This window comes from Verrucomicrobia bacterium S94 (assembly GCA_004299845.1).
In the GTDB taxonomy this organism is placed as follows: domain Bacteria; phylum Verrucomicrobiota; class Kiritimatiellia; order Kiritimatiellales; family Pontiellaceae; genus Pontiella.
On the sequence record CP036201.1, the window covers coordinates 1960831 to 2018501 of the forward strand.

The following is a 57671-nucleotide window of genomic DNA, read 5'->3' on the forward strand; positions in this document are numbered from 1 at the left end:
CCAACTCCACGCGATCCATCTGTTTGCGTTTACTTCGCGAAAGAGGATCGCTGGAACGCAGTTCATCCAGAACCGCTCCACGAATGCGGGGATATGCATAGCCCTCGAAAGGAACTCCACGATCCGAATCAAAATCCAGAACCGCTTTATAGAGCCCGACCAGTGCCGCCTGCAGAAGATCGTCGACGGCAACATGCGATGGAAGCCGAATCGAAATACGCTCAAGCACCCGATGCGCCAGCGGCATATAGGCTTCGATCAATGCATCGATGGCATCGCGCCCATTTCTGCGGAACGCAGACCAGAGCGCCTCATAGGAACCCGCTGCCAGAACTGCTGATTGAGCTGGAGCATGCCCGATCATCCTTCCGTCACCTCATCAGAATCCTGTGCAGCCTCCCGAGCGCGATGCTCCCTCAGTTTTTCCGCCAGAAACCGAAAAAGTATGATGTTGAAAAAACGGAAAAAAGCGATCACCACAACGGTGCTGACCGACACGACAACGGCTGACCGAAATACCCCCGTCCAAATCGGAACGCCCCGCAGCAAACCGGCCACCAGCGTAAATATGCCGAGCAGCGAACCGATGGCCATAGCCAGATTGACCAATGCCGCACTCATTGCTGTTCCTCCGGCATACTATCATTCCGACCCACAGCGGCCATACGCCCAAACGTATTCCGACTAACCGGTTTCCCGAAATTTCGTGCTTTATTGCTAGAGACCACCGAATGAGCCAGCTGCCGCAAACCAATCGCCGGTGCCGACTGCGGCGCAAACTGCACCACACTGCGGCGCGCCCGGATCGCATCACCCACGACAGCATCATACAGAATAATTCCGGCGGTTTCGATGCTCCGCCCCAGAAAGCGTTTCATGGTTTCGTTCAAACGCATTGCCAAACGCTGTCCCTCCTCCTCGGTTTTCACACTGTTAATGACCAGCCGGATTTCAGGCGGAACGTTCTGCCCGGAAAGTATTTTTATCAGCGAATACGCATCCATAACTGACGTAGGTTCATTGGCCACGACAACATGGACCTGAGGCATCGCCTGTAAAAACTCAATAGCTCCCGCTCCGATGCCTGCTTCTGTATCAATGATTAAAAAATCATATCCGGCCGAAAATTTAATCAGATCATCCACCAGTATTTCACGGCGCGCCTCACTCAGACTCACCATCTCACGGGCTCCGGATGAAGCCGCCAGCAGATCCGGACCATCCGGAACCGAAATCACCGCTTTTTCAAGCGGGCACTCACCGTAGACGACATCCTGCAAAGTAAATACGGGGTCGACTCCAATCTGGAGGTCTACATTGGCCAGCCCCAGATCGGCATCAAAAAGCAGCACCCGATACCCCATTTCAACCAAGGCCATTGAAAGTCCGACAGAAACGACCGTTTTACCGACGCCCCCTTTTCCACTGCCGATGGCCAGACAGCGCAGTTGGCGGGATACCGTTGCTTCAGTATTCTGATCTTCTGATTCCATTCTATCTTCCATTTCGATACTGCTGCACTAGGCCGCTTTAGCGGGCGCGGGAATCATGTTGATGATGTCGACATTTACCCATTCAGGAATCTCGCCAAGCGATAGTACCGGCAGATTTTTTATTTCGCATTGAGCCAGCTGTCTGGCCAGTCGCCGTACAGCCGGACTCGCAATCAGCACCGGTTCGGCACCGGCTTCCCGGGCAGCCCCGACCGCCGTGCTGATATGGTCAAGCACACTGCGGGCAAGTTCAGGATCCATTCGCAAAGTGGTTGTCGCCCCGATGGCGGTTCCCGATTCCTTCAATAACTGCTCCAGATCAGGATGCAGACCTATCGCTTTGAGCATACCGTCCGGCGTGAGGTAGGGCTGAACAATGGTGCCGCCCAATGCATGACGACAGAGTTCGGTCAACAGACCGATATCTTTGGTCTGTGCGGCATTATCGGCCAGTGTTTCTAGGATGATGGGCAGATCGCGTATGGATACCTGCTCTTTGAGCAGCTCCTGCAGCACACGATGTACAGAACCGATTTCCAGTTTATTGGGGATCAGTTCTTCAACAACCGCTTTGTGCTGTTCTCTGGTCTGATCAATCAAATCGCTGACATCCTGGCGCCCCAGCAAATCGGCCGCGTGAGACTGAACGAGAGTGGACAGGTGCGTCGTGATCACACTGGCGGAATCAACTAAAGTCAGACCGCGGGACTCAGCCGCACTGCGGTGGCTTTCCGGAATCCAATAGGCCGGAAAACCGAAGGAAGGATCCGTTGCCTTCTGAAATCCATCCAGTGCTGCTTCACCGCCAGGATCAATCGCAAGCAGACAGCCCGGGACCATGGTATAACGGGCAACTTCCAATCCGCGCACCAATACACGATATTCATTGCTGGCAAGCCCCATGTCGTCCTGCACATTAACCGGTGGAATAATAATGCCCATAGACTCCGCCACCTGCTGACGGATATTGCCAATGCGATCAATCAGGTTGCCCCCCTGCTGACGGTCCACCAGATGAACCAGTCCGAAACCGATCTTCAGTTCCATGGCGGCAATATTCAGAATGTCTTTATACGCTTTGGCAGTGGGTTCGATGTTTTTCTTCACAGCATCCGGCAACCGCGTTGTGCCGGAACCGGATTTTCCCGCAGCCTTCTCTCCTTCTGCCAGCGCCGGTTTTGCTCGGTCGCGTTTCTGACTGGCATTGAGGGCATACCCCATACCCCCGGAAATACTGCCGACCAGCATAAACGGCAGAAAAGGCAGTCCGGGAACAAGACCGGCAGCAACCAGCATACCGCCTGTAAGCATCATGGATCGCGGCTGCCGGAAAAGCTGTCCTTTAACCTCCATGCCGAGATCGCCATCGCTGGCGGCCCGGGTCACCAGCACGCCGGCTGCGGTAGAAATGACCAGTGCCGGAATCTGCGACACCAGACCATCACCGATGGTGAGAATAGTATAACGGGAAAGTGCTTCGCCGGCGCCCATGCCCTTTTGCGTCATCCCGATAGCAAAACCGGCAATAATATTAAGAACAATGATGATCAGGCCGGCCACCGCATCACCGCTGACAAATTTACTGGCCCCGTCCATAGCCCCGTAGAAATCAGTTTCCCGAACCAGTTTTTCCCGGCGGGCAATAGCCTCTTTCTCGTCGATAATCCCCTGATTGAGGTCGGCATCGACACTCATCTGCTTTCCCGGAAGTGCATCCAGCGTAAAACGCGCAGCCACTTCGGCAATACGACCGGAACCCTTGGTGATCACCTTAAAATTGATGACCACGATGATGGCAAAAATCACCAGCCCGACGAGATAATTTCCGCCCGCCACAAAATCACCGAACGATTCAATGACATCACCGGCAAAAGCATTGAGCAGAATCTGACGGGTGGAGGAAACATTTACCGAAAGCCGCATCAGCGTTACCAGGAGCAATACCGTTGGAAAAGAGGAGAATTCCAGCGGATCCTTGATACTGATAATATAGACCATCATCAGAATACTGACGGCAATATTGATCACCAGCAGCATATCGATCAATGCTGTGGGAATCGGAACAAACATGACCGCCAGCACCAGCAAAAGGACCAGCGAGGTTACGATATCTGATTTACGAATATTGAACATACCACGTGTAAAGCAGTCCCGATGCCAGAGGCGCAATGCACAGCCGTTCCGATTATCGACGCGCCAGCTGTTTCCGGATACGGGCGTCACCCATTCGGTAGAGATAGGCCAGCAGTTCAGCGATGGCCTGATAGTAGGCTGCCGGCACCGGCTTTCCGACTTCCACCTTATTGTACATCGCCCGCGCAAGCGGTTTCCGTTCTATCACGGCAATACCGTTTTCCTCAGCAAGCCGCCGGATACGTTTTGCTGACAGACGTTTCCCTTTGGCCACTACAACCGGGCCGCCGCCCGCGGAAGCGTCATACCTGATGGCAATGGCCAGAAAAGTGGGATTGGTTATGACCACCGTGGCATCCGGCACAGATGCCATCATACGGGCCGTAGACCATTCACGCATTTTGCGGCGCTGGTGCTGTTTCATCAACGGACTGGATTCCTGATTCTTGTGTTCTTCCCGCACTTCCTGCCTGGTCATCATGATGCTTTTTTCGAATTTGCGCTTTTCCTTGATCCAGTCGAGCACAGCCACAAAAGCAAACAGAACCAATACGCGCCGGACAATGCGCGAAAACAGAATCATGAACCACTGAAGGGCTTCCGGTATACTCAGCCGATGCAGGAAAGCCAGCTCTCCGAGGTGCCGGCGCACGGCCCCCCATACCACCAGCGAAATCACCAGCACTTTCAGCATCGACAACACCAGCTTAATGAGACTGTCTTTGGAAAACAGTTCCTTCGCTCCGGCAGACGGACTTAATGCTTTGAAATTAAGCTTAAGCGCCTCCATCTGAAAAAAAGGTTTTGTCTGGGCCACACTGGCCACAATGGATCCCAGCATTGCCGCAGTACCGACGGGCAGAATACCCAGTGCACATAGTAAAGTCCCTTGAATAAAAAGCCCCTGAACAAGGTCAATACTCCACTTCCCGGTAACATCCACCTGCGTCCAGTTGAGGATAAAACCGGAAAGACAGTGCCGAAGCATCGGCAGCGTAATAAGGAAAACCGCAAGGGCACAGGCAATCACAACAACCGTGACGACTTCATTGGAAAGCACCACCTTGCCTTCTTTACGCACATCCTTACGTTTTTTCTCGGTAGCGCGTTCTGTTTTTCCATCCGCACCTTCTTCAGGATAAAGAAAAGCCATCGTTACACCCCGCCCAGCAGAACATACTTCATATGCAGAAGCATAGTTTCAAACAGGTGATACATCGGGTCACGACCATAGAGCAGAAATAGGGTCAACAGACCGATACCCACCCCGAGACGAATCGGAAGCGATAAAAAAAGCACATTGAATTCCGGAGCCATCCGGGCCATAAGCCCCATAGCCGCAGCAACGAGGAGTCCCCCGACCATGGCCGGCAGGGCAAAACGGACGCCCCATGCAAAAACATCTCTCCCGAGCAGCGTATACATCTCCAGCAGCTCCTGCCGGAACCAGGAAAATCCGGGAGGCAGAACCTGAAAACTCTCCATCATGAGCTTGATCAGGAACAGATGCCCATCCCAAAGAAGAACCAGCAACGACAGCAGCATACTGAACAGCGTGCTGATAATGATATCATCCTCTCCGCCGACAGGATCCATCATCCGGGCCATCATCAGCGAACTTTCACGTCCAATGATCATGCCGGTCATATTCAGAACCGCAAAAAAAAGATCACAAACCAGTCCCATCGCCGCACCGAGAAGAAGTTCACCCAGCACCGCAACAACCAGCGCTCCGGTGGTGGTAATCTCCCGACAATGAGCAGTCCATTCCGGCGGAAGATGTGATGCGGCAAACCAGGTCAGAGCCATCGCAATGGCAATACGAATCCGGACCGGAATCAACCGCCGCCCGAAAACAGCGGTCATTCCTGCAAGAGCTGCAAAGCGGAAGAATACCAGCAACAGCGTAATCGGATAGAGCGGAAGATATAAATCCATGATTCCGCCTAAACTGATCCGAACAGATCAATAATATAATTAAAATACCCCATCAGCACCGTAATCTCCCAGGGCAGTGCCAACAGCCCCACAACCCCTACAACCGCTACTTTAGGGATAAAAGAGAGCGACTGATCTTTGAGCTGCGTTACCGTCTGCAGAATATTCATCAGCACACCGATGATCACCGTAGTCAACAGATACGGCGCAGAAAGTTTCGCCGCTGTAACCAGCGTAAAATGACAGATTTCAAGCGCAGATTCAGCGGTCATTGCCCTATCCCATGAAACTCGCCAGAAGGCCGCGGATCAAAACGGTCCACCCGTCGGCCAATACAAAAAACAGAATCTTAATCGGAAGCGATACCATCATCGGAGGAAGCATCATCATACCCAGCGACATCAGTACCGTTGCTGTAACCAGATCAATCAGCAGAAAAGGAAGATAAATCAGAAACCCGAGTTTGAAAGCCGTCTTCAGCTCGCTCAGAATGAATGCCGGAACCAGCAGGTTCATTTCGGCCTCTTCCATATCCTGAACCTGCGTTCCTCCCAGCTCAACGAACAAGGCGAATTCTGTTTCACCGGTCTGCGCGGCCATAAATTCACGCAGCGGTTTCAGACCGGCTACCCAGGCTTTTTCAGCAGAGAGTTCCTTGGCCTGATACGGCTTAATGGCTTCTTTATCAATCTGTTTCCATACCGGAAGCATAATGAAAATGGTCAGAAAAAGCGACAGACCGGCCAGGACCTGTGTCGGCGGAGCAGACTGGGTGCCCAGCGCCCGTCGCAGAAAACCGAACACCACCAGAATACGGGTAAATGAAGTGGTCAGAATCACGAATGACGGAGCCAGACTGAGCACCGTCAGCAACAGCACAATCTGAATAGCCTGACCGAAACCTTCGGCATCTTGTCCCGGCGTGCCGATCTGAATATTCAACCCCGGAGCAGTCAGCGAACCGGACTGCTGTCCCCAGGCGGAAAAACATGCCCCGAAACAAAGAAAGAGCAGAAACAATGCGCGTTTATGCTTCATCCTTCGCGACCTCTTTCTCGAGCTTACTGATCGGAGAGATGGTATCACTGCCTACACCGACAAGCATCTCCTCACCATCGATCTCCAGCAGCAGAATACTTCGCCGGGTATCGATCGGCAGACGTTCAATAACCCGCAGGCGCCTCTGGGCGGCCCCGGGTACGGTCCCACGTCGCTTGAGCCAGTAATAGACCCCGTACATCGTTGCCAGAACGATAAACAGCGAAACCAGCATACGGATGATTTCCAGACTTCCGTCCCCCATTCCCATTCCATTTGTTTCCATGTCCCTGTTTAAGCAGGCCCGATGCCACGGAATTCAAACGGAAAAACAGGAAATTATACCGAACGGTTAAGCACACGGCCCGGCCTGACTCCGCCGCGGCCGTAACCTTTTATCTTCCGGTTTTGTTCCTGACGCTGCCGTTGATCATGAATTGTTTTTGCCAGAAGCTCTTTCCAGCGTGCACTCTGTTCCCGGGCATGTTGAAACAAACACTCATTGTCCGGCAGCTGTCGCGCCTGCTTCAGCAAAACGAGCCGATCGGATAACAACTGATTAAAGGTATCGAAACGGCCCTGACAAAACGAACGTTCCAACCGTCCCTCAATCACATCAAGCTGTTCCAGCAGATCCTGTACATTCATGACAAAACTAACCGGCCAGGCTGATTCTTCCGCCACCATGACTGCCTGAAGGAGGTTCCGGAGACAGAACCGGGGCCTGCTCTGCCACCTGAACCCAGGCTTCACGCAGATCCACCATCATATCCTTCACATCCCGTACCGGCTGAAGTTCCTTCTTCACATTGGCCCGGCTCAGGTGATTAATCATAAAATCGTACAACCGGCTTAGATTTTCAGCAATTTCGCCGCCCTGCTCCATATTCAGAGAAACAGACAGTTCGGTAATGGCATTCTGCGCATGCCTCAAATGTTTTCCAATGGGCTCAATGCGCTCAGGTCCCTCTAATTTAAAAGCTTCTTCCGCCTTTTCCAGACTGCGGATACACTCATCGTATACCATCAGTACCAGTTCCATCGCGGTCGCGGTATTCACGGCGATTTTCTGATATTGGTTCAATTCTGCCATATCACTACATCCTTCTTTCTGATCAACCTTCATGAAGCAGTATGGATGCCACAGAAAAACGGATGTAAAAGGTTTAAATCCGCGACTGACCAATGTCGGTCAGTTTCGCCAGTCTACCCCAGTTCATAGGCCTCTATTTTTTTATAAAGTGTCGTCCGGTGAATCTGCAGGACTTCCGCAGCCGCCTTGCGATTGCCCTTCATTTTTTCAAGGACCCGTTGAATATGCCGTTTTTCAATTTCCGCCAATGGCAGGAGATCCGCCGGACAGGCATTCTCTGCGGGATTGACCGATGCCTTCCCCGGATCCAGATTCAATGCTGCGGCCTTAATATGGTCGCCGTCGCTCAGGATCAGCCCTCGTTCAATGACATTGCGTAATTCACGCACATTACCCGGCCAGCTGTATGTCCGCAGCATCTCCAGGGCATCCTGATCGAATCCCTGTACCGTGCGTCCCATCTGTTTGGCAAACAACTGCAGAAAATAGTTGGCCATAGGCTCGATGCTTTTCGGATGGTTCCGCAACGGCGGAACCTCAATCGGCACCACAGAAAGCCGGTAATATAAATCCTCTCTGAACGTTCCTTTATCAACGAGCTCTTTAAGATTACGATTGGTAGCCGCAATAATCCGAACATCCACCTGCGTCGGACGTAATGCCCCGAGACGCCTGAATTCCCGGTCTTCCAGCACCTTGAGCACCTTGGCCTGCAGGGCCAGATCCATATCGCCGATCTCATCCAGGAAAATCGTGCCGCCTTCGGCCACTTCAAAAAGACCAAGCTTTTTATTCTTGGCATCGGTAAAGGCTCCCGATTCGTAGCCGAAGAGCTCGCTTTCAAGCAGATGCTCGGGAATCGCCGAACAGTTGATTTCAACAAAGGGCTCCTTCGCCCGCGAACTGGAACGGTGAATGGCTTTTGACAACATCCCTTTACCCGCACCGCTTTCGCCCAGAATCAACACCGTGGCTGAACTTTTAGCGACGCGATCTGCCATATCGAAAATGGCCGTCATCGCCGAGGTGCCGATCATCTGATCAAACTGCACAAACCCCTCAAATTCACGCAGCGAATAATCTTTGAGCGTTTCCACCTTGCGCGACAGTTTGCTCCGGTCCTTCAGATTCCGTAAAATCTTGAACAGCTGCTCATCCTCAAACGGTTTCGACAGATAATCAAATGCGCCCTGTTTAAGGGCGGAAACCGCAGTATCGACATCAGCAAATGCAGTCATAACCACAATCGCCATATCCGGAGCAGCCTCCCGCTGCTGCTCCAGCAGATCCAGACCGCTTCCATCCGGCAGTCGAATATCCGTAATCATGATGTCGAACGTCCCGGAAGCCAGTAACCGATTGGCATCATACAGAGAATCTGCAGCCATTACTTCGCATTCAGCAGCCGTCAGACGATCATACATAACCCGCCTCAGCAGATCATCATCCTCCACCACCAGCACTTTCAGATCGGTAAATCTTTCCGCTTTTCCCATTATCTCCATCTCCTACAAGCAAGGCAGAATAAATTCCACAACGTTTTCATCATTTTCAACGCCGATGGATACCGTTCCACTCTGATTTTCAACCAGGCGTCTGGCGATGGCCAATCCCACACCCAAATGCCGTGAACGTGTTGAATAAAAAGGCTCGAAGGCCATATTCCGGACTTCCGGCGAAAACGTCTTTCCCCGATCGATAACGCGAACCGAGAAACCGCCCTCAACATCACGAATAGAGATTTTAACCGGCTTTCTTGAAATTTCCCAGGCATTGCCCACGGCCTCATGCAACACCGTATTCAACGTCGTCCCGCAAACCGTCCGCTCAGCATCTTCGCAGTCAACATCCAGAACGATTTCCGCCATGGGAAAACTTTTATTCAGCTTTCCCATCGTCAGCTTCACCGCCTGCTGCAGAGGTGCGGGCGTTACCTTCGGCAGTACACCAAAAAGTTCTTCAATACGTCCAACTATACCGGATATCTTATCGCACTCTTTGTCCATCAGCGGGAAATATTCCCGCTCCTGCGCCGTTAGCCGGTCATCCAGTTCTGATGCCAATAAGCTGTTTGCCGATTTTAAACCGGATACTACATTTAATAACCGATGCCGCAAAAGCTGCGCCATACGCCCTGTTCCGTCAGAATCTAATATCACGTCATACCCCATGACTAAAAAAAATGCATAACACCCATCAGACACTATCCAGCTCAGGAGTAAACACAAGCGGTCTTTTCAATTTATCTGATACCGCTTCACTGATTCCTGCCGTAATCAGGGCATTTGCAATGAGGCATCCCGCTTATATTGAGCCAGTTTATTCTGCAAAGTCCGGACACTGATCCCCAGTCGTTCCGCCATAACATTCCGACTGCCATGGGTTTCCTTCAATACCCGGATAATGGTTTGACGTTCGAGTTCCTGTAGATTGGTTACCGCCCCCTCCCCGGAAGCGGTTTTCGGGGCCGCATGAAAATCCGGATCGTCCGACGCCACCTTTTTTTTAAGCGATTCAATCTGGATACGCAGCTTCAGCAACTCCCGGATCCGGAAAAGAATAACCGAAACCTGTTCGGGCGAAAACGGTTTCACCAGATAGTCATAGGCTCCATTCCCAACCAGCTGAATGGCCTTATCCACTTTGCGGAACGAAGTCATTACCACATAAATCGTGTCCGGATCCCGGTTAACCGCACGCGCTTCAGCCTGAAAAATATCCAGATCGGCAAACACCAGATCAAATTTACGGCCGGCGTGCAGACGGGAAAACTCTTTCCCTGATGATGCTTCTATTACAAACACATTCTCTTTTCTGAGACTGTCAACCGCGTAGCCCCGCATCAGAAAATCGTCATCCACCACAAGTGCTGTTTCCATGATACCCATCTCACACATTCTGTATTAATAAATGCCGTAGGCTTCTATCCGTTTTGATGATGATTGAGGCATTCTCTTCCCGCCCGAACCGGAATCCACGGTCGGACAGGTCATCTGCCTCAACGCTTTACGAACCGAATCCATAACTGTTTCCGCCCGAAATCGTTCCTCCGGATGTTCAAGCTGACGGCAGGCATCGGGAGGAAGCCGCCGAATTTCCTTCAGCAGTATGATGGAAAGCCTGTCCATCTCCCGAACTTCGGTCAGCGTTGACATGCGCCCCTCCTGCCGGGCTGCTTCAAAATGATGATTCAGCTGTTCACAGACAGCCTGAATCTCATTGATACAGCTACTGATTTCATATGCCGTCATTCCCATACCTTTTCCTCATGCTTTTTCACCGTTTTGACTAAATGTTCCAGCCGCTCAACCACCTGCGAAAGTTCCGTAAGGGAAGCCCCGGCAACAGTATCTTTTTCCCGCAGAGTATGGCCGAGCCCCTCAAGCGCCTCATTTCTGAACCGGTCTTCATAAACACGTAAAACATAGCTTTGAATCGGAACCCATTCAGCACAATCGGATTGATAGGCAAGATCAATCAGACGGAGCATAGCCGGTTCATCTTCGGCCTTATGCAAATAGTCGAAAGCCTCATCAAAATAGGCCGCAACAGCCATACGCCGCTCGCCATCGGGCAGATTATCGAATAAGGCCAGATTCTCTTCTATAACAGAAGGATCATGGAATCGTTCGTCGCCACGAAGCTTTAAACGTCCCAAAGCATAACGGACTTTATCCGAAGGAGACAGCATCTGGGCATGAGCCAGATCAAAACGCCGGGCGGCCTCCCGGTTCTGGCCGAAATGCATAGCCAGTTCCGCCCATTGTACTGCCGCCTCCGATTTAACTAAAGGCGATGCAGTCCGGTTGCATAATTCCCGGAAAAGATGATCTGCTGCTTCCCAGTCTTCCAGCTGCTTCAAACAGCGGGCCTTACCGAGCATTGCCTGTTCGCTGATATTCTCACTGGATGGAGTATCCGAAGAATTTCCCTGGAAAAAATTGAGCAGTCCAATCCGGTTATAATAGGAAACCGCCAGATCATGAAGTTTCATCTCTTCAATATACCGCGCCATCCGTAATTCGACCGACCCCACACGCGGATCCTCAGGCATATGCTGAATCGCAGCTGAACCGACAAACAACTGTTCGAGTACCGGCCGGTCCAGCCAGTATTTCGCTTCAAACAAGGAAAACAATGCATCTCCATAAGCCTCGGAAACCTGAGGAAGCCGACCGGAAAAAAGGTACACCCAGTTTTCAACCGCCTCATAATCTCCTTCGTCCATATTCAGATCCGTCAGTTCCGAAAGCGCCAGCGCCAGCGCATCATCAGCATCTGATTGCTGAAGCTGATGCATATAATCCAAAGCACGGTCATGATCCCCCGTGCGTTCTTCCAGAACGGCCGCACGTGCGATGAGTTTACCGGAATCCCCACCAGTGAATTCCCGGAAACTGAAACAGCCCCGCAGCAGCCTTAACGCATCCTCATCAAGATCATTTTCTTCCAGCAGCTCCACAATGCCGAGAATTTCATCCTCGGAGTGGGCATTGAAATCAAACTGGCGGATCAGCAGTTCAGCGAACTCAGGCAGAAAGGCCACATTCCCCCTACCCCGGAAAATACGCTCCAGCACTGTAAATGCTTCGATCAAATGCTCCGTCGGTTCCCTTTCAAGAAACCGTTTCAGGCAGTTCTCCGCCTCTTCATATTTTTCAACCGAAACCATTGCACCGGCCAGACGCAACAGCCCCTCCTCCTGCTCCTGCTCTCCGCCGTTTTCAATTTTCTGTTCCAGTTTTTTCTGAACGTCGGAAAAAACGCGCATTCTGTAGTCCGTCAGCCCCTTTTCCCCTTCGATCAATTTAAAGGCCTCAAGCCAGCTGTCATCGGCCAGCACTCTTTCTCGGGCACGTAACCGGACATCCTCCAGAAGTTCAGCCCACGCGGCATCCTGGAGAGGCATCGCTTCCGCAGCGGCCAGTGTCTTAGTCAGTTCACGCCAGCCTTTGTCGGAATTCACCAGATAATCAAATTTGCGATCCCACAACCGGATAATGAATTCCGACTTTTCAGCCGTGTCCGTCATCGTTTCCAGATAATGTAAAAAAAGCTTTTTGTCGCCGGTCGCCTCCAGAACATCAAGCAGCTTAAAACCGATTTCCGTCTGCAGTTCTGACCCCGGCGCAGAGGCTTCGAATGCCGCTTCGAGATATAAAACAGCGGCTCCCGGACGGGTTTCACCGCCACCGAGATAATCCTCGAACAAAAGCCCCCCCATTTGATAGCCGGCCAAAGCCTGCTCCTCCGGTGTCCCCGCACGATCAAGCGCCTGCCTGACCAGTTCCCGCGCCACACCAAAACGTCGAAGCTCTCTATAACGAACCGCTCCGGCCAGTATTTCATCAAACGTTGAATCAGACACCTCTTCCAGTTCGGGGACATCAACGTTTTCCGGTATTCGGGAGCTGACAAAAAAGACCACGCCTTCAATCAATCCGGCGCTCAACACCAACCCTAAAATGACCCGGATCTTACGCATCAGATTCCGTTTCCGCTCCGACTGCACACATCCAAAAGAACCGCCCGTTCCAGCGGGGAAGTCGGACGCCGTGATAAAGCAGCCAATTCATCAATATCAGCTGCAAATTCAATATCCGCTTCCAGTCGTTCAAAACATTTACGCAGAATCGGCTTCGCTCCCACGACCGCCACTCCGCGTCGCGGCCTGCACAGACCATCGATCATCGAATCGGGCAGACCATCGTCAGCCCAGGCCGAAAAATCAATGGCCAGCCACTCATTTTCATCCCAGGCCGGCGGAACCTCCGGATTGCCCGGTTCAGCTTTAAAATACGCATAACGCCCCACTCTTGCCGTCTCTTCAACTAACGCACACCCCGCCGCTTCACGCGTCAGGGTTTCCGCAATCAGTGCCACATCCGGCGGCTTTGAAAACACGGCGCAGATACCGAGGCCATCCATATTCTCCGCCTCAAGATCCGCCGCTTCTCCACTGAGCATCGCAACAGGAAAACTGAACGCTTCCTTACGGAGCCGACGAACCACATCAAGCCCGTTACCATCCGGCAGGCGGTAATCAAACAACGCCGCATCAAATGCGGTATTCCGGATCAACGCAAGCGCGTCAGCACAACAGCCGGCTTCGTTTACCTGCGCCCCGGCCTTTTCCAGCTTTGAACGGATCATCAGCCGTACCAGGGGCTCATCATCCAGAATCAACACGTTGAGATGCTTCAGTTCCACGGCGTTTTCCCTGTCGTTAAAATTCATAAGATCCGTTGCGGGGGAATCGCGGTACAATCAGAACTTCCCCCGGCGACAGCACATCGGGATTTTCCACCCGCCGCCAGTTCGCCTGCCGCAGCCATGCAGCGCGAGAAGGATCCCCATATACCAGAGGGTTGGCCGCAATACTTTGAAGAGTCTCCCCTTCCTTCACTTCATAATATTCAAATTCACCAAGAAGAAGCCGCTCGATCGTTTCCCGCAACCCTTCCGATTCAGCCTTCCACTTTTCAGTTTCAGCCTTCAGGGACCGGATCTTTTCCTCCTGCTGCACAAGCACCGCCTTCATTCCTTCATTCTCCTCCTTCAATGCATCGCACTGCCGTTGAATGAATCTGCTTTTTTTCTGAAGGTTCTTAAGTTCCCGACTCAATGACTCGGCCTGATTCGCTTTCTCAAGCAGATCTGACAACATACCGTATCCTGCCTCCGGAGTGGGCACAGCGCCCTCATCATCCGCAGGAAGAAGAGCCAGCATATTGTCGAACATCTCCTGAATTTCCTGATACTGCTCCTTATACCGCTCATATTCACTGGCTTTACGTTCCAGCGTCTGCAGCCGGGAGGGAGCACCGATTGAAACCTCCACCGGAGCAGCACAGAGATTACTTCCCGAGAGCAGCAGAACCGCATATACGATACATACCGGATTTCTACAGAGATCGGCATTCACGGATCCCTTCCGGAACCGGTTCGATTCCTCACCTCGGAATATAGCTGAAAATCCCGTATTCATCTTATCCAAACAGCTGCATCACATTGCCCGGAAGCTGATTGGCCTGAGCCAGCATGGCCGTACCCACCTGTTGCAGAACCTGATATTTCGTCATCTCAGACGTTTCCTTGGCCACGTCCACATCGCGAATCCGGCTTTCAGTGGCCATGATATTTTCTTCATAGTTTCGGAGCCCCGCCAGCGTCTGTTCCATGCGATTCATCTCCGCACCGGTATCCGCCCGTTTTTCACTCAGAAAATCGATTCCCAGCTGCAGGTCGGTCACCGCCGCTTCAGCATCCGCCCGGGTTGCAATCTGAACGGAACCCGAGCTGTCAATTAACTGCCCCCAGGTTGTTCCATTACCCAGATCGTCTGCATTGGCAGTCGTCAGATCCACAGCGGCGGAAGAAAAAACCTGACCGCCATCGGCCCCAACCTGCTGCACAATGCCGGCGCCTCCCTGAAACAGAGCAACACCATTGAATTTTCCCGCGGCATCCGCCCCGGTGGTGATGCGGGAAATTTCATCCTGCATCTGTACAAACTCCTGCTGCAGTACCGAGCGGTCGGTATCCGACTTCGTTCCATCATTCGCCATAACAGCCAGCTCACTCATACGACCGAGCATATCGTGTATTTTCTGCATCCAGGAATCAGCCGTCTGCAGATAGTTCAGCTTGTTTTCCACGTTACCCGCAGCCGCGGAAGCGTTGCGCGACTGTGTACGCAGCCGCTCACTCAACGCAAGACCCGAGGCATCATCACCCGCATTCTCAATACGGTTTCCGGACGATAACCGGGCCATCGAATCCTGAAGATCATCAATGGTGCTGCTGTAATTTTTCCAGACGTTGAATGCCGTTGTATTATTCGATATCTGCATAGTCCTATCCTTTTATTCATCCGGTCCGCTTTTATTTGCCGAACAGACCGCACAGCGCATCCAGCGGTTGATCCGACTGCCCGGCGGCTTCCTTATTAGCTGCCAGAATGGCTTCATAAATTTCTTTTCGGTAAATGTTCATTTCAGCCGGAGCAGAAAACCCCAGACTGACCTGGTCACCGCGCACACTGAGCACTTTGACCTCTATATCATCGCTCAGCATAACGCTTTCATCCGACTTTCTTGTCAGGATCAACATATGGCCTCCCCGGCTTCAAATTCCGTTTACCCGCACTGCTTCACGGTCAGATTACCGCCCGGCAGGACCGACTCCTCCCGGGCTTCCATCAGCGCATCCCACACCCGGAAACGAACATCATATTTTGTACCTTCGCTGATAATCTGACGTCCCCGGCTGTTTTTCATATTCAGAATCACCGGCCCCTGCAGATTTGCCGTGATATCGCAGGGATTATCGCGCACAGTCACGAAAGAAAAAATGAAAGCATCCTCTCCGGATGTCAGATCCAGAGCCTGCAGATCCGACGGACCCACCCGAACCTGATAGTCCGGACAAACCAGAAACGGATCAATGCACACAAAAGAAACTTCCGGCGAAATGCCGATGGATTTCATAAAGAAAAACGGCTGCACATCGGTATTACAATACAGCACAAATTCCCGATACTCCTCAAAAGCGGGAACACCATCCGGAAACGTGAAGATGTTGCCATCACTCACTGGAATACGAATGCTGCGGGTTTCAGTCTCCAACACCATCGGATCCGGTGTTTCATTGGCGTTATTCATCTGAATTCCTTTCGATTTAAATAAGACAGGTTGAGTTTAGCAGTTCAGATGCCACAGGTTCCGGATCACCATCCACCGCAGCATGCAATCCGTTCTGCTCCCACAGCGCCAGATTCACCAGAGGCCAAAGCTGCATCGCATAACCGGGATCATGCGCACCATCCAGCAGCTCCGTCAGAACCGGCTTCTGCACGATCGCCTCTATCAGGTGCGAAGCCCGAAGTGTATCCGCAGCGAAATCCCGCAGCGATCCGCCGAACCATTCGCGGAACGGTACCGGAAAACTGACTTTCCGACGGTTCAGAATTCCCGCCGGAACCTCACGGCTGAATGCACGCCGCAGCAACAGTTTACTTTCAACCAGATCATGCCGGTCGATTTCCGCAACATTCATGACATGCCCTCGCTGACGGGCGGCTTCATCGCGCCAGCGGATCCGGAATTCATCCGGCAGCCGGTAAAGATATTCCGCAATACGATGATCCGTAAAAGGCACACGCGCTTCCACCGAAGCCGACATCGTGCTCGAATCCACTCGGTTCAACAGCCCTTCCAGATTGATCCGGGCATGCAGATGCATGTGCTTGTCCAGCGTGGAACAGTCGGCAAACCGATCAAACAGACCCTGATAAAAATCAAGAACCGCCGGCAGATGTCCCGCCAGCTCCGGTTGAAGCAACACCTGCTGTGTGCCCGGCGGCATCCAGGAATTCAGCAGCAAATGATGCTCCACATGCCCGGGCAGACAGTCCCGACCATACAGCCGCAGCATCGCCTGCTCCACCGCTCCCGGCACGCTGGACGGCTCACGTTTTGCACGATCAAAATCATAGGCCGAAAAATACGGGACCACATACCCTCCGAATACTTCATCAGCCCCCTCCCCGCTCAGCGCCACGGTATAATCCTGCCGCAACGCGCGGGCTAAATGTAAAATCGGAATCTCATTCGGCGTACTGAGCGGCAGGCCCTTTTCCTTCATCAGAAAAATCCACGCGTCGACAAATCCATCGGAGTCAAGATGGATTTCCCGACACTCGATTCCAGCAAATGCGGCGGCCATTCGGACATAAGGCCACTCGTTGCACCCGTGTTCGCCATAACCGACATTATAGGCCCCGTAACCGCCCTGCTTCGCCGCGAGCGAAGTAATCACCGCCGAATCAATTCCGCCACTCAGAAAACCGCCGAGCGGAACATCACTCACAAGCTGCCCGGCCACCGCCGCCTCCACTAAATCCCGAACGGTGTCCACCGCTTCAGACAGCGACGGCGACTCTTTTTCAGACGCGGAAACAATCGGAAATTCCCAATACCGCCTGCATTCGACCGTTCGACTCGCGCGCCTGGCGGTTAACAGCGTTCCCGGCTCCAGGGTCCGGACATCCCGCAATAAGGTACGGGATCCCATCGTAGTCCGGATCGAGGTGAAATAGTGCAGCAGGGCATCATATTCAATATCAGACCCCACGCCTTCAAAAACCCGCAGCGCCGCCACAGTTGAAGCAAATGCAATTCCTTCACCGGTACGGGAATAGTAGAGCGGTTTCGCTCCCATTCGGTCGCGCACAAGAAAAAGCTGCTCCTCCCGAGGATCATAAACAGCAAATGCAAAAATACCGACCAGCTGATCCGTACACGACCGTCCCCATTGAAGATAGGCGCGCAGCAGCACCTCGGTATCGCATTGCGTTTCAAAACGGTGGCCCAGCCCGACCAGACGTGTGCGCAGCGTTTTGAAATTGTAGATTTCACCGTTATAGGTAAGACAGACTCCGGATGCCTGATCCACCATCGGCTGCCAACCGCTTTCCGGATCAATTACCGTCAGCCGACGGTGTGCAAAGCCGACTCCGTTCTGCTCGTAAAACCCTTCAGCATCCGGCCCCCGCAACGCCATCCGCTCTGCCGCGCACCGAAGACGGCGGGAAGGTACCGGCGCATGTGAATCCCAACTGAAAAACCCCGCAATTCCACACATTGAACATTTCTCCTTTGCCGGTATAAAGCAAAGCAGATGCCACGGGAAATGGCGGACTTCCGGAAGCCTCTCGGATAAAAGCGATTAACTGGAAGATGAACTGAACATGGATTCGATATAGCTCATTTGATATTCCATGTTGGCGAGAGCATCCTCCATGGCCGTAAACTCATCCCAGAGCGACTGCTCATAATCCTCCAGCGCGGCCTCCAGCTCCTCAATTTCATCGGAATAGTCGTCATACGTTTCGGCCATCGATGCAATTCGTTCGGCAATATCCCCGGTCAGTGATGCACTGATTTTATCGGCGTAGCGATACATATCGGAGGCCACTCCGTTTGTATAGGCAACCGCCTCCTCATCATAAACACCCTTAAACAGCTGTTCCATATTCGCGAATTCATACTCCAGCATATCGTCCAGCCGGGTGCTGTCCACAATGCTCAGCTGATTGGTTTCACCGGAGGTCCAGATTCCGATATCCGACAGATTGTCCATGATCCCGGTTTGCCCGTTATAGGAATAAGCGGCATTGGTTTCGTCGAGCGCACCGGACTTTGTATCCGTCGCCATACTCCGCAGATCCAGACGGATGGAATTCAAAAGAGAATCCCCATACAGCTCGCCCTTCACAGCCAGCTCTGAACTTGCACCCATTTCCACCGTGCTGTATTCATCCACGAGCTCAGCCAGTGCATTGTAGTTTTCTATAAACTCGGAAATCGCAAGTTTAACCGCTTCCCGGTCGGCATGAATATCGAGCGTCGCTGAACCCACACCTTTCAGATTAAGCGTCAATCCCTCAATAACATCGGTAAGTTTATCATTCGATGAACGAACAACAGCAATTCCATTGACCGTAAATTCGGCATCTTCACCGGAAACGTTTTCATTTTTAATCGCCGACGAAGCATCCAGCACCCCGATATTCTGAAGGACACTGCCGGTGACATCGGAAAGCACCATGGAATCCGATCCTGTATTCTCCCGGGTCAGCACCAGATGATTGTTAACGATGCTGGCCTGGACGCTGACCTCTTCCGGCATTTCAAGTGCGGCACTGTTGATTTTAGTGCGCAACGACAGCAACGTTTCTCCCGCCTCTATCGTGATCTGCTCCCCTTCAATTTCAAACACATCACCTTCTGCCGCATAGCCCGCACTGATGAGATCGGTCGTGGTATCAACCGCATCGGAGGAAATACTCTGCGCCTTTGCCAGCTTTGAGACAACCAATGAATACTGCTGTTCCGCCGAAGCCGTCGCTGCAGAAGCCGTCACCACACTTTCAGCTGAAGATTCGGATGACATACTGCGCCACAGCTCAAATCCGCGAAGACGGTCCAGCGAAGACGTCAGTGATGACGCCAAAGTATTCAGCTGCGACCACGCGCCCATATCGTAGTCCAGCTCCGTCCGCTTATTCTCCAATGTATCAATCGGAATCCGCCTTGCCTCCATGAGCTGTTCGATCATGCCCGCGTAGTCCGTTCCCGATGATAAACCTCCAATATGCAGTCCCATGGCCTATCCCCAAACATTCAAATTTAAACGCATCCCGTTTTAAAGCAGGATGAATGCCGCAGCTCCGAAGCCTAGTATGCTCCGGAGCCCGAAGGCGGAACCGCACGGCATGCGGCTCCCGCCTTCTTTTGCAGAAAATGCTTAGCCGAGAAGCTGAAGCACACCCTGCGGCAGCTGATTGGCCTGGGCCAGCATCGCCGTTCCAACCTGCTGCAGAATATTATACTTGGACATCTCTGCCGTTTCCTTGGCCACATCCACATCACGGATCCGGCTTTCGGTGGCACTGATATTTTCCTCGTAGGAAAGCAGACCTTCGAGGGTCTGATCCATCCGTTTTATTTCAGCACCGATATCCGCACGCTTTGTGCTGATATAATCGATCCCTTCATTGACCACTGATACAGCGTTTCCGGCATCGCCCTCCGCACCGGAAATGGCAATCAGACCGGAAGCCTGATCCGCCAGTCCGCTGTTAATCAGATCCCCCAGTTGCTTCCGCCGGCCAGCGTATCCGCACTGCTCTGGGTCAGATCAATCGCGGTACCGGTGAAGGTCTGACCGCCATCCGCTCCTACCTGAAGTCCAACTGCAGTACCATCAAACAGAGCCAGTCCATTGAATTTTCCAGCCCCGTTGACCGGGTCAACAATCCGGGAAATTTCGTCCTGCATCTGCTTGAACTCTTTCTGCAGCACATCGGTATCGGTTGCAGATTTGGTTCCGTCATTAGCCATCACAGCCAGCTCGCCCATACGACCGAGCATATCGTGAATTTTCTGCATCCACGAATCCGCAGTCTGCAGGTAGTTCAGCTTATTCTCCACGTTTTCCGCCGCAGCTGCTGTATTGCGCGACTGCGTACGCAGCCGTTCACTCATGGCCAGTCCGGAAGGATCATCACCTGCGTTATTGATGCGGCTGCCGGAAGACAGCTTGGACATCGAGTCGCGCAGATTACCCACGTTGTTGGTATAATTTCTCCAGACGTTAAACGCCGAAGTATTATTATTGATCTGCATGTTTTCCTCCTTGGTTATATGCAGTTTACTTCAAAGCAACACATCCTTGTGTTACCTGCCATCCGTCTTGGACCACCCAAAACTTCAAACGGCAATCGGTTAATCGGCACCCCGCCCCTTCTGCTTAAATTTCAGAAAGCAAAACCGGCAGATTCTGCCGACTCAGGATCGCTGCACAAAAAAAACGGGCCCCGAAACCGGAACCCGTTATGTTCTCCTGAGAATAACCGCTTAGCCGAGAAGCTGCAGAACACCCTGCGGCAGCTGATTGGCCTGGGCCAGCATCGCCGTCCCAACCTGCTGCAGAATATTATATTTGGACATTTCAGCCGTTTCCTTGGCCACATCCACATCACGGATCCGGCTTTCAGTCGCACTGATGTTTTCTTCGTAGGAAAGCAGCCCTTCCAGCGTCTGATCCATCCGCTTCATTTCCGCACCGATATCAGCCCGTTTTCCGCTGATAAAATCAATGGCTGCATTGACTTCCGTTACTGCAGCACCGGCATCCCCGGTCGCAGAAATATCAATGGTTCCACCGGACGTAATCAGTGCGCCCCAGGTGGTACCCGTACCGATATCTTCAGTTGAGGCACCCGAAAGATCCAGTGCTGTAGCAGAGGTGAAAACCTGCCCGCCATCGGCACCGACCTGCTGGGAAATCGGAGTACCGCCCTGAAAAAGCGCAAGACCGTTGAACTTACCGGCAGCATCAGCATCACCAGATCCCGCCGTATTATCGTCTCCGGCGATACGTTCGATCTCCGCCTGCATCTGAGCGAATTCCTTCTGCAGAATGGCCTTATCCGTATCCGACTTGGTCCCATCGTTGGCCATTACTGCCAGTTCACCCATACGACCGAGTATATCATGAATTTTCTGCAGCCAGGAATCGGCGGTCTGCAGATAATTGAGTTTGTTTTCCACGTTACCTGCCGCCGCCGAAGTATTGCGGGTCTGGGTACGCAGCCGTTCACTCATGGCGAGACCGGACGGATCGTCTCCGGCGTTGTTGATCCGGCTTCCCGAGGAAAGCTTGGACATCGAATCGCGCAGACTGCCGACGTTATTCGTATAGTTTCTCCAGACATTGAATGCCGAAACATTATTACTGACTTGCATGAGGTGCCTCCTTGGCTTTTATTTCATTTATACGTTGCACATCCTTGTGCCTCTCACCGCATCCCGGCCCTTCCGGAATTTCCTGCGGATACCCGGCTATTCGGCCAAACGAACCCAAAACTTAAACTTCGAAATCAAATCGGTAAGATTTGCCGATTCGGTAAAAAAACATACGTATATAAAAAAGCGGGCCCCGAAACCGGAACCCGCAGTCGCTTTCATAAAAAGTAAAACTTAGCCGAGAAGCTGCAGAACACCCTGCGGCAGCTGATTGGCCTGGGCCAGCATCGCCGTTCCAACCTGCTGCAGAATATTATATTTGGACATTTCAGCCGTTTCCTTCGCCACATCCACATCACGAATCCGGCTTTCCGTCGCACTGATGTTTTCCTCATAGGCAAGCAGCCCTTCCAGGGTCTGATCCATCCGCTTCATTTCCGCACCGACATCCGCGCGTTTTCCACTGAGGTAATCAATCCCGGCATTAATGGCACCAATAGCCATTCCCGGCTCTCCGGTGGATCCGATGTTCAATCCACTTCCATCGGTCGTGCTGGTCAGCAAGCTTCCCCAGGTAAAAGTCGTATCATCACCGCCACCCGACGCGCCATCCGCACCGAGGTCGGTATATATCACGTCCGTATTCGCAGCCGTCAGGTCAAGGGCAACGCCTTCAAACGTCTGGCCGCCATCGGCTCCAACCTGCTGAATAACCCCATCCAACGCCCCGCTTGAATCCCCATCAACCGCCTGAAACAGGCGAAGGCCATTGAACTTTCCTGCAGCATTCGTATCGCCCGTCGTTGCCCCGGTAATACGCTTCATTTCATCCTGCATCTGGGCAAATTCTTTCTGCAGAATATCTTTATCCGTGGTCGACTTAGTCCCGTCATTGGCCATTACAGCCAGTTCGCCCATACGACCAAGCATATCGTGCATTTTCTGCATCCAGGAATCGGCGGTCTGCAGATAGTTGAGCTTGTTTTCCACGTTGCTCGCCGCCGCCGAAGTATTGCGGGTCTGGGTGCGCAGCCGTTCACTCATGGCGAGACCGGACGGATCGTCTCCGGCGTTGTTGATCCGGCTTCCCGAGGAAAGCTTGGACATCGAATCGCGCAGACTGCCGACGTTATTCGTATAGTTTCTCCAGACATTGAATGCCGAAACATTATTACTGACTTGCATGAGGTGCCTCCTTGGCTTTTCATTGAATGAGTTGCACATCCTTGTGCCGCTCACCCGCTATTCCGAACCATTCAGAATCTTTTCGCGGATAAACAGTTATTCGGCACGCAAAGCGAAATACTTAAATGTTTGCCCATTAAATCCATTGCCCTGCATTTTTTGCCGAACCAAACCCTGATACTACATTCCGCGGCTCCCTATGGCATCCGGCCTGCTTAGTCAGAACGCATGAAAACACCTGATAAACAATGGGAACAGCGGACCTATATCAGCCGGGCAAACGTGGCACATAAACCCCTCAGCCGAAGCAGGCCGCTAAAACGTCAAACGGCCATCGTGAGAGCTGAAAAAATACGATTCAATTCAACGCCGGTTGAAATCGGAGCCAAACAGGAACAAATTCAGCTGACCCCCATTATGAAAGACGGTCAGGTCAAAGCTCTGCAGGCGGTTTGCTCCTGCGGCTGCAAATCTACTTTTGATATCCAGTATGCAACGGAAGGAGAGCCCAAATGATCTTAAGAACCTGGGCTTTAACCGGATTAACCATTCTGTTGACAGGAGGATGTACACACTTCGGGAACAATAAGCCGCTTAAAATCAATACCGAACAGAACTCATCCATGCGCATGCATGTCTATGACTGGGACGCACAGGAGTCTGCAGAAAACAGCAACAATGCCGCTAAACAGATTCTGGTGCTGCCTCCACTGGGTATGGACAACTCCGACATGAAAACCGCTTTTTACCACCAGCTTTACAGCGGTGCTCAGCGGCGCCTTGCCTCCCCGCTTAAAATCATCCGCCCCGACAGTGCATATGCACCGTATATTGCCGACAGCAACCTCATACGTAACGACGGATCACTTGATATCGGAGAAATCGCCTTTATCGGCTCGCTAATGAATTGCGCATACGTTATTTGTCCGAATGTGCACGAGATTAAACCCTATCATCCTCAACGTATTGATATCGACCTGCTGTTCATCAGCTCTGGAACCGGAAAAATCTGCGCCGAGTTCTCCGGAGTATTCGACGCAAAAAACCGCGACATATATGATTACTTCATCGAATACAGCGATACAAACAAGAGAAGCAATGAAAGTAAGGACGACCAGGCCTTTAAAATAAAATCGCCGGCGGCCTTTCAGGGGTTTGTTGCTGATATGTGCGGAACAGTAATGGCCGACAGGCTTTCACTTTAAAACAGAGAACAAAAATGGAAATCGGATTCACCACCGGATCATCCTCCCCCGTTTACAGCAATGTAAACCTCAATAAAACCGATCGCTCCGCATCAGGCAGCACCGAAAGCGATCAGGTTCATACTTCGGACAGGGCACTCCTGCTGTCGCGCAGCCTTGCGGCACTAAAAAAACAGATGGAGCCCCGGGAAAAAATACTGCAGCAGTACGCCGCCGAGCTTGATACCCCTGTAAAACCTGATGACTCTTCGCTGGACCGCATTTTAAGTCAGCTGTAATCCGCCGGTGCGGAAACGCGACCGCATTCAGACCGATATAAAAGCAACAGAAAACCCAAACGCTTCCTTACACCGCCACGTCCGGCGCCAGGCATCTTCTTAATGCATCCAGCATCTGCTGTTTACGAATGGGCTTGGCCACATAATCATTCATTCCGGCAGCCATAAAAGTGTCGCTGTCACCCTTCATGGCATGAGCGGTAAACGCAATGATCGGCACACGGTTTTCCGGATTTTCATTCGCCCGAATGTGTTTTGTTGCTTCCAGGCCATCAAGAACAGGCATCTGAATATCCATTACAATGGCATCAAATGAATGGGAGGAATCAGACGGGCCGTTCTGCAGCCCCAGTACATCCAGAGCCTTCTGTCCGTCTTCCACCTCAACCACCTCGCAACCTTCCCGTTCCAGAAAGGTTTTGGCCATTACACGATTCACTTTATTGTCTTCGACAATCAGTATTTTAGCTCCCGGAAGAGGATCGTCCTTCTCCGGATTTTCATCTCCGGAAGACGAACTGCCGACTCCGCCGTCCGGCAAAGCTTCCAGATAGCTGAACGGCAGTTCAAAAATAAAAGCCGATCCTCTGCCCTCTTCACTTTCCACCGTCAGATCACCGCACATCCGGGAAACAAGCTGATTTGAAATCGTCAAGCCGAGCCCGGTTCCCCCATAACGACGGGTACTGGAACCATCGGCCTGAGAAAAAGCTTCGAAAATTTTAGCGCGCGCATGCTCCGGAATGCCTATGCCGGTATCTTCAACACGAAACCGAATCCGGCAGCGATGCTGCTCCGCATCAATCTCCCGCGATTCAGCACACACACTGATTTTTCCCTCACGAGTAAACTTGAACGCATTTGTAATCAGATTACTCAGAATCTGACGCAGCGGCCCGCGGGCAGCCTGGATATAGTGCGGAATTTTCGGGTCAACCTCAACCGTTAGCGGAATTCCGCAACTGATGGTCGAAGGTATAAATGCCCGCTCCAGATCAGCAAAAAACCGATGCAGATCGAGCGGTTCCAATAACATTTCCAGCTTCCCGTGTTCGACACAGGAAAGATCCAGAATATTATTTATAGTTTCCAACAGGTTTTCACCCAGGTTCAGAATCGTATCCACCTGCTTCTGCTGTTCCTGATTGAGCGGAGAATCGAGCAGCAGTTCCGACATCCCCAGAATTCCGTTCAATGGCGTCCGGATTTCGTGCGACGTATTGGCCAGAAACTCACTTTTAGTCTGATTCGCCCGTTCAGCCACAGCGCGTGCACTCTCGGCCGCCTCTTTGGCCGATTCCATTTCCCGGGTTGCCTCCTCCATGGCGCCGGAACGTAATTCGATTTCCGAGGCCATGGTGTTCACGCTGTGTTCCAGCATCCCGATTTCATCGGTCGATGAATCGAGCGGAATGCGGGCAGACAGATTCCCGTTTTCCACCGCATACAGACAACGTACAGTGCGCAGAATTCGGGGAACCACCAGACGATTAACAATAAAGGCCTGTGCAAATCCTCCAATCAGAATACAGCTTAGCGTTCCCAGAAAAAAAATGACCGCCAGCTGCCGCTTAAAATGCATATCATGCTCTATATTCACCGACATCCAGAGATAACCGGTCCGTATCCCCTGACTGCACAACGGCAGGATAATATTGCGGCAGGATTCCGTACGATGGACATGCTTTCGGATGACCAGTTCACCATTAACTTTTCCCAACTGCTCAAAAATTTCACCGGCCGGATTAATATCATCCAGCTCAACCCCCTCCTCTTCCACCTGCGAACTGTACAGTATCCGACCGTTCGGCCGCATAACCAGAGCATGATCAACCTTCCGGCCGATTAACCGCCCAAGCGCATCGGTGTTGCGTGCAACCGAATAATTCAACGAACTCTCATTCATGAGCACGCCGGGAATTTTCGACTGAGCAGCAAGCTGCTTTTCTATATATTGACCGAACCGGCGCGAGTAATAGACACCCAAAGCAGACAAAACCACCGTATTGATCAATAGAATAACAGTCGTCAGCTTAACCGCCAGCGATCCGAAACGCATCGGTACCTTCTTCATATATACCTGTTTTTTTCAGCCGCCGACCCCTACGTACACCGCCACCGCTTAAATATAATTCAATAACGACAGATCAACCGTTTTCGTAGCCATCGCCAGCGCGGCCTGATAAGCTGTCTGTTTCTCCGTCAGCTCACTCACCGCCTGAGCCAGATCGACGTCCGCAATGTCGGAAATATTTTCCATCAACGAAACTTCCTGATTACTCCGGATTTCATTCACAAAAGAAAGATGCTCAAGATAGGCCCCCACTGAAGCCCGACCGACAATGACCTGTTCAGCGGCTTCATCAATCCGGGTCTGCAATGTCGTCCCGGCCGGATTTTCACCGGCAAGAAGCGCATCACGCATTTCGATCAGCGGGGCGAAAGCATCACTCGAATCCGAGATCAGCACGCCGTTATCCGCACCTCCCCCCACCAGCTGGTTCGGCAGCGCATCCCCGGCAGCCACCTCGACCATGGCCGATATCCCGCCGCCTTCATACGTCACCGAATCTATACGACCATCAGCGTTACGGGTCACAGTAAAAGGTTCCGATTCTGACTGAACTCCGCCAAACAGATAACCGCCGCCATCAGAGGGATGGTTTGCACGACTCACAAGCTGTTCAAGCAGTTCATCCACCTGGCCGGCCAGGATCTCGCGGTCACTCTGATTCAGCGTACCGTCAGAAGCCTGCACCGCAAGCTCTGAGGCATTCTGCAACAGAGAACCTATGGAATCCAGCATCTGATCAACAGAAAGCAACCGCGATTCAACTAACTCCGCATTCCGTTCGTATTGCGTCAACCCATCCTGCAGATCTTTCAGCTGCGACAGACGCGCCCATGCCACCGGATCATCGGATGCTTTCTCAATACGATTGCCTGAAGCAATCTGCTGCTCCTTCCGGTATACGGCGGACTGACTCTCCAGAATGTTGTTCGACAACATCCGGTTGGACATCTGATTGGAAATTCGCACGTTTTTACTCCTCGTATGTTAGATAAACAAAAAGGAGCAGGACCGGTGCCACAGAAACTCAAACATCAATGTTGTGCTGAGACAATCGATCCAGAGATTTTTCAACCATTTCGCAAAGAAGCACTGGAGAAAACGGTTTAAAAAGCACCGCCTGCCCCGGAAGCCGCAGCGTTGTATCCTCCGGAGAATAGGCTGTCATGTAGATGACCTCTGACGCCGGATAAACGGTTTTAAATTCCCCGGCAAGCACCCCGCCCGTCATACTCGGCATTCGCATATCCGTCAGCAGCAGGTCGATTGATTGCTCTTGAGATTGCATAATCTGTAAAGCTTCTTCTGCCGACCGGGCACAGAGTAATGAATATCCCTCCTGCTCAAGAATAATGCGGATCAGATTCAGAAGACATTCTTCATCATCTACTACTAAAATGGTTATCTTATTCCTCCCAGAATCAACCATGTCACCTCCCTAGTCCCATGTTACTGACACATAATATTTTATTAAAAACCCATTTAAAAAAAAGAGAATATATTATCCTTTTCACAACATACTAAGCACAAACCGAATACCCACACACATCTACACGGCAATGGCCATCTGTTCTCTGCGGCGGGCCCGGCTTAACCGTTCTTTAGATGATGGAATTCCCAGCTCCTCCCGGTATTTAGCGACAGTGCGGCGAGCCACTTTAATCCCCTGCTTTTTAAACCGCTCCGAAATGTGCGCATCGGTCAGAGGTTTGAGCTCATCTTCTGCAGCAACAAAGGCCTCCAGTTGCATTTTGACGCGTTCCGGCGTAATCGACGATCCATCGGCACATCGATACCCGACCTTGAAAAAAGAGCGCATTTCAATCAGACCGCGATCGGTACGAACGTATTTATTGGCAATCGCCCGGCTCACCGTGGTTTCATGCACACCGATCATGGCGGCCACCTTATTCATTGTAAGCGGCTGCAATGAACCGGTTTCCGAGGAAAGAAACTCGCGCTGAACACGAACAATCTGGCGGGCCACTTTCAACATCGTATCCTGCCGTTGTGAAATGCCCTGAATCAGGAACCCGGCTTCCCGGACTTTGCGGCGAATATAATCCAGTTCCTCTTTGCTTCCCTTTCGGGCATCCAGCAGGCGCTTACAGTAACTGCTCAGCTGCAGCTTAGGCAGACGTTCATCCAGCAGTTCAATATGAAACTCGCCATTCCGGCAGCGGATCTCCAGATCCGCATCAACATACTCAACCGGCACAGACTGATATTTCCGTCCCGGCTCCGGATCAAGCGTCCGAATAAGCCGGAATGCCGCCTCAACCTCTTCCGGATTTTCCCCAAGATGATCCGCCACCATAACCGCCCGACCGGCCGCCAGATGATCCAGCCAATGGCTCACCAGTTCCTGAGCCAGTCCGGTATCCGAATCCATCGCCTTGAGCTGAAGTACAAGACATTCCCGCAAATCGCGGGCACCGATTCCGGCAGGTGCTAACGCCTGAAACTTTTTCAGTACCACCTCCGTTTCATGTACATTCCGGCCGGCCGTTTCCGCAATATCCTCCAGTGCGGTATCCAGATACCCCCGTCCATCGATCGATCCGGAAATAATCCGTGCCACCCGGACGTCTTCCCTGCAGAGATCCGAAAAAAGAATGGCCTGCTCCAGCTCATCCTGCAGACAGGAAGCGGTTGCAATCTGATCCATCATAAAATCATGTTTTTCCTGCAGTACGCTACGGCAGGAAAGTTCCGGCTCATCGGCCTGTCGCCATTCCTCATCCATATCAGCCAGAACACGGAGGCGCTCTCCCGTCTCAGCATCATCGAACTCCATTTCATCACCGCCGGGAGTTCCTGTTTCCGGAACAGCATTCCCGGCTTCCGAGAACTCTTCAGACGACACGGTTTCCAGCGCCGGATTTGAAACCAGCTCACGGCCGACCAGATCTGAAAGCTCAGCGGAAGACGCCTGAAGGATTTTCAACCAGTTTAACAACTGAGGGGCCAGGTTAAGCTGTTGCGAAACATTCGGGCTTTGATACATCTTTATATCGGCATTCATAATCCTTCTCCCATGGTAACGGATTGCTCCTAAAGCTTAGAGTGAGCCAACCCACAATTCCGAAACGTCTGAAAAAACGCATCGTTGCCGAATATCCCCTTCCGCTCAACGACTTACAAATGCACTTATTTTTTCGGGACAAAATATGCCGTCAACCCGGTTCCCGCCTGAAAGTCGGAGAAAGCAACAGCTGCAGAGTAAAATCCGACATCCTGCCGTCATGCGTTCCAGACAAAGTACCCCCCCCCTGCCCGCACTGAGAGAGGACATGCATGCAGACAGGGCGGAACTTAATATACCCCGACAGCGGACTCTTCGTTCAAGACACAGATCATCAAACCTGACCGATGCACGGAAAGCTTATCCGATAAAACCACAGACAATATCCTTGCCTATATGGCTTATCCCGATTTCTCCAGTCCGATACCTGCCAATATCCTCCTCCGGTCCGAAGTCGTCCTGAACCACGGAAAGCCGGGTTCCGATTCCGGCACAAAACAAGGTAGCTGCGGCTTGAAACAGGGTCCCCGTTTGCGTATTTTCGCGCCTGCTTTGCAATAAACCGATAACAAGGAGAGATAGAAATGGCTGAAGAAACCATGCAATTCAAGACTGAGCTGGAGCAGCTGCTTCACCTCATTACCCACTCGCTTTATTCCCACCGCGAAGTTTTCCTGCGCGAACTGATTTCCAACGCTGCGGATGCCATCGATAAAGTCCGTTTCGAAGGATTGAACAACGAAGAGATCCTCGAAGACAACACCGACTGGAAAATCACACTCAAGGCCGATGAAGAAGCCAAGACCCTGACCATTTCCGATAACGGTATCGGTATGTCGCGCGAGCAGGTTATCGAAAATCTCGGCACCATCGCTCATTCCGGCACCAAAGCATTTCTGGAAAAAGCCAAAGAAGCGGATCTGGAAAACAACCCGGAACTCATCGGTCAGTTCGGAGTCGGCTTTTATGCTTCCTTCATGGTAGCGGACGACGTCACGGTCGTCACCAAAGCCCACGGTGCCGATGCGGTGAAATGGGAATCCAAAGGGGTCGGCGAATTTACACTTTCCGACGCCGACAAGCAGGATCGCGGCACCGAGATCACCCTTCATCTCAAGGATGATGCAACGGAATATCTGAACGAATGGACCATTAAATCCACGGTTAAAAAATTCTCCGATTTCCTGGAACACCCGGTTGTTCTGCTGAAAAAGGAAAAAGACGAAAAAACCGAAGTCGAAGAGGAAAAAGAAGAACAGATCAACTCCCGGAAAGCGATCTGGCTGCGCCCGAAATCGGAAATTACCGACGAGGAATACGGCGAATTCTACAAACACATCTCACACGACACCCACTCCCCGGCGGAAACGATCCACTACAACGCTGAAGGGCCATCGAATTCAAAGCCCTGCTCTTCATCCCCGAACACAAACCGTTCGACATGATGATGAACAACGACCCGAAGTCGCATCTGCACCTCTATGTTCAGCGCGTCTTCATCGGTAACGACTTTGAAAACCTGCTGCCGGGCTATCTGCGTTTTGTAAAAGGCGTGGTCGATTCCTCCGACCTGCCGCTTAATGTTTCCCGCGAAATCCTGCAGGAAAATCCGATGCTGGATAAAATCCGGAAAAACCTGACGACCCGCGTGCTGAAGACGCTGGCGAACATGAAAAAGACAGATTACGAGGAATTTAAAATCTTCCACGAAAACTTCAGCACTATCCTGAAGGAAGGCCTGCAGACCGACTGGGAGAACAAAGAGAAAATCGCCGATCTGCTGCTGTTTGAGTCCACCAAGAAAGACGCCGGCGAAAAAACCTGCTTCGCGGATTACGTGGAAAATATGCCGGAAGACCAGGAGGAAATCTTCTATCTCGCCGGCGAAAACCGGGCCTCCATTGAAAACTCGCCCTACCTCGAAAAATTCAAAGCCGACGGAAAAGAAGTGCTTCTGATGATCGATCCGATCGACGACTTTGTGATTCCGCAGCTGATGGAATACAAGGGCAAAAAACTCAAAGCGGTCAACAAGGGCGATATCGAAGAAGACAAAGAGAAACTCAAAGACGAGGAAAAAGAATTCAAAGGCTACATCGGCTATGCCCAAAAACTGCTGGACGGCGTCAAAGAAGTCAAACTGACCTCCCGCCTCAAGGATTCCGCCGCCGTGCTCGTGGGCGACGAATATTCCATGAGCCCGCACATTGAGGAAATGATGCGCCGCATGGGGCAGGAGGTTCCGCAGCGTGAAAGTGTGCTGGAACTCAACCCGGAACACGCCGTGGTAAAAAAGGTGCAGGCGCTCTACAAGGCCGACAAAAAGGATCCGAAAGTGGAAACACTCACGAAACTGCTGCACGACCAGGCCGTGATTGCCTCGGGGGCCAAACTGGACGATCCGGCCGGTTTCGCCGCCCGTCTGAATGAGGTTCTCGCCGAGTAAAAAGTCCCTCCATCAGGAAATAAAAAAACCGCCCGCGTTTTGCCGGCGGTTTTTTTATGTTCAGTGATGTTCACTCCGAAATCCGGTCATAGAACGGCTGATTCTTATCCAGCATAATTGCAGATTTATCGATCCCGCGTTCAACCAGCCAGGTTCCCACACTGACTAAAAACCCATCGCTGCCGACCACGTAGTAGATGGCATCCGGGAGAAAAGTCTCTTCCAGTTTGGCGTACAGATACACTCTGGAATCCGCATAATGATTCGCCAATCCCGGCGTATCTTCAACCCACTGTTCAACTTCCCGGCGGTACAGAAAATCTGCACTGGAATCAATATTGAGGTGAATCAGGCTCGGAATTCCTGACGAATCCAGCGCAAAAGCTCTCATCATCGGCCGTGTGGTCGCCATGGCGACCCCCGCGGAAATCAGTACAACCGGCCGCCCCTCCCGCCTTAATTCCATCCGGTTCGCAGGCTTGAACAGCATAAACGTGTCGCCCGGATTCGCTGCGGCCAGCGCGGCTTTATAAGCGGACCGGTTTTCAGGAATGCGCGTGGTGAAACGCAGCTCGCCTTCATCAGACAGTGAGGCAATGGAAAGATGGCGTACAAATTCCCGGTTTTCCCGGCCCTTGGCCGGATCAAACTGTGAATTTCCGAGATGCACAAAACATCCCTCATCCCAGGTAAACTGATCCGGGATCGGGAAAATATACGAGTAAGTGCCGTGCGCTTCCTTCCGGACCGCTTTCAATGTCAGCGGAATGGGGGCGCCGACCTGTACTTTTTCAGCCATGATTTTATCTCCTGGGTTATGTCCCGCCGAAAGTTCCGGTCATCGGATATCTGCCGGCAGATCTAAATGGTTGATATTATCAACTGATTTAAAAGTAGCATTTAAGTTGATAATGTCAACCGATTTTCTATAGTCCTTTTCCCGTAGCGAAACAGGAGACCGGAATGATAAATCGCCAGGAAATACAGCAGCTGATTTTTGCCGTACTGTTTGAATATAAATCAGCACTCTCAAAAGCACTGAAAGACAACCGGTTCGATCTGGCTCCAATGCACTTTAGAGCCCTTGCCTATTTCGCTCGTCATCCCGAGGCCACCCAGCAGCAGCTGGTAGAAAAAAGCGGACGCGACAAAGCTCAGATTACCCGTCTCATCAAAGAGCTTGAAAATAAAGATTTTCTACGGCGGAAAAGGGACGATACCGACCGGCGCAGCTTCAGGATCAGTCTCACAGCAGAAGGGCGGACGGCCTATAAGGAACTGAAAAAACTGGAAGACAAAATCACCGACCGGTTAATGGCCGGATTCAACAGCGAAGAAATCGAGGGGTTGAAAAACCATCTGCAGAACATGCTGCAGAATCTCAGAACCTCCTGATGCAGCTCCTCCTCTCCTGCCGCCCTCCCGAAAAGAAAAAAGGCCGCCGCCGAAATCCGGCGTTCCGGCCTTCACAACCGAAGAGCTCGAAAAAGTCAAAGCCCGGATAAAAGCCGGCGCAAAAGACAACTGATAAACACCGGTGTTACCGGTGTTTTTTCCGCAGCTATCACCACCCGAAAAACTCGTATGCTTTGCGTTCGATTTCTTCATAGTTTTCGGGAATGAACTGATAAGCTTCAATCCCCTGCTCCCGGGCCGCGGCGACATTTTCCGCAAGGTCATCAATAAAAAAACACTGCTCACCGGGAACCCCGAGTTCCTCCAGCACCATTTCATAAATGCGCGGATCAGGTTTACGCACGCCCATGCGGTAGGACATAAAAAGCCCGGTCGTTCCCTCAAAAAAACCGTTCCAGTTGTTTTCGATGGCACGGATGTGATAGTCGGCAATATTGCTCAGCGTATACACGCGGGCCTCTGAAGCCTTCGCTTTATTGAAGAGCCGGTTTCCCGCCTCATTGAGCCAGAACATCTCCTGCCAGATCCGATGGAGGTTCTCCGTGGTCCAGTTCAGCCCCTTGGCTTCGTTCAGATACGCCACATAGTCCTCTTCGCTGAGCTGCCCCTTCTCCACTTTTACATACATTTCCTCGTCCATATCGGACTGCGGCTCCAGCGGCCGCCCCGAATGCTCCGAATAGGCCTGAAGCAGCTGCTGAAAATCAAAATTGGTCAATACATTTCCGATATCAAATAAAAACGTTTTCATGCAATCACGCTTCCAGACCCCTGAACATTCCGCAACTTCATTCTGATTCGAATTGTTCCCCGGCTGATTTCAAAAACGGTCAATCCGCAATTAGCCGACAGCCAGTAGCCTACAGCTCACAGCTGTTTCTGATTTCAAAAACGGTCACGCGAAGCGACTCGGAGCTGTGCGAACGAGAACCCACAACTTCACCCTCCGCCACATAGTCCGGCCGTTTGCTGTTTCTGATTTCACAGAACTGTCACGCGAAGCGACTCGGAGCTGTGCGAACGAGAACCCACAACTTCACCCTCCGCCACATAGTCCGGCCGTTTGCTGTTTCTGATTTCAAAGAACTGTCACGCGAAGCGACTCGGAGCTGTGCGAACGAGAACCCACAACTTCACCCTCCGCCACATAGTCCGGCCGTTTGCTGTTTCTGATTTCAAAGAACTGTCAATCCACAACATCGACAGAAAACTTTCCGGCCGCCACATCGCTGTTTCTGATTTCAAAGAACTGTCAATCCACAACAGCCGCTGCACCTGGAGCGCATTGACGATGGCTGTTTCTGATTTCAAAGAACTGTCAATCCACAACCCGCGCCGGCTTGTTATACGCCGGATGACGGCTGTTTCTGATTTCAAAGAACTGTCAATCCACAACTCCGTGCCAGCCATTCAGCTCAGCCGGACGGCTGTTTCTGATTTCAAAGAACTGTCAATCCACAACATTGACAGAAACGGTAACTGACGTTCAGGGGCTGTTTCTGATTTCAAAGAACTGTCAATCCACAACCCACCTAACCCAGAGATTATACGCCCCGTTGCTGTTTCTGATTTCAAAGAACTGTCAATCCACAACCACAAATAAAATTGGGGTCTTCTGCTGAATCTGTGGGTAAAAAATAATGATTAACGCACCGGGCAACTTATCTGTAATGTGTGGTCTACCAGAACTGCACAACACAGAAGAGGTATGCCCGGTGCGAATCCAGACCCTACTCAACAGAGTTCATCCGCTCAAATCATTTGTTTACTCCGCCTGCCGTCTGGAACTGCGTAATGCCGGTCCGGCGTTGGTGGCGGAAATCAGGCCCCGACTCAACGGCAAGGTGCTTTGCTCGGGGTGCGGCAAGCCAAGGAAATGCTACGACCGCCAATCGGTGCGGCAATTCGAATTCGTTCCGCTTTGGAATATTCCCGTCCAACTTGAATACCGAATGCGCCGAGTCAACTGCCCCGAATGCGGTGTGAAAGTCGAAAAGGTTCCGTGGGCGGATGGAAAGTCGCATACAACCAAAGCGTTTCAGCTGTTTCTTGCCCGCTGGGCACGCAGACTCTCGTGGAAGGAAACCGCCGAATCGTTCCACACAAGCTGGGACACGGTCTACCGCTCGGTCAAAGCCATTGTCAACTATGGGCTGGCGCACCGCAACCTTGACGGCGTGATGGCCATCGGCGTGGACGAAATCCAATACGGCAAGGGACACCAATACCTTACCGTGGTCTACCGGATCGATGCGGGGATGCGCCGCCTGCTGTTCGTCGGTAAAGACCGTACGGCCAAAACCCTGCTGCGGATCTTCCGGGCCTTCGGCCGGGATCGCTGCGCCCGGCTGGAGTTCGTCTGCTCCGACATGTGGAGGGCCTACCTCAAGGTCATCGCTAAAAAGGCCCCGCAGGCATTGCATGTGCTCGACCGCTTCCACATCATTCAGCATCTGAACAAAGCCGTGAACCAGGTTCGTATCGACGAGGTCAAACGCTTACGGCAGGAGGGCTGCGATGACGAGGTGCTTAAACATACGAAATACTGCCTGCTCAAAAACCCGGAAAACCTCACCGAGAAACAGGCACTCAAACTCAATGATGTGCTCACCTACGACCTGAAGAGCGTCCGGGCCTATCTGCTCAAGGAAAGCTTCCAGCTCTTCTGGAACTACACGAGCCCATACTGGGCAGAATGGTATCTCAAGAAATGGAGCACCCGAGCCATGCGCTCGCGACTCGATCCTATGAAAAAATTTGTCGGAACGATCCGGCGGCATCAGCCGCTGATCCTGAACTGGTTCAAAGCCAAGAAGGCCTATTCATCAGGCGTCGTCGAGGGCCTGAACCGCAAAGTAAATCTGGTAACGAGAAAAGCATACGGCTTTCGAAGCTACGAAGTGCTTGAAATCGCCCTGTTTCACACGATGGGCGACCTCCCGGAGCCGGAAGCAACCCACAGATTTTGCTGAAGAGGCAATGATGAAAGCGTGTATTCCGGGGTCTGTTTTTCAAAACTGCTCCCGGTCACCGAGGTAGCGCCACTGGCCGTCGGGAAGATTGCCGAGCATAATATTACCGATGCGGATGCGTTTGAGACCAACCACTTTGAGATCGACCAGTTCGCACATGCGGCGGATCTGGCGTTTTTTACCTTCGCGCAGAATAAAGCGGAGCTGATCTTTGTTCTGCCAGCTCACCTGTGCGGGCTTCAGTTTTTTACCGTCCAGACTCAAACCGTGATTCAGCAGTTTGAGCCCTTTATCGGAAAGATGGCCGGTGACGCGCACCAGGTATTCTTTATCGATCGATGAATCTTCGCCGATAAGCTGCCGCGCAATCCGGCCGTCCTGCGTAAGCACCAGCAGCCCGTTGGAATCAATATCCAGCCGCCCGGCCGGGGCCAGCCCCTTCAGCTGGCCGGGATTGAATTTCCGTTTGGAAGAATCGCCCCGCCAGTGCGTTCGGGGGCCAATAATGGAAACCGCCGCCTTATATCCGTCCTCCGGCTGTCCCGAAACATAGCCGATCGGTTTGTTGATGAGAATGGTCACCTGCCGGTCCTGCAGCTTCCGCCCTTCGGAAACGAGTTCGATTTCCGCATCGGGTGCAACTTTGGTACCCAGAGTGGAGACGATCTCGCCGGCTACCCGCACCAGCCCCTGCTCAATATACCGGTCCGCCTCGCGCCGTGAGCACATGCCGCGCTGTGCCATAATTTTAGATAATCGCTGTGGTTCCATAGCCGCTAATTCAACCATGAATCCGGGTCGTAAATGAAGCTCAAATAAACCGCGCCCCACTTTCACAAACCGTTTTTATCATTCTTCTTTGACGTAATCTTTTATTTTTTTTGCCAGAATACATATAGACAGAAAATTTAACCAAACCATTATTACCTTCAACATCAGGTAAAAGGCGGCGGAATCCGGAAGAACGGTCTCCCGAAAAGAGGAAATATCAACCTGTGTTTCCGGCCGCTACTCCGATGGTGATTCACACATCGGCATAAGAGGAAGTTTCATCGAAGATCTGAAGACAAAGGATATCCGGAAGTCTGTCGGATATTTTGCTCTTGGACCTGCTCGGCAAATATATAAAAAAGGAGAAAATCATGATTAAAACAACCCCGGCGGCATTCGCCGTTTCGTTGACTCTATGCGGTTTAAATACGCAGGCGTTTTATTCGGAACCGGCCAGTTATACCGCGCCCAAAAAAATTATCCGGCTGGGTGACAGCGGATATTCTACCGGAAGCCTGGACGATACCTGGGTGTTTAATAAAGCCATTAATGATGTCGCCAATGCCGGCGGCGGAAAGGTGTATGTTCCGAAAGACAGCTACCGGGCCGCCAATGTACAACTGAAATCCAATGTGCATATCGAAATTCAGGGCGGAACAACCATTACGCTGCATACCGACGGGAAGCCGATTTTTGCCATGGAGAATAATATTGCGAACACCAGTATCCGCGGCGTCGGCGGCCGCTGGACCGCAAAACTTCCGGACTATTCAAAAGCGCTGGTTATCGGAATCTCCCATGTCAGAAACGGAATGGTTAAAAACATCAACGTAGATGATCCCTATTACACGGTGCATCAGAGTATTTCCATCGGCTGGAACCGTAATACCGACGGTACGCCGCTGGACATTACGGTCGGCAACATTACTCAGGATAAAGAGCATTACGGTTACGGCGTCATGCAGTCGCAGGCCGGCACCAGCATGAATTTCTACAACCTGAAGGGCAAAGGCGGTGTGCCGGCCCGTTTTGAAACCGGCTGGAAGGAAATGAACCTGGCTGATCGCGGCGGCGTTTACAATGTGAAGGCCACAAACATCACGTCCGAATACGGACAGGCTGCGGTCATGCTTCAGCCGCATACCCGTCACTGCGGTGATGTGTTTATTAACGGTGTCAACACGGTCGGCAGCGAATTCGCTGTTCTCCATGAAAAAGGCGGAACCTGGAAATACACCGCCGAGGAAATTGCACAGCACAACCTGACCACCGGAACGTTTGGAAACATTTCCATGGGCAACATCAACGGCGTCTATAAAGCAAGCGGTGTTCCGACACGGTGGCCGCATCTTGATTATTTCCCGGAATCCGAACTCAGCAAAATCGATCCGGCGGACAACCTCTCCGGATACATCGGACCGTCTATCGCAGTGATCGGCGATTTCGGCATTGCCGACAGCCGCACCACCTGGAATCTCAGCAAAACCGGTGCATATGTGAATCCGCTGACGATCCGATCGGGATACAACCATCCCACCTGGAAATTCAGGAATCTGTAACCGATACCCCCCAAAGGAGTCCCTGATGAAATTCACAATATACTCACGCACGTTTGTACTCATATCATTCTGCTTCAGCGTTCACCTTACTGCAGAAGCCGGATACAGCGAACCGGCCAGCTATAAATGGCCCAAAAAAGTGATCACCCTCGGAAGTGCAGGGTTTTCCACTTCCGGCTGGGATGACAGCTGGGTCTTCCAGAAAGCCATTAATCAAGTGGCCTCTGCCGGTGGCGGCAGGGTTCACGTTCCGAAAGGCAACTACCGCGTAGTCAATGTTAACCTTAAATCCGATGTCCACATTACGGTACAGACCGGGTCCAAAATCACCCTTCATAAAGAGGGCGTTATGTTTAACATGAGTGGGGATATTGCCAATACCAGCATTCGCGGCATTGGCGGACGGTTCACGATGGAGATGCCGGATGTCAACAATGCACGCGGCGTTTTGTTAAGCAGCGTTCGTAACGCCTTGGTTTCTAATGTGAATGTTCAGGACCCTCACCAGACCAGATATCCAACTCTCGGTGCAACATGGGATCAGAATACGAATAAATCAGCCACCGATATTTCATTTGGAAATATCACCCAATTTCAATCAAATTACGGGTATGGCGTTGCTCAGTTTCAAGCGGTTACCCGTGGCACTTTCTGGAATATTAAATGTAAAAACGGTGTAGCACTTCGTTTTGAATGCGGCGACTGGAAAATCATGACGTTGAGCGGATACGGCGGAGTATTTGACTGTAAAGCGAATAACACAACATCAGAACAAGGGCAGGCAGCAATCATGCTTCAGCCGCATGTGTTAAACTGTGGTAATGTCTTTATGAACGGCGTCAGCGCGGTAGGCAGCGAATTTGCCATTCTCAATGAAAAAGGAGGGACATGGGCATTTACGGCAGACGAAATCAGAGAACATAACCTGACGACCGGGAGTTTCGGTAAACTTTCCATGGGCAATGTGAATGCGGTATACTGGAGCGGAGGGGTGCCGACCCGCTGGTCTCATTTAGACTTTTATCCGAAATCAGAGTTACAGAAAATATATCGCGAAAATAATACCAGCGGTAATGTTGGCCCCTCCTGTGCGGTCATTGGCGACTATGGACTCACGAGAAGCGCGCACTCCACCTGGAACCTCAGTAAAACAGGAGCCTTTGTTAACCCCATCATCTCCACCCGGATCTATCATCATTCAGACTCGGAAAAAAACCGCCCTTGGAAATAACGTTGTCACTGAAGAGTAATAAACCGGAGCCATGATGGCTCCGGTTATTCTCTCGTTACCATCTCGAACGTATCTTTCATAAAACCTCTATATCCGGTTTCCGGATCTTGATTCCAATTACCGAACCCTGCTCAACAAGAAAGAAATATGAAATTGAACTCTCCAACTGGAATCGGCTCTATTTTGGGCGCAGTCACACTTGGTTTCATACTGGGAAGAACAACGGATCATTCCCCTGAAGTACAACCTATTGAAAAACTGTTGCGCCAGCCTGAACCTCAGATTGAACAATCGGAAAAAAACACTGCCCTGATTTCATCTGAAGAACCTCCTTTCTTTTCGGTTTCCGACAATACTGTTGCCCGCCAAATCCAAGAATTCAGCTCCATGAGCAGGGATGAACTTTCAGAGGAATCCCGCCAACTGAACCTTCTGCCCCTGGAAGATCAGGCGATACGAACCCCCGCTCTTTTTTCGGTCTGGGCCAAACAGGATCCTTCGGCCGCTCTAACCGAGGCCAAACGGCTGAAGCATCTGAAAAATGAAATGATATCCATGATTCTCGCAGAATGGTCGACAACAGATCCGGTGGCAGCGGCTGAATTTTATAAAATCAATGAAGCCTCACTTTTCACCCGTAATTATATGGAACCGTGGAATCAGGTCAGCGGCTCCTCGGTCATCATCCGTGGGCTGATTGAGAACGGCTCAACGGAAACCGCCTTTCAATGGGCTGAAACACTGGGCAATGTGGCGGACAGAAACACGGCATTGAACGAGGTTTATTATCAGCTGGCCGCTCAGTCGCCGGAAGAGGCTGTCGATCTGCTGCCCCCTCTGCCGGGAGGGGAACGCGATTACGGTCTGCGCGGCATTGCTGCCGCCTGGGCCGAACGTGATGTTGAAGAAGCCATAAACTGGGCCAATACCCTCAGCTCAATGGACCGTGAACATGTTTTGCCCGCCATTATCAGCGGACTCGCCAGCCGCGATCCGCTGGCGGCTGCGCAGCTGATCAATTATATCCCGAACAGCAACCACGATGCCGCTATTGAAACCGTCATCACCCCCTGGGCTCAACAGGACCCTATGCAGGCGGCAAACTGGCTGGTCACTGAACGATCCGTTGAAGAACAGACCTATTTTATAGAACCCGTTTTGAGTCAATGGATCGACCGCAATCCTGCCGCCGCGAAAAGCTGGGTTCAGAATCTGGCAGAAGGCGATGCCAGAGATGAAGCCGTTCTGGCCTATGTTAATACCACCAAAAGCGGCCTGGAGTCCCATACTGAGCTGTTCGACATGATCGAAACCGGCATTCTGAATCCGGCAAAAAAGGAAAAGGCCAAGGTAAGTGTACTGGTCTCTCTGGCGGCTGAAGATCCGGAAACAGCAAAACAGGCCGCCCTGTCCAGTCTGTCAGGAAGCGGGATTTCCGACTACCTTCATCAGACCGGAGCTCAGGAACCTCTGGATTAAATGGGCCCCATTGCAGGCCACAGACCAATGTATACAGAAAACACACTGCCACTCAGGTGGCAGCACCGATAGTCAACCCCACCTTTGCATCCGTCGATCTACTTTTTCCAATAGCTGGGCAGGAAGAGAATGAGCACGGTGTAGAGCTCCAGACGGCCGAGCAGCATGAAGAAGGTCAGGATGGCCTGACCCAGCGGCGAAATGTCAGCAAAGTTCTGCGTCACACCGACAGCCTTCAAACCGGGACCAATGTTCCCGAGCGTGGCCACTACCGACGTACAGGCCGTCACGAGGTCCGGCGTAAAAAAGGTCATAACAATGGACCCGAGGGCAAAGATAAAAACAAAAATCGCGAAGAAAGCAGAGATGTGCGAGATAATCTCCTGCTCCACCGGCTTGCCGCCCAGCTTCATCTGAATGACGGCAGAGGGCCGCATAAACAGTTTGAGCTCGCGCAGCATCTTTTTGAACATGATAAAAACGCGGACAATTTTCATGCCGCCGCCGGTCGAACCCGCACAACCGCCCATAAACATCATCACCACCAGCAGCAGCCGGCTGGCATTCGGCCACAGATCAAAGTCAGCCGTTCCGAAACCGGTTGTTGTGATAATGGATGTGGCCGTAAACGCGGAATCGCGAAAGCAGCGCGAGAACGATCCATCCGCCCAGCCATGGGTCCAGATATTAAACGTCAGAAAGAGAATCGATCCGAGCAGAAAAAACGTATAGAAGCGGAATTCCGGATCCTGAAAATAGCGTTTCGGTTTGCCGGTAAGCGCGTAATAGTGCAGCGAAAAGTTCACCCCGGCCATAAACATGAAGATCGTAATAATGGTATCGATGACCGCTGAGTCATAGGCCCCGACACTGGCCGAACGGGTGGAAAAGCCGCCGGTGGCCATCGTCCCGAAGGCGTGACAGAAGGCATCGAACCAGTCCATTCCGCCTGCAAATTTCAGCAGCGCAGCCTCGACTACGGTCAGCAGTGCATATACCCCCCAGAGCAGTTTGGCCGTGGTGGCGATGCGCGGCGTGAGACGGTCTTTCGAAGGACCCGGCATTTCAGCCCGGTAAATCTGCATGCCGCCGACGCCGAGAAACGGAAGAATCGCCACGCAGAGTACCAGCACCCCCATGCCGCCGAACCAGTGGGTCAGCGCGCGCCAGAAATGGATACCGCGCGGAATCTCCTCCAGATTACTCAGCACCGAAGCCCCGGTGGTGGTGAATCCGGACATCGTTTCAAACATGGCCGAAACCGGATGATGAATCACGTCGGAAAAAACATAGGGCAGCGAACCGAAGATCGTCGCCGAAATCCAACCGAAGGTCACAATACCGAAACCGTCGCGACGCGACAGATTAACTTCTCCGCGTGTGATGTAACCGACCAGCGCGGCACAGGCAATGGCAATCACCCCGGGATAAATCAGATCAAGCTGAACGCGCAGGGGCTCATCATATGCAAACGAAATTCCCGCACACAGGATCATGGCCACGCCGATAACCAGCGTCATATACGAAACCAAATGAAATACAGCGCGCTTGTTCATAATGGATCAGAGAAAAATCGACTGAATCTTCTTCACGGCATCCGGATGGCAGAAAACCAGGACCCGGTCTTCAGCCTGCAACTGAAGGTCGCCGGTTGCAGTAACCACTTCGCCTTCACGCATTACGGTGGCAATAATCGCCGTCGATGGAATTTTGATATCCTTGATCTGCATGCCGTCGACTTTATGGTTTGCCGCAACAACCACATCCAGCAGTTCGCCGGGCAGGTTATGCAGCAGCGAAGCGGCACGAACCTTTTTAGAGCGGAGCCAGTGCAGAATGGCATTGGCCGTAGAAATGTAAGGACTGACCACCCGGTTCACCAGGTAGAGCTGTTCCACCACCGGAATAAAATCGGTGCGGGTAATCTGTGTTGCCGTAAACGAAGCTCCCTTTTTCTGCGCCATGAGGCAGTTCATAATATTGCCTTCATCATCGCCGGTCAGGGCCACAAAAGCGGTCTTATCATGAAGCCCCGATTCTTCCAATGCACTTTCGGTCAGAGCATCGGCACGTAGAATCAGCGTTTTATTCAACTCCGTTGAACAAAACCGGGCACGCTCTTCATCCTGCTCCAGCAACACGGTATCGACCTCATTTTCAATACATTTTGCAAGCATGAGGCCCAGATCGCCGCCGCCTGCAATGATCACTTTTTCAAAAGGTTCAATGTCGGGCTGCACCCACTTAAAGAAATTGGAAATATCTTCGCGGCGACCAACGAGATAAACCACATCGTTCTGCTTGAAAACCGTATTTCCATGCGGAACAACCAGTTCATCATCGCGGCGAATCGCAATCACACGGACACTCTGAATCAGATCCAGCCGATCACATTCAGCCGGCGTACGTTCGAGCAGCGGACTCATGGCGTTAATGGCAAAACCGGCCACCATCACTTTGCCCGCAAACAGGTCGAAAGCCTCCGTGGCGCCGGGCATCTGCAGCATATTGAAGACCTCCCGTGCACATTCCTGTTTCTGGTTGATGACCAGATCGATGCCCATTTTTTTGAGGTCATATCCGGAGGAGGTATCAAGAAAATCGGGATTCGTGACCCGTGCGATTTTTCCCTGCACCCCGGCGGCATGACCCAGCAGACAGGAAAGGATATTTATTTCGTCGTTATCCGTGACCGCAATCAGCAGATCCGATTTCCCCACCTGCGCCTCTTCCAGCACCCGCGGGTTCGAGCCCGGTCCGCAGACGGCCAGAATATCCAATTCCGCTTCGGCTGATGCCAGCGCACGTGCATCCTGATCAATCATGACGACACTATGCTTCTCATCGCACAACCGTTTGGCCAGCTGGCGACCCGCATTTCCTGCTCCGATAATCACTATTCGCATTGATGTCCCCCGCCAAAAAGCGGTCGTATATGCTTAAAGCCGTCGAACTTATCAATAAAAAACCGCAATAACAATCGTCTGCTTACAGATAAAAAAAACAGAACAGCAGCGGCTGCTCCCATAGTTTCGCCTCCTTTTGAACCACCATGACACCTTCCGGATGCTCTCTTATAATCTCCACCGCATTCAGTGCCTTATTATGATCCGAAATTCCGCGCCCGGCCCGATTCCCGCTAAAACTCCAGTCCTTTTTTCCAGACATCGGAAGCATTCCCGCTTATAAGAACTTCAGTCTTCTGTCTTTTTGAACGAATTGAAAACCGGGATTTTTTTATGGGCCATCTGATTCAGCACCCGGCACCGGGTGAACATACCATCCATTTCCGCGGCGATACCGTGACTTTCACACTCACCAACAAAACCGGGAAAAAAGGGAAGGCCTGGCTTCGCGCCAATATCGGCCACGCCCACACCCGCCACACTGAAATCATCCTGTATGCGGAACAGGGGCTGCCCCCGCTGTCGCGCGACTGGCATGATTTTCCGATGAAAGCAGAGAGCGAAGACACCTTCACCCTCACCCTGCCGCTGCTCGGTGTCGGCCGTTTTGAGGCAAAGGCCTATTTTATTGAAACCGGAACAAAGCATATCTGCTGGCCGGATGGCGGCAATTCCGTGCTGAAAGTCGAGCCGGCCGAAACCTGCGCAGGCAACACGATGTACACCGCCTTTGTGCGGCAGTTCGGCGAAGCCAAATATAAAGGGGCTATCGATCCACGCGACGAACATGCCATCCACCAGCTGGACCGCGCGGGCTATACCGTGATTCCAAAAGCCGGAAAATTCCGTGATCTGATTCACGAACTCGACTTTATCATCGGCACCCTGCGATGCAAAATTGTGCAGTTACTGCCGGTCCACCCCACCCCGACTACCTATGGCCGGATGGGCCGCTTCGGCAGTGCGTTTGCACCGCTCGACCTTTTCAACGTCGATCCGGTTCATGCCGAATTTGATAAACTGACCACTCCTCTGGAGCAGTTTGAGGAACTGGTCGACGAAGTTCACCGTCGCAATGCCCGGCTGTATATGGATATGCCGATCAACCATACCGGCTGGGGCTCCTGGCTTCAGATCAACCATCCCGACTGGTTTGAGCGAAAAGAGGACGGAAAATTTAAATCGCCCGGTGCCTGGGGCGATGTCTGGGCCGACCTGGTCGAACTCAACCATGAACACCGCGAACTCTGGAAAGAACTGGCCGAAGTTTTTCTTTTCTGGTGCCGTAAGGGGGTAGACGGCTACCGCTGCGACGCAGGCTATATGGTGCCGTTCGAAGCCTGGCAGTACATTATTGCAAAAGTGCGCATGGAATATCCGGATACGGTTTTCATGCTTGAAGGCCTCGGCGGCCATAAACATGTGACCGAACACCTGCTGGCCGATTCCGGTATGAACTGGGCCTATTCCGAAATTTTCCAGAACTATGATCAGGCTCAGGTGGACAGCTATCTGCCGGAATCCATCCGCGTTTCGGAAAGCAAGGGCAACCTGATCCATTTTGCGGAAACGCACGACAATTCGCGGCTTGCGGCGGTCTCACACATTTTTGCCCGGCTGCGGGTCGCGTTCTGCGCACTGACAACCCATAACGGAGCCTTCGGTTTTGCCAACGGGGTTGAGTGGTATGCCGACACACAGATCAATGTACACAATGCCCATTCGCTGAACTGGGGGGCGGAGCCCAATATGATCGACTGGATCCGTCGCATTCATGCGATCCTGGAAATCCACCCCTCTTTCCACGCAGGCGGCAAAGTGGAAATCATCACCAGAAACTATCACAACTCCGCGGCCATCCTGCGCACCGATGCCTCCGGCGAACACCGCCTGCTCGTGCTGGCCAACCTGAACCATGAGGGAAACGGTTTTGTGGAATGGCAGGGCGATTTCAGCGGATTTAAAACCGACCTGATATCGGCCGACACCGTGACGCACAACGGATCCTCTTTTGTACTGCAGCCGGGCCAGGTACTCTGTCTGACGGATAATCCGGCATGGATGAACGATGTCTCCCGGACGTTGGAAACCCAATATGCAGGAACCGGAGCAGCAGAACAGCAAATGCTGAAAGCAAAAACTATGGATGTATTTCATCATTTCCAATTAGTGAAAAACGCCGATACCCGCAAACTGCCTGAAGACCCGAAAGGAATCTGCGAAGAGCTGGCCGGCGGAAAACCGGTGCTCACCACCTGGCAATGGCCGCGCGATCAGTACCGCACCGTAATGCTTCCGCCAGGCCATTTTCTACTGGTCAAAGCGCCGGTCGGGTTCATTGCCGAGCTCAAAGATAAAAACGGAAAAACGCTGGCGCATGAAAAATCACTAACTCAGCCGGACGGCGGGACATTCGCCCTTTTCCTACCGCTGGAAACGCCGGCGGAGCATTCGGATCTGACGCTTAAACTGACCGTTTTTGAGGATACAATTAAAAAGGTTGAAGCACCGCTCATGCAGCTCTGTGCTGAAAAGGATGCGAAAGTGATCACCACCTGTAAAGCGGGGACGATTCATGATAAAGACCGCTATGCCATCTGCACGAACAAACACGGCGCACTATCGCAGGTACGCGTCGCCTGGGCGGAAATTCGCAGTAAATATGACGGGCTGCTGATGGCCAACCTCGACCCGGACGTACCTGTGGATCGGCATACGCTGTTTACACGCTGCCGGGCGTGGATAATCTGTCGCGATTATTCCAACGAACTGACGCTCGACTGCCAGAAACGCTTTTCGGTGGCCGACGACGGCACAGTGATCTGGAACTTTGCTGTGCCGGTGGGAGAAGGTTTATTGATTCCCCTGAAAGTCGCCCTGCAGATGCACCCGGATACCAACGCCGTAAAACTGAGTTTTGTCCGGGAACCCGCCGGCGGCGATCCCGAGCATCTGGCCGATAAATTCCCCGTCACTCTGATTCTGCGGCCGGATATTGAAGACCGGAACACCCATGAAGTCACCAAGGCGATGAACGGACCGGAAGTACACTGGCCTCCCGCCCTCCGGCCGTTGAAAAACGGATTTGAATTTGCCCCGTCGCCGGACCGTCGCCTTAAACTGGAGCTGAAAAAAGGGGAATTCCACTCCGAGCCGGAATGGTATTACATGGTGCAGCATCCGGTTGACCGCGAGCGCGGCATTGACGGCGAGAGCGATCTATGGAGCCCCGGCTACTTTAAAACCGAACTCAAAGGCAGACAGACCGCCGAACTGACGGCCGCCGTAAACGGAGCCCCGACCTTTGAAAAACCGACGCTGTGCATTAAAAATAAAACCGTTTCCATTGAAGAGGCGATGAAGCTCGCGATGAAACAGTTCATTGTGAAACGCGATGATTTCCAGACCGTGATTGCCGGATATCCATGGTTTCTCGACTGGGGCCGCGATACACTGATCTGCCTGCGCGGCATTATTGCCGCCGGTCTGCTGGAAGAGGCGCAGCATATTCTGCTGCAGTTTGCCAAATATGAAAAAGGCGGCACCATCCCCAACATGATCCGCGGCAACGATGACAACAACCGTGAAACCTCAGACGCCCCGCTCTGGCTTTTTGTGGCCTGCGATGAACTCATGAAGGCACAGGGAAATAAGAACCTGCTGAAGACCGACTGCGGCGATGGGCGGACTGTGAAGGAGGTTCTGGTTGCACTGGCGAACGGTCTGATGCAGGGCACAGAAAACGGCATTTGGTTTGATGAGCGTTCCGGTCTCATTTTCAGTCCGTCGCACTACACCTGGATGGATACGAATTATCCGGCAGGTACACCCCGCCAGGGCTATCCGATTGAAATCCAGTCGATGTGGAAATATGCCCTGAATATGCTGGCCGAACTGGATGCATCCCCTGATTGGAAAAAGCTGGCGAAACAGGTTGAAAAATCGATCTCGGAACTGTTCCTGATTGAAGCGGAAGATTTCACCTATCTGGCCGACTGCCTTTCTGCCGAACCGGGTATGAGTGCCTTCGATGCGGAAAAGGATGATGCCCTGCGGTCGAATCAGCTGCTGGCGGTTACATTGGGTGCCGTAACGGATTCCAATCTCTGTAAACAGATTATTGCAGCCTGCGAACAGCTGCTGATTCCCGGCGCAATACGCAGCCTCGCTGATCGTCCTGTGCAGCATCCCTGCCCCGTTTATTACGACGGCCATTTGCTGAATGATCCGCAACGGCCGTACTGGGGCCATTATTCCGGCGATGAGGATACCCGTCGCAAACCGGCCTACCATAACGGCACCGCCTGGACCTGGCCGTTTCCATCGTATGCCGAAGCGCTGGTGATGATTTACGGTGACGAAGCCAGGGAAACCGCTCTGGCCATTCTTGGCAGTGCGTCGGAGCTCATTAATCACGGCTGTCTGCGTCAGAGCCCGGAGGTGATCGACGGCAACACCCCGCACACCCAGCGAGGTTGCGGAGCTCAGGCCTGGGGCGTGACCGAACTTTACCGCGTGGTCAAGCAGTTAAAGGCCTGAGTATATGCTTGTAAACCCCTCCGCCTATTGTTTTGATCACATGAGGAATTAAGGGGATGTAATGGCTGACCAAAAAAAGAAAAAGACGGCAAAGAAGGTAGCGAAAAAAGTAAGCAGAAAAACTGAACGGGTCGCAAGAAAGAAAGGACCGCGAATCCTAATCGTGACCCCGGAGATCACCTATCTCCCGGAGGGTATGGGGAACATGACCAACCGCCTCTCCGCAAAAGCCGGCGGACTGGCCGATGTTTCTGCATCGCTGGTTTCCTCCCTTTATGAACTGGGGGCCGATGTCCATGTCGCCCTTCCCCACTACCGCAAAATGTTCCATGTTGACATTGGCGGATTCATCGACAACGAACTGCTTATCTACAAAAGTAAACTTCCGGACGACCGCATTCACCTGGCGGAAGACCGGATTTTTTATTATCAGGACCGCGTATACAGCAATTCCGAAGAGACCGATATGAAGATCGCCCTCGCCTTTCAGCGCGAAGTGATCAACAACATCATCCCCACGGTCAAGCCGGACCTGATTCACTGCAACGACTGGATGACCGGTCTGATCCCGGCCGAGGCCCGTATGCTCGGCATACCGAGCCTTTTCACGTTTCATAACATCCACACCGTGAAAACCACACTGGCACACATTGAGGACCGCGGCATTGATGCCGCCGAGTTCTGGAGCAATCTCTATTTCGGATGGCCGTCAGCCAACTATTTTGAAGCCCGGGAAAATAATCCGGTAGACTTTCTCTGCAGCGGTATTTTTGCCTCGCACTTCATCAACACTGTAAGTCCGACTTTCCTGAAGGAAATCGTCGATAACCGGCACGACTTTGTCCCGGGTAATATTCAGTGGGAGGTTTCCTGTAAATTTCATGCAGGCTGTGCTCGGGGCATTCTGAATTCGCCGGATGCCTCCTGCGACCCTGAAACAGATGATCATCTGATCCGCAAATACGGCGTTCTTGATCATTATGATGCCAAACGCCAAAACAAGATCTGGTTACAGGAACGGCTGGGCCTCGAAATCAATCCGGATGCTCCGCTGCTGTTCTGGCCGTCGCGTCTGGACCCGGTGCAGAAAGGCTGCCAGCTGGTTGCAGAAATCCTTTACCGTATTGTCGATAAATACCGGGCTGAAGGGCTGCAGATTGCCTTTGTGGCCAATGGCGCCTTTCAGCAGGTTTTTCACGATATTATCCATCAGCATGATCTCTACAAACGCGTTGCTGTCTGCGATTTTGAAGAGGGACTTTCCCATATCGGCTTTGCCGCTTCGGACTTCATGCTGATGCCCTCCCTCTTCGAGCCCTGCGGGCTGCCGCAGATGACCAGCACCATTTACGGATCACTGCCTATTGTCCGGGATACCGGCGGACTGCACGATTCCGTCAGTCAGATGGATATCGCCGGCGGAACCGGCAACGGTTTCCTGTTTGAGACCTACGATGGCAACGGATTGGAATGGGCGATTGATCAGGCCATGGATTTTTACCGGTTGGATGAGCACACTCGCGGAACCCATGTGGGCCGTGTGATGAAAGAAGGCAAAGAGCGCTTTAATCACGAAGTGACCGCTCAGGCCTACATCGATATGTATCAGGAAATGCTGCACCGTCCGCTGGTGGATGAAGTGTTTGAGAACGCTAAATAGGATTTTTTATGAGAGCCCCGAACCTTGCCAAACTTACTGACGACCCCTGGCTGGAACCCTATATGGGACAGATTCAGCAGCGTGCGAACCATATTCAATTTGTTGAAGAGCGATTGACCGGAGGAAAAATGTCGCTCGACGAATTTGCCAACGGGCATGAATATTTCGGACTCCATTTCCGCGATGAAAAATGGATTTTTCGCGAATGGGCCCCCAACGCCACTGCCATGTATCTGATCGGCGATTTCACCAACTGGAAACAGCTGGATGAATTTGCACTGCATTACGGAGACGGCCACGGAGTCTGGGAAATTGAACTTCCCCGCGAAACCATCGAACATCTCGATCTGTATAAACTGAAAATCTACTGGCCCGGCGGTGAAGGCGAACGGCTGCCGGCATACTGCCGACGTGCGGTGCAGGACGAAGAGACTCATATTTTCAGTGCACAGGTCTGGCACCCGGAAGAACCGTATATCTGGAAATTTCCCAAGCCGGCAAAACCGATCGGTGCTCCCCTGATCTATGAATCACATGTGGGAATGGCTCAGGAAGAAGCTAAAATCGGGTCTTATCTGGAATATAAGGAAAAAATTCTGCCGCGCATCGTTGAGATGGGTTATAATACCGTCCAGTTTATGGGCATTATGGAACATCCGTATTACGGTTCGTTCGGATACCATGTTTCCAACTTTTTCGCATCATCCTCCCGCTTCGGCACGCCTGCAGAACTGAAGGAACTGGTCGATGCCTGCCATGAGGCCGGTCTTGCTGTAATTATGGACCTGGTCCATTCGCATGCAGTCAAAAATGAAGAAGAGGGGCTCTCCCGATTCGACGGAACCCTCTATCAGTATTTTCATGATGGGGCCCGCGGTTACCACGAAGCCTGGGATTCGCGCTGCTTCGATTATGGAAAACCCGAAGTTCTCCATTTTCTGCTTTCAAATGCCCGATACTGGCTCGATGAATTCAATTTTGATGGATACCGCTTTGACGGGGTCACCAGTATGCTCTATCACCATCGCGGCCTGGGCACCTCGTTCGGAGACTACAGCAACTATTTTGATGGATCCTGTGATCTGGACGCTTATGCCTATCTTGCACTCTCCAACAAGCTGATTCATGAAGTTCGACCCGAAGCAATTACTATAGCGGAAGACGTCTCGGGCATGCCCGGACTCGGCTCCCCGGTCGCAGAAGGCGGATGCGGTTTTGATTACCGCCTGGCCATGGGCGCGCCCGACTGCTGGTTCAAACTTTCCAATGATGTTCCGGACGAAGAGTGGAATATGGGCTGGCTCTACCACGAGCTGACCAGCCACCGCCCGGACGAACAGGTGATTTCCTATGTGGAATCGCATGACCAGGCGCTGGTCGGCGGCAAAACGTTTATCTTTGAACTGATCGACAAAGAAATGTATTACAATATGCATCTTGATGCTCAGAATCTGGTGGTGGACCGCGGAATTGCCCTGCATAAAATGGCCCGTCTGGCCACCGCAGGCGCCGCCGGCCATGGCTATCTCAACTTTATGGGCAACGAATTCGGCCATCCCGAATGGATCGATTTTCCCAGGGAAGGCAACGGCTGGTCCTATCATTATGCACGCCGGCAATGGAGCCTGCGGGATGATCCGACTCTGAAATTCCACTTCCTTGCCGATTTTGACCAGGCACTGATGAAACTCATACGCGACCATCAGGTAATCGGTTCTGACGACCCTATTTTCCGTCTGATCAATGAAGCGGACAAAATGATTGCCTTTGAACGAAAAGACCTTCTTTTCGTACTTAATTTCAATCCGACACAATCATTTACGGACTACTCTGTCGATGCTTCTCCAGGAATCTATAAACTGGTTCTCAACTCTGATGCACCGGAATTCGGCGGTCATGATCTCGTTGAGGCCGATCAGGAATATCACAGTTTTTCCTTCAACGACGGAGAAAACGACCGAAACGTGATCAACCTCTATATTCCCGCACGATGCGCTTTTATTCTCCAGCGCATCTCCGACTGATCCAGTTGCAACGCAGTATGTTATTACAAAATAGAACAAGCAATTCCGATACCATTAATAATTATTAAACCGTTTTTTATTAAAGATTTACGCATTTTCTATAAAATATTATTGAAAACAACTCTTGATCATTATAAAATTTATCTCTTCTTCACATAGGCATAAAAACTGCTTAATCTTGCGCATCAAATTCAACGCGAGTTTAGCATGCCATCTGAATCCAAATTTTCGGGCCATCAATTCGAGCCCATTAAAGACGAAGCGCTGGTGAACGCACTTAATGAGCTGAGCCGCTCCGTCAACATTGCCACCACATACGGACAGCAGCATCCCGCAGTTGAAGCCGCTATAGTGATTGCCGAAGTGGCCATGAAAAGCCTTTTTTCCACCCGGAAAAAAGTACTGCTTGGAGCATTCAATGGTATGCTGACTATCGATGAAACACCCGTCCGGGTTGTCAGCACACTGCACAAATCACTTGAAAAAAGACTTTGTCGTCTGAACATCACCGCACTGAAAATCAGCAAAGGCATCACCCGAAATGAACTGATTGATCTCATTCAGCTTCTTTCCAGCAGAGAAGCCGAAGAATTTCAGACCGGAATGGATCAGGCAAAACTTTCACACATCACCTCCGACCAAACCCACTACAAAGCCGTGCATGACGATGAAGCGGTTGCCCTGAAAACCGATATCGGAAACAATGCCGCTTACGACCTCGACGGCACGTATAACCTTGATGGCACCTCCCGGCACAGTTCGTCCAACATACATGTTGATCAGATTGTCGCCTTTCTCAAAGGCGACACTGAAATCGACTCGGCAGATCATGTCGGAGAAGGTCTATCAGAGCTGGCCTCCGATCCCGCCAAGCTGGGACAAATTATCCTGGAGTCGGTTGCAATACGCCAGAAAATGTCCGACCTATCCGGAGAATCCCTGAGTGATATTATCCTGGGCAGCCTGCGCAGAACCTACGACGGACTGCGCACACAACCCCCTTTCAAAGACCACAACGGAAAAGCGGGTCTGCAGAAAGCACTTTTGCTTCTCGAAAAAACACTGCTCGACAAAATGCGTGCGCTCAAAGGCAGCAACGACCCGGAACTTGATCGAGAAATTGTTCAGGCCATTCAGAATATGAACGAAGAACTCAGCTTCGAAATGGCGGCCATGCAGTACATGGAACATCGAAAAGCTGTCGAAAAGCAGAAACATGAACTGCAGGAGTTCATTCATAGTCGCGGGACGGCCACTGCTGAAGAGCTGCTTGCGGATACAGATTTTCCCCCCTCAGAGTGGCGGCGCATTGTCGTGGAAAGCGGAAAGGCACATCCGCAGATCGCCGATGGACTCAATACATTGACCACGGTCTTCGAGCGCCTCGAAAAAATGATGAAGTCCGAAAGCGCGGACGGCACCACGGTTAAAGACCTGCTCGGTCAGGCCAATGAAAATCTGGATGACACCATTTTCACGACCAAGGAAAAACTGGATGTGCTTTCCAGACAGCTCAAAGAAGGAGAAGCCGGAACTATTGGCGGACATGGTCGGAATATGACTCAGGATGAACTCCTGGCCGCTCTTGCCGAAGTTGCACAGGAACTGATGCAGCCGCTCACGGCCATTACCGCCTCTCTTGAAATGATGCTCGGAGGCTTTGTCGGTGAAATTACCCGCGACCAGCGCGATCTGATCGACCTGGCCGCCAACAGTGGTGACCACCTTCAGTTCCTGATGAAAGAACTGATCGATATTGTAGGCTGCCCGACCAATACCGGCGTCGACCAGCGTTTCCATACCACCAGCGATAAAGTTGTTCAGCTTCGCGATGCTGAAGGGCAGGAACACCTCCCACTCAGTTATTTCCAGTAATTTCAAAAAAAAGAACGCCGCCTTTATAAAAGAACGGCGTCTTCAGACTCCGGAAAACCGGTCAGGTTAAATCCTGACCGCGGCTCATTACCACTTTTCCGGTACGTACCAGCTCGATGATTTTAAACTTGGCAATCATCTCTTCCAGCGCATCGATTTTATCCGGATTACCGACGACCTGTAAAATCATGGATTCCGGTGTAAGATCAACCGTTTTACAGCCATAGTGCTCAGCAATCTGAAGTGCTTCAGAGCGCCCTTCACTATCTACGGCTATCTTGATGAGGCCCATTTCCTTGGTCACCGACTCATCGTAGGTATGGTCAATGCAATGAAGCACATCAATCAGCTTCATAAGCTGCTTTATGATCTGGTCCAGACCTTCCGACTCGCCACTGCAACTGATCGTCATGCGGGAAAACTGGCCGTCCACTGCCGGGGAAACAACCAGCGACTCAATATTGAAGCCACGGCGGGAGAATACCTGGGCAATACGCGCCAGCGCGCCCGGTTTGTTTGAAACGTAAACACTCAGTGTGTGCATGTTTTTATCCTGATTAAGCATTATCTCTCTCCTCGATTAAGTGGAACCCGTCGGTTTGTCCAGTTTAACGGTCGGTGGTTCAATCAGCATGTTTTCCAGCGCAGCTCCGGCCGGAACCATCGGAAATACATTATCAGCCTTTTCCACTTCACAGTTAATCAGGCACGGCCCCTCATTATAATCCAGTGCATTCTGCAGAACACGTTTAACATCGCCCGGACGACGCAGATTGAACCCTTTAATTCCGAACGATTCCGCCAGCTTGACAAAATCCGGATTACCTTCCAGATCCACCCCGCTCTTACGGTCCTCGTAGAACAGCTCCTGCCACTGACGAACCATGCCCAGATAATGATTATTCAGCACGACGATTTTGATCGGCAGTTTATGCAGTGCCGCCGTTGCCAGCTCAAAGAAGGTCATCTGAAAACCGCCGTCACCAACAAAACAGACATGAATATCATCCGGACGGCCGAAAGCTGCCCCGATGGTGTACGGAAGACCGACGCCCATCGTCCCGGCACCGCCCGAACTCAGCCAATTGTAACGACTGTCGCTTTTATAAAACTGTGCCGCCCACATCTGATGCTGACCGACATCCGTGGCTACAACCGCCTTACCATCAGTCAGTTTATAGAACTCATCAATGATATGCTGCATCTTCAGGCTGCCCTGCCGCTTGAACTTCAGCGGATGCTTCGCCTTATATCCATCCAGCGTTTTCCGCCACGCACCCGTTTCCAGCAACGGAACATGCTTAATCAGCTCATCCAACGCCGTCTTTGCATCGGCAACGCAGGCGATCTGCGGCTGAATCATCTTACCGATCTCCGCAGCATCAATATCGATATGAATAATCGTTGCATCTTTGCAGAATTGGTCCGGCTGCCCCAGAATACGGTCATCAAACCGCGAACCGATATTCAGCAGCAGGTCACATTCACAGACCGCCTTGTTCGCATAAGCCGTTCCATGCATTCCGAGCATACCCAGCGAAAGTTCGTGGGTTTCCGGAAAAACGCCCTTACCCAGCAACGTCGTCGTCACCGGAATCTGCGCTTTTTCCGCCAGAGCAACCAAAGCCGAATCAGCACCTGAAATCATGGCTCCATGACCCGCCAGAATCAACGGACGGGAGGATTTTGAAAGCGCTTCGGCAATTTCCAGAATCTTCTCATTCTCTACAGTATAATTGATCCGATATCCGGGCAGATCCATTTCAGCATGCAGATCCGCTGTACAGGGACCCGCACTGATATCCTTGGGAATGTCGATCAGAACCGGGCCCGGCCGACCTGTTGTTGAAATATGAAAAGCCTCACGCACAATACGCGGAATATCATTGGTTTCCTTAACCAGATAGGAATGTTTAACCACCGGCATCGTAATACCGAAGATATCCGCCTCCTGGAAAGCATCCTTGCCCAGCATCCACGATACCGACTGTCCCGTGAGAACAATCATCGGAACCGAGTCCATCTGAGCCGTCATAATACCCGTCAGTGTATTGGTGGCCCCCGGCCCACTGGTGACCAGTACCACAGCCGGCCTGCCCGTCGCACGCGCATAACCGTCCGCCATATGAGCCGCACCCTGCTCATGACGAACAAGTACAAACTTGATTTTGGTGTTGGTCGTAACCAGCGCGTCGAAAATCGGAATTGCCGCTCCACCGGAGTAGCCGAATATATACTCAACCCCCTCACTCTCCAGACACCGAATCAATGCCTGCCCGCCTTCCATTACCTTACTTGTCATAATATTACCTCCAAAAACAAACAAACCTTATTATAGCCCATAATTTTGTCAATAAATTTGATCAATAAAGCTTAGACAGCAAAAACATATCCAAAAACACAAAAACAAACCCCAAAACAAACCTCACTCAAACAACTCTAAAACCTAAATGAAGCCGCAACCCCCAATAACAACGAAGAATTATACCCGCGAATATAGATATTTTTCCCATACTCATCATACACCTTTAATTTTCCATCAAAATTATACCCGAAAATCACACTCACATATCCTCCCGGATAAAAAAAGTAACCAATATTTCCAACTATTGGAATATTCCGATCTTCCCCCACACCGTCAGGAGCCATTCCATCGCCGTTCAGCCGGAAACGCTTTTCCTCATACCGGCCGGTAACTGCAAATTTCCAATGTCTGGAATGATCATAAACCAGCGTAAGCCCCGGTCCGGCTGTTGCCGCAAAACCGCCCCCCGTCTCCAGACTGAGCTTTTCCGTGATATTCCAGTTAACCAGCAGCACCGGAAAATACCGAGTTGATTCCTCAATCTGTCCGGCGGCCAGAAAAGCAGGCCCCAGTGTCAGCCGATCACCGAAAGCATAGGACACCCCACCGAAAAAAGTCCCGGCAAGAGCATCATCCAGATTCGTCCCTGCTTCACTGTACGAACGCACGGAAGGTCCGGCAAAAAACGCCCATTTATCGTCCAGTGCCCAGCGCACA

At 51.8% G+C, this 57671-nt stretch carries 52 protein-coding genes, 1 pseudogene and 1 CRISPR repeat array (2 of these 54 only partly in view); of the genes and pseudogenes, 13 read left to right on the forward strand and 40 right to left on the reverse strand.

Translation table 11 applies throughout. The features are described from left to right. The 27 genes from EGM51_08265 to EGM51_08395 all read right to left on the reverse strand — a co-directional run. Window positions 1-364, reverse strand: the beginning of a protein-coding gene (locus EGM51_08265; GenBank protein QBG47384.1) for a FliA/WhiG family RNA polymerase sigma factor. 422 nt of this gene lie to the left of the window's left edge; 364 of the gene's 786 nt are visible here — the first part of the coding sequence; the start codon lies at window positions 362-364; its stop codon lies beyond the left edge, outside the window. Continuing rightward, window positions 361-621, reverse strand: coding sequence for a hypothetical protein (locus EGM51_08270; protein ID QBG47385.1), 261 nt, complete (start codon window positions 619-621; stop codon window positions 361-363). Before EGM51_08270 ends, EGM51_08265 begins: the two co-directional genes overlap by 4 nt. Beyond that, the gene (locus tag EGM51_08275; protein ID QBG47386.1) at window positions 618-1505 is read right to left on the reverse strand and encodes a MinD/ParA family protein; all 888 of its coding nucleotides are present in this window, start codon (window positions 1503-1505) and stop codon (window positions 618-620) included. Before EGM51_08275 ends, EGM51_08270 begins: the two co-directional genes overlap by 4 nt. A 15-nt stretch (window positions 1506-1520) precedes the next feature. Next, the gene (gene flhA, locus EGM51_08280; GenBank protein ID QBG47387.1) at window positions 1521-3716 is read right to left on the reverse strand and encodes a flagellar biosynthesis protein FlhA; all 2196 of its coding nucleotides are present in this window, start codon (window positions 3714-3716) and stop codon (window positions 1521-1523) included. Continuing rightward, window positions 3679-4779: an EscU/YscU/HrcU family type III secretion system export apparatus switch protein gene (locus EGM51_08285; GenBank protein QBG47388.1), complete on the reverse strand. Its 1101-nt coding sequence runs from the start codon at window positions 4777-4779 to the stop codon at window positions 3679-3681. Before EGM51_08285 ends, flhA begins: the two co-directional genes overlap by 38 nt. Before the next feature lie 2 nt (window positions 4780-4781). After that, entirely contained in the window at window positions 4782-5564 is a 783-nt protein-coding gene (locus tag EGM51_08290) for a type III secretion protein (GenBank protein QBG47389.1), read from the reverse strand. Between the two features lie 8 nt (window positions 5565-5572). After that, window positions 5573-5836 carry a flagellar biosynthetic protein FliQ gene (locus EGM51_08295; GenBank protein ID QBG47390.1) on the reverse strand — a complete coding sequence of 88 codons (264 nt, stop codon included), beginning with the start codon at window positions 5834-5836 and terminating at the stop codon, window positions 5573-5575. Between the two features lie 4 nt (window positions 5837-5840). Continuing rightward, a complete protein-coding gene (gene fliP, locus EGM51_08300) occupies window positions 5841-6602 on the reverse strand; it encodes a flagellar biosynthesis protein FliP (GenBank protein QBG47391.1) in 762 nt (253 codons plus the stop codon). Further along, a complete protein-coding gene (fliO, locus tag EGM51_08305) occupies window positions 6592-6888 on the reverse strand; it encodes a flagellar biosynthetic protein FliO (protein QBG47392.1) in 297 nt (98 codons plus the stop codon). The genes fliP and fliO overlap by 11 nt, the downstream gene beginning before the upstream one ends. A gap of 53 nt (window positions 6889-6941) precedes the next feature. Beyond that, window positions 6942-7250, reverse strand: a complete 309-nt coding sequence (locus EGM51_08310) for a hypothetical protein (GenBank protein QBG47393.1) — start codon at window positions 7248-7250, stop codon at window positions 6942-6944. Window positions 7251-7257: 7 nt separating this feature from the next. Continuing rightward, the gene (gene fliS, locus EGM51_08315) at window positions 7258-7728 is read right to left on the reverse strand and encodes a flagellar export chaperone FliS (GenBank protein QBG47394.1); all 471 of its coding nucleotides are present in this window, start codon (window positions 7726-7728) and stop codon (window positions 7258-7260) included. Window positions 7729-7808: 80 nt separating this feature from the next. Continuing rightward, window positions 7809-9200 (reverse strand): sigma-54-dependent Fis family transcriptional regulator, encoded by a 1392-nt coding sequence (locus tag EGM51_08320; GenBank protein QBG47395.1) that lies wholly within the window; start codon window positions 9198-9200, stop codon window positions 7809-7811. A gap of 3 nt (window positions 9201-9203) precedes the next feature. Next, complete coding sequence (locus EGM51_08325; protein QBG47396.1) at window positions 9204-9899, reverse strand: HAMP domain-containing histidine kinase; 696 nt, start codon at window positions 9897-9899, stop codon at window positions 9204-9206. A gap of 72 nt (window positions 9900-9971) precedes the next feature. Next, a complete protein-coding gene (locus EGM51_08330) occupies window positions 9972-10592 on the reverse strand; it encodes a DNA-binding response regulator (GenBank protein QBG47397.1) in 621 nt (206 codons plus the stop codon). 6 nt (window positions 10593-10598) lie between these two features. Continuing rightward, window positions 10599-10952: a hypothetical protein gene (locus EGM51_08335; GenBank protein ID QBG47398.1), complete on the reverse strand. Its 354-nt coding sequence runs from the start codon at window positions 10950-10952 to the stop codon at window positions 10599-10601. Continuing rightward, complete coding sequence (locus EGM51_08340) at window positions 10943-13180, reverse strand: hypothetical protein (protein ID QBG47399.1); 2238 nt, start codon at window positions 13178-13180, stop codon at window positions 10943-10945. The genes EGM51_08335 and EGM51_08340 overlap by 10 nt, the downstream gene beginning before the upstream one ends. Continuing rightward, window positions 13180-13932 (reverse strand): response regulator, encoded by a 753-nt coding sequence (locus tag EGM51_08345; GenBank protein ID QBG47400.1) that lies wholly within the window; start codon window positions 13930-13932, stop codon window positions 13180-13182. The genes EGM51_08340 and EGM51_08345 overlap by 1 nt, the downstream gene beginning before the upstream one ends. After that, complete coding sequence (locus tag EGM51_08350; protein ID QBG47401.1) at window positions 13922-14683, reverse strand: LysM peptidoglycan-binding domain-containing protein; 762 nt, start codon at window positions 14681-14683, stop codon at window positions 13922-13924. Before EGM51_08350 ends, EGM51_08345 begins: the two co-directional genes overlap by 11 nt. Window position 14684: 1 nt before the next feature. Next, complete coding sequence (locus EGM51_08355) at window positions 14685-15548, reverse strand: flagellin (GenBank protein QBG47402.1); 864 nt, start codon at window positions 15546-15548, stop codon at window positions 14685-14687. 31 nt (window positions 15549-15579) lie between these two features. Beyond that, a complete protein-coding gene (csrA, locus tag EGM51_08360) occupies window positions 15580-15807 on the reverse strand; it encodes a carbon storage regulator (GenBank protein ID QBG47403.1) in 228 nt (75 codons plus the stop codon). 26 nt (window positions 15808-15833) lie between these two features. Further along, the gene (locus EGM51_08365) at window positions 15834-16358 is read right to left on the reverse strand and encodes a hypothetical protein (protein ID QBG47404.1); all 525 of its coding nucleotides are present in this window, start codon (window positions 16356-16358) and stop codon (window positions 15834-15836) included. 16 nt (window positions 16359-16374) lie between these two features. Next, window positions 16375-18339, reverse strand: coding sequence for an asparagine synthase (glutamine-hydrolyzing) (gene asnB, locus EGM51_08370; protein QBG47405.1), 1965 nt, complete (start codon window positions 18337-18339; stop codon window positions 16375-16377). An 84-nt stretch (window positions 18340-18423) separates the two neighbouring features. Then, the gene (locus tag EGM51_08375; GenBank protein QBG47406.1) at window positions 18424-19863 is read right to left on the reverse strand and encodes a hypothetical protein; all 1440 of its coding nucleotides are present in this window, start codon (window positions 19861-19863) and stop codon (window positions 18424-18426) included. A 141-nt stretch (window positions 19864-20004) separates the two neighbouring features. Next, window positions 20005-20355 carry a hypothetical protein gene (locus EGM51_08380; protein ID QBG47407.1) on the reverse strand — a complete coding sequence of 117 codons (351 nt, stop codon included), beginning with the start codon at window positions 20353-20355 and terminating at the stop codon, window positions 20005-20007. Continuing rightward, window positions 20343-20885, reverse strand: a complete 543-nt coding sequence (locus EGM51_08385) for a hypothetical protein (protein QBG47408.1) — start codon at window positions 20883-20885, stop codon at window positions 20343-20345. The genes EGM51_08380 and EGM51_08385 overlap by 13 nt, the downstream gene beginning before the upstream one ends. 231 nt (window positions 20886-21116) lie before the next feature. Next, on the reverse strand, window positions 21117-22007 hold the full coding sequence (locus EGM51_08390; GenBank protein QBG47409.1) for a flagellin: 891 nt from the start codon (window positions 22005-22007) through the stop codon (window positions 21117-21119). A gap of 234 nt (window positions 22008-22241) precedes the next feature. Continuing rightward, window positions 22242-23246 carry a flagellin gene (locus tag EGM51_08395; GenBank protein ID QBG47410.1) on the reverse strand — a complete coding sequence of 335 codons (1005 nt, stop codon included), beginning with the start codon at window positions 23244-23246 and terminating at the stop codon, window positions 22242-22244. A 174-nt stretch (window positions 23247-23420) separates the two neighbouring features. Between EGM51_08395 and EGM51_08400 the strand changes: the two genes are divergently transcribed. From EGM51_08400 to EGM51_08410, 3 genes are read left to right on the forward strand one after another with little or no spacing between them, the layout of a single operon-like run. Then, complete coding sequence (locus EGM51_08400; GenBank protein ID QBG47411.1) at window positions 23421-23708, forward strand: hypothetical protein; 288 nt, start codon at window positions 23421-23423, stop codon at window positions 23706-23708. Beyond that, the gene (locus EGM51_08405; protein ID QBG47412.1) at window positions 23705-24397 is read left to right on the forward strand and encodes a hypothetical protein; all 693 of its coding nucleotides are present in this window, start codon (window positions 23705-23707) and stop codon (window positions 24395-24397) included. Before EGM51_08400 ends, EGM51_08405 begins: the two co-directional genes overlap by 4 nt. Before the next feature lie 14 nt (window positions 24398-24411). Next, window positions 24412-24675: a hypothetical protein gene (locus tag EGM51_08410; protein ID QBG47413.1), complete on the forward strand. Its 264-nt coding sequence runs from the start codon at window positions 24412-24414 to the stop codon at window positions 24673-24675. 67 nt (window positions 24676-24742) lie between these two features. Here EGM51_08410 and EGM51_08415 read toward each other — a convergent pair whose 3' ends face one another. The 4 genes from EGM51_08415 to rpoN all read right to left on the reverse strand — a co-directional run bounded on the left by EGM51_08415 (window position 24743) and on the right by rpoN (window position 29771). Then, window positions 24743-26749, reverse strand: coding sequence for a response regulator (locus EGM51_08415; GenBank protein ID QBG47414.1), 2007 nt, complete (start codon window positions 26747-26749; stop codon window positions 24743-24745). A 48-nt stretch (window positions 26750-26797) separates the two neighbouring features. Then, window positions 26798-27715 (reverse strand): flagellar hook-associated protein 3, encoded by a 918-nt coding sequence (gene flgL / locus EGM51_08420; GenBank protein QBG47415.1) that lies wholly within the window; start codon window positions 27713-27715, stop codon window positions 26798-26800. Window positions 27716-27773: 58 nt separating this feature from the next. After that, window positions 27774-28175 carry a response regulator gene (locus tag EGM51_08425; GenBank protein QBG47416.1) on the reverse strand — a complete coding sequence of 134 codons (402 nt, stop codon included), beginning with the start codon at window positions 28173-28175 and terminating at the stop codon, window positions 27774-27776. A 120-nt stretch (window positions 28176-28295) separates the two neighbouring features. After that, the gene (rpoN, locus tag EGM51_08430) at window positions 28296-29771 is read right to left on the reverse strand and encodes an RNA polymerase sigma-54 factor (GenBank protein ID QBG47417.1); all 1476 of its coding nucleotides are present in this window, start codon (window positions 29769-29771) and stop codon (window positions 28296-28298) included. Window positions 29772-30355: 584 nt separating this feature from the next. On the opposite strand from rpoN, the pseudogene htpG reads away from it, so the two are divergent. Next, window positions 30356-32217 (forward strand): annotated as a pseudogene (gene htpG / locus EGM51_08435) (molecular chaperone HtpG). 70 nt (window positions 32218-32287) lie between these two features. Here the strand turns inward: htpG and EGM51_08440 are convergent. Beyond that, window positions 32288-33016 (reverse strand): hypothetical protein, encoded by a 729-nt coding sequence (locus tag EGM51_08440; protein QBG47418.1) that lies wholly within the window; start codon window positions 33014-33016, stop codon window positions 32288-32290. A 164-nt stretch (window positions 33017-33180) separates the two neighbouring features. Here EGM51_08440 and EGM51_08445 point away from each other — a divergent pair, with 164 nt between their 5' ends. Then, on the forward strand, window positions 33181-33612 hold the full coding sequence (locus EGM51_08445) for a MarR family transcriptional regulator (protein QBG47419.1): 432 nt from the start codon (window positions 33181-33183) through the stop codon (window positions 33610-33612). 169 nt (window positions 33613-33781) lie between these two features. On the opposite strand, the gene EGM51_08450 is transcribed toward EGM51_08445, so the two are convergent. Continuing rightward, complete coding sequence (locus EGM51_08450; protein QBG47420.1) at window positions 33782-34384, reverse strand: HAD family phosphatase; 603 nt, start codon at window positions 34382-34384, stop codon at window positions 33782-33784. Between the two features lie 411 nt (window positions 34385-34795). Beyond that, window positions 34796-35227: direct repeats of the CRISPR family, unit length 36 nt; unit sequence GCTGTTTCTGATTTCAAAGAACTGTCAATCCACAAC. A 121-nt stretch (window positions 35228-35348) separates the two neighbouring features. Here EGM51_08450 and EGM51_08455 point away from each other — a divergent pair. Beyond that, window positions 35349-36605 carry an ISL3 family transposase gene (locus EGM51_08455; protein QBG49277.1) on the forward strand — a complete coding sequence of 419 codons (1257 nt, stop codon included), beginning with the start codon at window positions 35349-35351 and terminating at the stop codon, window positions 36603-36605. A gap of 39 nt (window positions 36606-36644) precedes the next feature. On the opposite strand, the gene EGM51_08460 is transcribed toward EGM51_08455, so the two are convergent. After that, entirely contained in the window at window positions 36645-37376 is a 732-nt protein-coding gene (locus EGM51_08460; protein QBG49278.1) for an rRNA pseudouridine synthase, read from the reverse strand. 371 nt (window positions 37377-37747) lie between these two features. On the opposite strand from EGM51_08460, the gene EGM51_08465 reads away from it, so the two are divergent. The 3 genes from EGM51_08465 (at window position 37748) to EGM51_08475 (ending at window position 41645) form a co-directional block, all read left to right on the forward strand. Next, entirely contained in the window at window positions 37748-38935 is a 1188-nt protein-coding gene (locus EGM51_08465; protein QBG47421.1) for a hypothetical protein, read from the forward strand. 25 nt (window positions 38936-38960) lie between these two features. Next, window positions 38961-40166 carry a hypothetical protein gene (locus EGM51_08470; protein ID QBG47422.1) on the forward strand — a complete coding sequence of 402 codons (1206 nt, stop codon included), beginning with the start codon at window positions 38961-38963 and terminating at the stop codon, window positions 40164-40166. 387 nt (window positions 40167-40553) lie between these two features. Continuing rightward, complete coding sequence (locus tag EGM51_08475; GenBank protein QBG47423.1) at window positions 40554-41645, forward strand: hypothetical protein; 1092 nt, start codon at window positions 40554-40556, stop codon at window positions 41643-41645. A 98-nt stretch (window positions 41646-41743) separates the two neighbouring features. Here EGM51_08475 and EGM51_08480 read toward each other — a convergent pair whose 3' ends face one another. The 3 genes from EGM51_08480 to EGM51_08490 form a co-directional block, all read right to left on the reverse strand. Beyond that, window positions 41744-43201, reverse strand: a complete 1458-nt coding sequence (locus tag EGM51_08480) for a TrkH family potassium uptake protein (GenBank protein QBG47424.1) — start codon at window positions 43199-43201, stop codon at window positions 41744-41746. 6 nt (window positions 43202-43207) lie between these two features. Then, window positions 43208-44551 (reverse strand): Trk system potassium transporter TrkA, encoded by a 1344-nt coding sequence (trkA, locus tag EGM51_08485; GenBank protein QBG47425.1) that lies wholly within the window; start codon window positions 44549-44551, stop codon window positions 43208-43210. 82 nt (window positions 44552-44633) lie between these two features. Continuing rightward, window positions 44634-44813 carry a hypothetical protein gene (locus tag EGM51_08490; GenBank protein ID QBG47426.1) on the reverse strand — a complete coding sequence of 60 codons (180 nt, stop codon included), beginning with the start codon at window positions 44811-44813 and terminating at the stop codon, window positions 44634-44636. A 71-nt stretch (window positions 44814-44884) separates the two neighbouring features. Here EGM51_08490 and EGM51_08495 point away from each other — a divergent pair, with 71 nt between their 5' ends. The 4 genes from EGM51_08495 (at window position 44885) to EGM51_08510 (ending at window position 54649) form a co-directional block, all read left to right on the forward strand. Then, window positions 44885-49090 (forward strand): glycogen debranching protein, encoded by a 4206-nt coding sequence (locus EGM51_08495; protein ID QBG47427.1) that lies wholly within the window; start codon window positions 44885-44887, stop codon window positions 49088-49090. 61 nt (window positions 49091-49151) lie between these two features. Beyond that, window positions 49152-50750, forward strand: coding sequence for a glycogen synthase (locus EGM51_08500; GenBank protein ID QBG47428.1), 1599 nt, complete (start codon window positions 49152-49154; stop codon window positions 50748-50750). 8 nt (window positions 50751-50758) lie between these two features. After that, window positions 50759-52774 carry a 1,4-alpha-glucan-branching enzyme gene (locus EGM51_08505; protein ID QBG47429.1) on the forward strand — a complete coding sequence of 672 codons (2016 nt, stop codon included), beginning with the start codon at window positions 50759-50761 and terminating at the stop codon, window positions 52772-52774. 207 nt (window positions 52775-52981) lie between these two features. Then, on the forward strand, window positions 52982-54649 hold the full coding sequence (locus tag EGM51_08510) for a hypothetical protein (GenBank protein QBG47430.1): 1668 nt from the start codon (window positions 52982-52984) through the stop codon (window positions 54647-54649). A 61-nt stretch (window positions 54650-54710) separates the two neighbouring features. Here the strand turns inward: EGM51_08510 and ilvN are convergent, their stop codons facing one another. From ilvN to EGM51_08525, 3 genes are all read right to left on the reverse strand, one after another. Then, window positions 54711-55193, reverse strand: coding sequence for an acetolactate synthase small subunit (gene ilvN / locus EGM51_08515; GenBank protein ID QBG47431.1), 483 nt, complete (start codon window positions 55191-55193; stop codon window positions 54711-54713). A 36-nt stretch (window positions 55194-55229) separates the two neighbouring features. Further along, window positions 55230-56951, reverse strand: coding sequence for a biosynthetic-type acetolactate synthase large subunit (gene ilvB / locus EGM51_08520; GenBank protein ID QBG47432.1), 1722 nt, complete (start codon window positions 56949-56951; stop codon window positions 55230-55232). Between the two features lie 137 nt (window positions 56952-57088). Then, window positions 57089-57671, reverse strand: the 3' portion of a protein-coding gene (locus EGM51_08525; protein QBG47433.1) for a hypothetical protein. 317 nt of this gene lie beyond the right edge of the window; the window shows 583 of its 900 coding nt (coding positions 318-900); its start codon lies off the right edge, out of view — the gene reads right to left on this strand; it ends in the stop codon at window positions 57089-57091.

What these genes read in the sequence shown, in the direction of transcription:
- EGM51_08270 (QBG47385.1), bottom strand. Translation starts at nt 621, where the DNA reads ATGAGTGCGGCATTGGTCAATCTGGCTATGGCCATCGGTTCGCTGCTC.
- EGM51_08275 (QBG47386.1), bottom strand. Translation starts at nt 1,505, where the DNA reads ATGGAAGATAGAATGGAATCAGAAGATCAGAATACTGAAGCAACGGTA.
- EGM51_08285 (QBG47388.1), bottom strand. Translation starts at nt 4,779, where the DNA reads ATGGCTTTTCTTTATCCTGAAGAAGGTGCGGATGGAAAAACAGAACGC.
- EGM51_08290 (QBG47389.1), bottom strand. Translation starts at nt 5,564, where the DNA reads ATGGATTTATATCTTCCGCTCTATCCGATTACGCTGTTGCTGGTATTC.
- EGM51_08295 (QBG47390.1), bottom strand. Translation starts at nt 5,836, where the DNA reads ATGACCGCTGAATCTGCGCTTGAAATCTGTCATTTTACGCTGGTTACA.
- fliP (QBG47391.1), bottom strand. Translation starts at nt 6,602, where the DNA reads ATGAAGCATAAACGCGCATTGTTTCTGCTCTTTCTTTGTTTCGGGGCA.
- fliO (QBG47392.1), bottom strand. Translation starts at nt 6,888, where the DNA reads ATGGAAACAAATGGAATGGGAATGGGGGACGGAAGTCTGGAAATCATC.
- EGM51_08310 (QBG47393.1), bottom strand. Translation starts at nt 7,250, where the DNA reads ATGAATGTACAGGATCTGCTGGAACAGCTTGATGTGATTGAGGGACGG.
- fliS (QBG47394.1), bottom strand. Translation starts at nt 7,728, where the DNA reads ATGAAGGTTGATCAGAAAGAAGGATGTAGTGATATGGCAGAATTGAAC.
- EGM51_08320 (QBG47395.1), bottom strand. Translation starts at nt 9,200, where the DNA reads ATGGAGATAATGGGAAAAGCGGAAAGATTTACCGATCTGAAAGTGCTG.
- EGM51_08330 (QBG47397.1), bottom strand. Translation starts at nt 10,592, where the DNA reads ATGTGTGAGATGGGTATCATGGAAACAGCACTTGTGGTGGATGACGAT.
- EGM51_08335 (QBG47398.1), bottom strand. Translation starts at nt 10,952, where the DNA reads ATGGGAATGACGGCATATGAAATCAGTAGCTGTATCAATGAGATTCAG.
- EGM51_08340 (QBG47399.1), bottom strand. Translation starts at nt 13,180, where the DNA reads ATGCGTAAGATCCGGGTCATTTTAGGGTTGGTGTTGAGCGCCGGATTG.
- EGM51_08345 (QBG47400.1), bottom strand. Translation starts at nt 13,932, where the DNA reads ATGAATTTTAACGACAGGGAAAACGCCGTGGAACTGAAGCATCTCAAC.
- EGM51_08350 (QBG47401.1), bottom strand. Translation starts at nt 14,683, where the DNA reads ATGAATACGGGATTTTCAGCTATATTCCGAGGTGAGGAATCGAACCGG.
- EGM51_08355 (QBG47402.1), bottom strand. Translation starts at nt 15,548, where the DNA reads ATGCAGATATCGAATAATACAACGGCATTCAACGTCTGGAAAAATTAC.
- csrA (QBG47403.1), bottom strand. Translation starts at nt 15,807, where the DNA reads ATGTTGATCCTGACAAGAAAGTCGGATGAAAGCGTTATGCTGAGCGAT.
- EGM51_08365 (QBG47404.1), bottom strand. Translation starts at nt 16,358, where the DNA reads ATGAATAACGCCAATGAAACACCGGATCCGATGGTGTTGGAGACTGAA.
- asnB (QBG47405.1), bottom strand. Translation starts at nt 18,339, where the DNA reads ATGTGTGGAATTGCGGGGTTTTTCAGTTGGGATTCACATGCGCCGGTA.
- EGM51_08375 (QBG47406.1), bottom strand. Translation starts at nt 19,863, where the DNA reads ATGGGACTGCATATTGGAGGTTTATCATCGGGAACGGACTACGCGGGC.
- EGM51_08385 (QBG47408.1), bottom strand. Translation starts at nt 20,885, where the DNA reads ATGCAGATCAATAATAATACTTCGGCGTTTAACGTCTGGAGAAATTAT.
- EGM51_08390 (QBG47409.1), bottom strand. Translation starts at nt 22,007, where the DNA reads ATGCAAGTCAGTAATAATGTTTCGGCATTCAATGTCTGGAGAAACTAT.
- EGM51_08400 (QBG47411.1), top strand. Translation starts at nt 23,421, where the DNA reads ATGAAAACACCTGATAAACAATGGGAACAGCGGACCTATATCAGCCGG.
- EGM51_08405 (QBG47412.1), top strand. Translation starts at nt 23,705, where the DNA reads ATGATCTTAAGAACCTGGGCTTTAACCGGATTAACCATTCTGTTGACA.
- EGM51_08410 (QBG47413.1), top strand. Translation starts at nt 24,412, where the DNA reads ATGGAAATCGGATTCACCACCGGATCATCCTCCCCCGTTTACAGCAAT.
- EGM51_08415 (QBG47414.1), bottom strand. Translation starts at nt 26,749, where the DNA reads ATGAAGAAGGTACCGATGCGTTTCGGATCGCTGGCGGTTAAGCTGACG.
- EGM51_08425 (QBG47416.1), bottom strand. Translation starts at nt 28,175, where the DNA reads ATGGTTGATTCTGGGAGGAATAAGATAACCATTTTAGTAGTAGATGAT.
- rpoN (QBG47417.1), bottom strand. Translation starts at nt 29,771, where the DNA reads ATGAATGCCGATATAAAGATGTATCAAAGCCCGAATGTTTCGCAACAG.
- EGM51_08440 (QBG47418.1), bottom strand. Translation starts at nt 33,016, where the DNA reads ATGGCTGAAAAAGTACAGGTCGGCGCCCCCATTCCGCTGACATTGAAA.
- EGM51_08445 (QBG47419.1), top strand. Translation starts at nt 33,181, where the DNA reads ATGATAAATCGCCAGGAAATACAGCAGCTGATTTTTGCCGTACTGTTT.
- EGM51_08450 (QBG47420.1), bottom strand. Translation starts at nt 34,384, where the DNA reads ATGAAAACGTTTTTATTTGATATCGGAAATGTATTGACCAATTTTGAT.
- EGM51_08460 (QBG49278.1), bottom strand. Translation starts at nt 37,376, where the DNA reads ATGGAACCACAGCGATTATCTAAAATTATGGCACAGCGCGGCATGTGC.
- EGM51_08465 (QBG47421.1), top strand. Translation starts at nt 37,748, where the DNA reads ATGATTAAAACAACCCCGGCGGCATTCGCCGTTTCGTTGACTCTATGC.
- EGM51_08470 (QBG47422.1), top strand. Translation starts at nt 38,961, where the DNA reads ATGAAATTCACAATATACTCACGCACGTTTGTACTCATATCATTCTGC.
- EGM51_08475 (QBG47423.1), top strand. Translation starts at nt 40,554, where the DNA reads ATGAGCAGGGATGAACTTTCAGAGGAATCCCGCCAACTGAACCTTCTG.
- EGM51_08480 (QBG47424.1), bottom strand. Translation starts at nt 43,201, where the DNA reads ATGAACAAGCGCGCTGTATTTCATTTGGTTTCGTATATGACGCTGGTT.
- trkA (QBG47425.1), bottom strand. Translation starts at nt 44,551, where the DNA reads ATGCGAATAGTGATTATCGGAGCAGGAAATGCGGGTCGCCAGCTGGCC.
- EGM51_08490 (QBG47426.1), bottom strand. Translation starts at nt 44,813, where the DNA reads ATGTCTGGAAAAAAGGACTGGAGTTTTAGCGGGAATCGGGCCGGGCGC.
- EGM51_08495 (QBG47427.1), top strand. Translation starts at nt 44,885, where the DNA reads ATGGGCCATCTGATTCAGCACCCGGCACCGGGTGAACATACCATCCAT.
- EGM51_08500 (QBG47428.1), top strand. Translation starts at nt 49,152, where the DNA reads ATGGCTGACCAAAAAAAGAAAAAGACGGCAAAGAAGGTAGCGAAAAAA.
- EGM51_08505 (QBG47429.1), top strand. Translation starts at nt 50,759, where the DNA reads ATGAGAGCCCCGAACCTTGCCAAACTTACTGACGACCCCTGGCTGGAA.
- EGM51_08510 (QBG47430.1), top strand. Translation starts at nt 52,982, where the DNA reads ATGCCATCTGAATCCAAATTTTCGGGCCATCAATTCGAGCCCATTAAA.
- ilvN (QBG47431.1), bottom strand. Translation starts at nt 55,193, where the DNA reads ATGCACACACTGAGTGTTTACGTTTCAAACAAACCGGGCGCGCTGGCG.
- ilvB (QBG47432.1), bottom strand. Translation starts at nt 56,951, where the DNA reads ATGACAAGTAAGGTAATGGAAGGCGGGCAGGCATTGATTCGGTGTCTG.